Here is a 57229-nt window from a genome sequence, read left to right as displayed (position 1 = left end):
GATGGAAGTGCGCACCCAGGCCGAGCAGTACGCGCCGGTGGCGAAAACGCAGACCGTCGACAACGGTGCCACGCCGAAGGCACAAGACTCCATCGCCGACACCGCATCGCTGCCGAAGGGCACCACGTTCGAATGGGAGGAAGCGCCCGACACCTCCTCGCCGGGGTCAAAGGACGCCGTCGTCGTGGTCACCTACCCCGACGGCTCCACCGAAAAGATCCCGGTGAGCGTGGTTGTGCGCACGCAGGCCGACGCGCTCACCCCCGAGAGCCAGGACCGCACCGTGGACAACGGCAGCACGTTGGACCCGAAGGACTCCATCACCAACGCCGGCGACCTGCCGGAGGGCACCAAGTTCGCCTTTGAGACGCAGCCTTCGACCGACAAACCAGGCACGTACACCACCAACGTCATCATCACCTACCCCGACGGCAGCGTGGACACAGTGCCGGTGAAGGTCACAGTGAGCCCGCTTTCGGACACCACTGACCCGCAGGGCGCCGACGCCACCGTCGACAACGGCAGCCACGTCACAGCAGAAGACCTGCTGGCCAACGAGGACACGCTGCCGGAAGGCACCACGCTCGCGCTGGAGAACCCGGTGGACACCTCGAAGCCGGGCAAGCAAGAGGTCACCGTTGTTGTCACCTACCCGGACGGCTCCACCGAGAAGGTCACCACAACCGTCACGGTGCGCGAGCAGGCGGACACCAACTCCCCCGCTGGCCAGGATATCGACGTGGTCGAAGGCGCCGCGGCGTACCCCGAGTCGGCGATCACCAACATCGGCGCCCTGCCCGCCGGCACCACCTTCACCTGGGCCACCGAGCCGGACACCAGCGCAACCGGCACCCAGGACGCGGTCGTGCGCGTGACCTACCCGGACGGCTCCACCAAGGACGTGCCGGTCAAGGTCAACGTCACGCCGAAGCCCGCCCAGCCGATGAACACGACCAACAACGCCACCGGCCAGGACATCACCGTCAAGGCCACCAGCGCGCTGGACGCCCGCAACGCCGTGGCGGACGCGGACTCGCTGCCGGCTGGCACGCACTTCGAGTTTGTCAACCCGCCGTCGACGGACAAGCCCGGCACGTTCGACAACGTCGAGGTGCGCGTGGTGTACCCGGACGACACGGTCGACACCATCACCGTGACGGTCACCGTCACCCAGCTTGCGGACGACTACACTCCCGCCGCCGCGGAACAGACCGTGGACAACGGCGCCACCCCGGACGCCGCCGCATCCATCGGCAACCTTTCGGACCTGCCGGCCGGCACGAAGGTGGAATGGGACAGCGCGCCTGACACCTCCTCCCCCGACGACAAGACCGGCACCGTGAAGGTAACCTACCCCGACGGCTCCACCGACACCGTCGAGGTCACCGTCACCGTGCGGCCGCAAGCCGACACCCTCACCCCGGCGCCGAAGGTGCAGACCGTCGGCTACGGCACGACCGGCTTGCGCCCGGAAGACTCCATCGCCAACGTCGACGAGCTGCCCGGCGCCACCTACGCCTTCAAGAACGAGCCGGACACCACCAATCCCGGCGTGCAGGAAGTCACCGTCACCGTGACCTACCCGGACGGCTCCTCCGAGGTGGTCACAACCCAGATCGTTGTGAGCCCGCTTGCGGACGCGCTCGAGCCGGCTGGCCAGCCGCAGACGGTGAATAGGGATGCTGCGGTGGACCCGAAGGCGTCGATAAGCAATGCAAATGACCTGCCCGAGGGCACCACCTTCACCTTCGAATCCCCCGTGGACACCGCGACCTCCGGTGCCAAGGACGCGGTGGTGCTGGTGACTTACCCGGACGGCTCCGTCGACCGTGTCAGCGTGCAGGTCAACGTACGCACCGACGAGCAGTACTACGCGCCCGCCGGCAGGACGCAGACCGTCAACATCGGCGACGACCCCGCGCCCGCCGCCTCCATTGTGCACCCGGAATCGCTGCCGGTGGGCACCAAGCTGACGTGGGAGAGCGCACCGGATACCTCGAGCGGCGGCGCGAAGGACGCCGTGGTGCGCGTGGAGTACCCCGACGGGACCAGCGAAACCGTGAGCGTGACCGTTAGCGTCCGCTCCAACAAGCAGCAGTACACCCCGCACGCGGGTCTGCAAACGGTGGACAAGGGCGCGCAGCCGCAGGCCGCCGACTCCGTGGATAACGCCGGCGAGCTGCCGGACGGCACCGAGCTCACCTGGGCGTCCACGCCCGACACCTCCTCGCCCGGGCAGAAGACCGGCGAGGTGCTGGTGACCTACCCCGACGGCACCTCGGAGACCCTCCTGGTTGTGGTGCAGGTGCGTAACGACGCTGAGATGCACGATCCCACCACCGCCGACCAGGTGGTGAACCAGGGCCAGGCCGTCGACCCGCGCGCGTCGGTGTCCGGCGACCTGCCGGACGGCACGAACCTCACCTGGGAGCAGCCGGTGGACACCTCGACATCCGGCGTGAAGGACGCCGTTGTCGTGGTGACCTACCCGGACGGCTCCGTCGACCGTGTGCCGACGAAAGTCATCGTGCGCACCCACACCGACCAGCACGACGCTGCCGGCCAGGACATCACCGCTGTCGAGGGCATCGACGCGCCGCCGGCGCGCACCGCCATCGCCAACGTGGCGGAGCTGCCGACCGATGCCGTCTACACGTGGTCGGTCGCGCCGGATACCTCCGCAACCGGCGATGTCCCCGCCGTGGTGCTGGTGACCTACCCGGACGGCACGGTGGACCGCGTCCCGGTCACCGTCCACGTCGTAGCGGCACCGAAGACCCCGATGAACGAGCAGCACACCCCGAGCGCTGGTGAGCAGACCGTCAACGTCGGCGACAGCGTCGTGCCGCGCGCTTCCGTGGGCAACGTGGGCGACCTGCCTGCCGGCACCTACTTCGAGTTCACCCAGCCGGTGGACACCTCCACCCCGGGCAATAAGGACGCCGAGGTGCTGGTGACCTACCCGGACGGCACGACCGACACTGTGAAGGTCACCGTTGCCGTGCGCTCCCAGGCCGACCAGTTCTCCCCGGAGGGCCAGCCGCAAAGCGCCAACCACGGGCAAGTGCCAGCGGCCACCAACTCGATTGCCAACCCCTCCGAGCTGCCGGCCGGCACCACGGTGACCTGGAAGACCGAGCCGGACGTTACCGCCCCGGGCGACAAGGACGCCGAGGTGCTTGTGACCTACCCCGACGGTTCCACTGAGACCGTGAAGGTGAAAGTCAGCGTCCGCGAGCAGTCCCAGCAGTTCAACCCGGCCGGTAAGGACCAGTCCGTGAAGGAGGGCGATGCCCCTGAGGCGTCCGCGTCTATTGCCAACCCGGAGCTGCTTCCCGAGGGCACCACGATTACTTGGGAGGACGCGCCGGACACCTCTACTCCGGGCGCAAAGCAGGCCACAGTGGTGGTGACCTACCCTGACGGCACCACGGACAAGGTCAACGTCCAAGTTGCCGTCGGTTCCATGGCCGACCAGCACGACCTGGTTGGAAAGGACCAGAGCGTCACCAGCGGCGATGTGCCGCAGGCCGGAAACTCCGTGGCGAATGTGGCCGACCTTCCCGCGGGGACCACATTCGGCTGGAAAACCGCCCCGGACACCTCTACCCCGGGCGCAAAGCAGGCCACAGTGGTGGTGACCTACCCGGACGGCTCCACGGACACCGTGGACGTCACCGTTGACGTGGCGAGCCAGGCTGACACGCACGACCCGCAGAGCCAGGGTATCCAGGCCGTGGTGGACATTCCTGCGCCGAACGCCGCGGCCGCTATCGCCAACGCGTCCGACCTGCCGGCCGGCACCACCATCACCTGGGACAGCGAGCCCGACACCTCCACACCTGGCACCACTGCCGCGACTGTGGTGGTGACCTACCCGGACAAGACCGAGGACCGGGTGCCGGTGGAGGTCACCGTCATCGAGGCCCCCGCGACCCCGATGAACGAGTCCCACCAGCCAGACACCCGCCCGGTGTTTACGAAGCAGCTTGTCGACGCCCCTTCGGCCGCCACCGCCGTCGTCAACGCCGGCACCTTCCCGCCGGGCACCCACATCGAGTGGACCACCGAGCCGGACACCTCCGTGCCCGGCGAGCAGACAGCGTCGATCACCGTGACCTACCCGGACGGCACCAAGGACGTCGTGGAGACCACCCTGACCGTGGGTGAATCGCTGTCCACCACGCACACCCCGTTCTGGAACCAGACCCACGCCCAGCCAGGTGCCAAGGTGACCCTGCCGCAGATCGGCGACCGCTCCTTGCCGGCCGGCACCACGTTCACCGTGGACAACCCGGCGTTTGTCATCGCCGACAACGGCACTGTGTACTTCACCATGCCGGCGGACGCGAAGCCCGGCGATGTGTTCACGACCACCGTGACCATCCGCTACCCGGACGGCTCCTACGAGACGGAGGAGATCCGCGTCACGGCGGGGATGGCCTACAACCCGAGCTACGGCGATCCCGTCGCCGCGGCGCTCGGCGGCTCCGGCACCGCGCTGCTGACCTTCGATGTCGCTCCGGGTGTCTCCGAGGCGCACATCACCGCAACGCACGACCACAACGGGCTGTGGCAGATCTCCAACCCGGACGCCCGCGGCAACATCACCGCAGTGGGTCCGACGCTGGAGGCGCTGGCGAAGCTGTACACCGGCAAGGAGTCGGTCGCGGAGCTCGCATCGCTTTTCGATGCCTCCGCCGACGTCACCGTCACCTACCGCCCAGGCGTGCCCGCCGACGAGGACGTCACCGCCCGGTTTACCCTCGTCGCGGTTGACGGCACGCCGATGGCGCAGGTCTCGGATTGGGACGGCGACGGCACGTCGAACGAGGAGGAGCTGGCGAAGGGCACCAACCCCTTCGACCCGGCGTCGGTGCCTGCGAGCGCCGCGCCGACGATCAACCCGATCACGGCAGGCGACCAGACGGTCAGCGGCACGGCCGCGCCTGATTCTGAGGTAGTGGTCACCTTCCCCGACAAGTCCACCGCGACCACGACGGCTGCCAAGGACGGCACGTGGACGGTCGACGCTCCTGAGCTGAAGGGCGGCGACGTTGTCGAGGCCGTCTCCGACGGCGGGGACCCGGTGACCACAACGGTGCAAGACGGAGCAGCCGAGCCGGAGGCGCCGAATCACGGCTACCCCACCGATGCCACCGTCACCCCGGGCGGCACCACCACCATCCCGGCACCGACGCTTCCCGAAGACGCCACCGTCGCCCCGAAGCCGAGCGTGCCCGACTGGGTCGAAGTCAAACCCGACGGCGAGATCGTGCTCACCCCGCCGGAAGACGTCACCCCGGGCACCTACCCGGTCGAAGTCGAGATCACCCAGCCGGACAAGGACCCGGAAACCGCCACCATCGAGGTGACAGTGACCGAGCCGGAGGCGCCGAATCACGGCTACCCCACCGATGCCACCGTCACCCCGGGCGGCACCACCACCATCCCGGCACCGACGCTTCCCGAAGACGCCACCGTCGCCCCGAAGCCGAGCGTGCCCGACTGGGTCGAAGTCAAACCCGACGGCGAGATCGTGCTCACCCCGCCGAACGACGTCACCCCGGGCACCTACCCGGTCGAGGTCGAGATCACCCAGCCGGACAAGGACCCGGAAACTGCCTCCATCGTGGTGACGGTGACCGAGCCGGAGGCGCCGAATCACGGCTACCCCACCGATGCCACCGTCACCCCGGGCGGCACCACCACTATCCCGGCGCCGACGCTTCCCGAAGACACCACTGTCGCCCCGAAGCCGAGCGTGCCCGACTGGGTCGAAGTCAAACCCGACGGCGAGATCGTGCTTACCCCGCCGGAAGACGTCACCCCGGGCACCTACCCGGTCGAGGTCGAGATCACCCAGCCGGACAAAGACCCGGAAACTGCCTCCATCGAGGTGACAGTGACCGAGCCGGAGGCGCCGGCGCCGTCTGTGTCCTCTTTTGGGTCCTCTTCGCTGACTGATGAAGAGCGCCAGCGCTGCATCGCCACCGGTGTCGGCTTCGGCGTGCCGCTGCTGGCGCTGATCCCGCTGGCGGTTGCCGCGCAGGTGCACCTGCCCTGGGTTGACCAGGTCTCGCAGCAGTTCAACGCAGCTGCGCGCGACTTCAACACTCAGTTGCAGCAGCAGGCCGGCGTGTTCAACCCCGAGTTGGCGCACCAGGTGGACAGCATCAACCGGCAGCTGGAGGCGTTCGGCCGCGACTACGGCACCGCCATCGGCGCTGTCGGCGCGGTTGCCGCTGTCGTGCTCATATCCGCCACGTTGTGGGAAAACTGCACCCCCGGCTCCCAGCTGAGCACTGACTCGAGCAGTAAGTAGCGCTCGCTGAGCCCAAGTAGGCACCTGACCGGCCGGTCAGGTGCCTTTGCGGTTGGGAAAGATGACGGGGATGCCCTGGCGGGTGGCTACTGGACGTTTCTTCGGCGGGCCGCTTTCAAGCACGACCACAAGCTGCGCCCACTGCGGCACCGGCTCAGCCTCCTCGGCGGTGTCCACCACATGCGCGCGCAGCCCGGTGTAATCCACCGGTGCGGCGGGCTGATTCATCACGGCGGCAACGACCACGCATGCGGCCGCGGCGCACACTGTCGCCCGCGGGCGTCCGGCGAGGAACCCGGCGATGATCCAGCCGTAGGCCACCACAGCCGTCAACGGGGTTGCGCTCACCGTCGCGCTCGGCAACCCTGCCCCGATTTTGGCCACGGTGTGCACCCACCACGCCATCGGCTCCACGCACCACAGCACAGGCACCTCCAGACCGCCAGGTAGAAGCGACGCCACTGCCGCGATGAGGCCGAGCACCGTCACCGGCCCCACCACGGGGGCCACCAGCACGTTGGCGCCGACAGCTACCAGCGAAACTTTCCCCGCCATCAGGGCCACGATCGGCATGGTGGCCACGTCCGCCGCCACTGCGACGACCAGCGCGCGCACGAGGATGTCCGGCCAGCCCGTCGCCGCCAATGCCCGGTAGAGCAGCGGAAATAAGGCTACGATGCCGGCAGTGGCCGCCACAGATAGTGCGAACCCGTAGTGCACCGCGAGATCCGAGTCCACGAGCACCAGCCCGATCACGGACAAGCACAGCGCGTGAATCGGTTCCGCCTGCCTGGATGAAAGCACCGCCACCAGCCCCACCAGGCCGGACACCGAGGCACGCAGCACGCTCGGCTCCGGGCCGACCAACGCGGCGTAGACCAGGAGCGCCACTGCGGAGGCCGCGATCTTGCCGCGCAGCCCCGCCCCGGCCGCTGCCGCCGCAACCGCGGCGAAGGTGGAGACGATCGCGATATTGGCGCCAGAGACAGCAGACAGATGCGACAGGCCGGTATCGATGTACATCTGGTGCTCCGCGGCGGACTGCAGGTTGACGTCGCCGAGCACCATGCCCGGAATGAGCCCCTGCGACGCGGGGCCCACCTGCGCCTCCACCGCCGCGGCGAAGGTGGAGCGGACGTGGTGCGCGAACGCCGCCAACCCCTCGGGCGGGCCGATCACCTCGACCCGGCCATTGAGCACGAACGGGTTCACGCCGGGGCGGCCCGACTCCGCCACAACCCCACTGCCCACAACCTGCGCGCCGTTGACGGCACCGTCGGGCAGCTCTTCGACGAACACCGGCGTGACCGACGGCTGGCCCGGCACCCGTACCCGCACGAGGTACGCGCCGGACGACGTCTGCTTCGGTGCGCCGCTGACCGTTCCCGCGACCTCGGCGGCGGTGGAGCACAACCGCATCCGCACTGTCGCGGTCACTGCAGCCGCCACCCCAAGGCCCGCGGTGAGCACCGCCTGGCCGAGCTCGCGCCATATCAGACACCCAACCACGAACACGCCTGTGGCAGCGGCCGCCGCCCACGTCCCGAACAGGATGCAGCACGCCGCCGCGGCCCACACTGCGAGCGCCGCCGGAACTAGCCGCAGCTCCGACACGGCTACAGCCCCACCTGCGAACGCATTGCTTCAAACTTGGCGGGACCGATGCCGCGCACGTCCATGAGCTGCTCCACCGACGTAAACGGGCCGTGAGCCTCCCTGTGGGCGACAATCGATGCCGCCGTCGCTTCCCCCACCCCTGGCAGCGAGGTGAGCTCCGCCGCAGTAGCCGAGTTCAGCGACACGGTTCCGGGCCTGCCGTCTGCGGGCGGGGGCACACCAGGCGGCGGGGCGGCACCGACGGCCTGGACGAGGATCTGCTGGCCGTCCACCAGCAACTGCGCCTGGTTGTGCGCCAGCAGGTCCGCATGCGGCAGTGGCTGGGCGACCTGGAGGGCGTCGGCGATGCGGGAGCCCTCGTTGAGCGTCATCAGCCCCGGGTTTGCCACCTCCCCCACAACGGCCACTACCACCACCCCGCGGACTTCAGTCGGTTCCGCTACCTGCTCCCATTCGATCTGCTCGCCACCATCGCCGTCGCGGGTGAAACCCCACACCCCCACCGCAAGCAGCAGCGCTGCGACCACCACGGCGGCCGGCTTGACCGGCACCGACACGCGCGGCGCGGGGTAGCGCACAGCCAGGAGGTCTTCTTCCCCGGTTGGCCTGGTGAGCTCCTGCAGGCGGTCAATGGCGTTCATGCCACGGAAGCTAAATGTGCAAGCGCACAACCGGAAGCCCCCCGGCCGAAATCTGTGGATAACGTTGTTGCGGCGTCACCAACTCACCCCGCTTGTCCACAGCTACTGGGCGGGTTCCAGAGAAGAAAAGACAACCGAAAGGCCGATCGCGCCGGGGCCGGCGTGGACCGCCAGGACGTCGACAAGCGGTTCCAGCATCACCCGGGAGCCCTGCGGTAGCTGGGCCTCGAGCAGGTCCGCGAGCTGACTAGCCGCATCCGCCGCGTCCGCGTGCTGGATCGCGGCGAACACCGGCTCGCCGGCGGCGCGCTCCACAACAAGTTCCGCGAGCTTGGCAAACGCCTTCGACTGGGTGCGGGTCTTGCCAGCGAGTTCCAGCTTGCCGTCGTGGATGCGCAAAATCGGCTTGTTCGCCAGCAGCGCCGCCGACAGCACCGCTGTGCCTGTGGGCAGCCGCCCGGACTTTCGCAGATCATCCAACTGGTGCAGGTATACCCACGTCTCCGCACGGGCGAGAGTGGACTTCGCCATCGCCTCGCATTCGTCCACATCCCCGCCTTCTAGGGCCACCGTCGCAGCGGCCATTGCCGCGGCGCCGACAGTCATGCCGGCGGCGTCGGTTTCTACCACGCGGACGGTTCCGGGAAACACCGCAGACGCCGCCACGGCCGCAGACCACGTCGACGACAGCGCCTTGGACAAGTGCAGCGCCACCACCCCGTCATCTCCGCCGCGCTCCAGCTGACGCGCATAACAGGCCGCCAACTCCAGGGAGGAAAGTCCGGAGGTGCCCTTCTCCTCGCCGTGGTCCATCACGTGCATGTCCGCGACGGTGATATCCAGCTCGCGCACAACCTGCGCAGGCAAGCCGGCCGAGGAGTCCACCACCACACGCACTGCCACTTAGTTCAGCCCCCGGTTCCAGGCTTCGAGGTACCAGCGGGACACCGAAGGATCGTCGGGAAGCGGCATCGCCACAAGCCGTGCGGTGTTGGCGTTGCCCAGTCCTTTCAGCGCCGGGTACTGCGCCACAACGAAGCCGAGAAGCGACGCGGTCAGCGCCGCGATCGTGCCGCCGTGGGAGACCAACAGCACCGCCGAGTCGTCCCACTCGCGGTAATCACGCACGAGCTCGTCCACCACCGCGCGCGCACGCCCGGCCACCTCCAGCCGGCTCTCCCCGCGCGGCGGCGCCCAGGAGGCATCGGTGCGCCACACGGCACGCGCCCCTTCGTGCGCAGTGTCCACCTCGTTGTGCGTCTTGCCCTGCCAGTCCCCGAGGTGGGTTTCGCGCAGGCGGCTATCGACGTCTACAGCAAGCCCCAAATCAGCCGCCACCACCTCAGCGGTGTTTCTCGCGCGCATCAGGTCAGATGAGACGATCTTGGAAATTCCGAGATCACGCAGTTCTTTCGCCGCGGCGTGGGCTTGCGCGACACCCCGGTCAGACAGCACCGTGTCCAGCTGCCCCTGCATGCGCGAGGTGGCGTTGTACTCCGTCTCGCCGTGGCGCAGCAGGATCAAACGACGTTGCATGGTGTAAAACTCGCCTAGTATTCGTCGTCGGCTACCGCCGGGCCCTCACCCGCAAGCGGCAGGTCTTCAATGTTCTGCGCCTGGCGCAACTCGGCCTCGTCGCCGAAGGCAGTGGGGCGCTCGTAGGGCTCGAGGCCCTCGACCTCGATCGCCGGGCAGTCCGCGTAGAGTCGGTCTAGGCCGTAGAACTCGCGCTCGGCGTCACGCTGGATGTGGACGACAAAGTTGCCGTAGTCCAGCAGCACCCAGCGGTTTTCGCGGTTGCCCTCGCGGCGCTTCGGCTCCACGCCAAGATCCGTCAGGTCGTCCTCGACCTCCTGGACAATAGCGGCGACCTGGCGTTCGTTGTCCGCCGAGACAATCACGAACACGTCGGTGATAGCCATGACGTTGGACACGTCGATGACAGCGATGTTCTTGCCAAGCTTTTCATCCGCTGCCTTGGCGGCAACTTTGGCCCGGTCGATGGAGATCTGCGGAGCGGTCAAGTGGGAAACCCTTCGTGTGTAGGCGGACAGACCCCGCCATTGTCCCACGACACGCCCCGGTAGTGCTACTTAGGCGTACAGAGCGTTCTTGGCGATGTACTGCACCACCCCGTCCGGCACCAGGTACCAGACCGGGCGCCCCTCGGCGGCGCGGGCGCGGCAGTCCGTGGACGAAATGGCCATCGCGGGAATCTCCACCAAGTGCACGCGCTCCTGAATGTCGGCGGGGAACATGTCCTCCCGCAGCTCGTAGCCCGGACGTGTGACACCGACGAACTCTGCGAGCTCGAACATTTCCTCCCAGTCGTGCCACGACATGATGGAGGCAAGCGCGTCCGCGCCAGTGATAAAGTACAACGCCTCGTCAGGGAACTGCTCGCGCAGGTCCCGCAACGTGTCGATGGTGTAGGTCGGCCCACCACGGTCGATATCTACCCGCGAGACCGAAAACCGCGGATTGGAGGCGGTGGCGATCACCGTCATCAGGTAACGGTCCTCCGCCGGGCTGATCGTCTTGCCCGCCTTCTGCCACGGCTGGCCGGTGGGCACAAAGATGACCTCGTCCAACTCGAACCGGTCGGCCACTTCGCTCGCGGCGACCAGGTGCCCGTGGTGGATTGGGTCGAACGTGCCGCCCATGACACCGATGCGCCTGGCCCGATCCAACGAGGCCGCGTAGTGTTCCCCCACTGCGCCTACCACTGCGCCTACCACTGTGGGGGCAAAGGCACGATGTCGATGGACTCGATGAAGAGCATGCCTGCTCCCAACAGCGCCCCAAGCAACGCGCCGACGATGCCGAACGCGATGCCGACACCGAGCTCCGTCTTCGTCTCGTCCGCCCACTTCTCGGAGGAACCGGCGGAGCTGCGCGACACCTCGCGCTTTGTGCACAGCGGCTCGCCGTTTTCGTCCTTCACCGCGATGGGCTCGCCGGTCGCCCCGTCGATGATGGGCGTGCCTTTGTCATCCACCTCCCAGGTGCAGCTCTCCTCAACGACCACCGTGCGCTTGCTGTCGCGCGTAATGGTTTCAGCGCCGGCGGGGGCTGCGGCGAGGGCTACGGCGCAGGCGGTGGCTGCGGCAGTGGTGCGGATGCAACGCGTCATCAGCGGTACCGTACCTGATCTACGAAACGGCCGAAGGAATCGGAAACCTGGTTATCCCAGCGCGACGGCCAGCGGAAGTACCTGGCGTGGTTGCCGCCGTTGCTCTGGGAGCCCTGCAGCGTCTGCACCGACAGGTCGCACACCGCGTCCAGCGGCAGGCAGTAGTTCACGCGGTTGCGCGTGGCCGCAGCCGTCTTCGAGTTAAACGGCAACATGCCCAGCATGCCGCCTGCGCCGCCGCCGGGCACGCCCACCGTGGACCAGTCGCCCGCCGCCGTGTTGGGGTTGCCAAAGTAGACCACGCCCGCGAGCTGACCGCGTCGCGCCAGTTCGCGCTCGTGCTCAAGCAGAATCATCGCGCCCTGGGAGTAGCCGGACAGGATGTACTTCGGGCGGCAGCCGGTGGCGCGCTCGTAGTCGTTGATCATCTGCATCACTCCGCCACGGCCGATCTGCACGGAATCCAGGAACTGGTTCGCCGCGCGCCGCGCCGTCATGAAGACCGGGTTGGCCCACTGGATGGCCAGGCCGAGCGCTTGCAGCAGCGTGGACGGCACAGCCACCTCGGGCACGTCGTACTCCGGGAAGGTCGCCGGGTAGTAGCGCGGCTCCAGGCCGATGACCTCGACGTCCTTCATCAGCGAATTGCCGCCGTGGGTGGCGGTGTAGCGGCGCTCCGCATGACGCAGGAAGGCGCGGATGGTTTCGCCCTCCCAGCCGTTGGAGGTCCACGGCGCGGCCCACGAGTACTTGGTGGGGTAGATCTCCCCGTTCTGGCCTGAGCCGCGTGCGGCAACCACAGCGACGGCGGGGCAGCGGGTCTGCGCGTCCGCTTCCTGCACGGGAGCGACGGGGGTGACAGTGGCGGTAACTGCTGTGGCAACAGCGGTGGCGAACAGCCCGAAGCGGGCGCGCCAAGAGGTCCGGGATTTCAGCACGCGAGATAGATTAGCGCACCTGGCCGGTACCTTCCAGGATCCACTTGGTGGTGGTCAGCTCCGGCAGCGCCATGGGGCCGCGGGCGTGCAGTTTTTGGGTGGAGATGCCGATTTCCGCGCCCATGCCGTACTGCTCCCCGTCCGTGAAGGCGGTCGATGCGTTGAGTACGACGGCGGCGGCGTCGATGGCGTCAGCGAAACGTCGTAAAGCATCGGCATCCTGGGCCGCGATTGCCTCGGTGTGGCCGCTGGAGTAGCGCGCGATGTGGGCGATCGCCCCGTCCACGCCGTCCACGACCGCGCTCGCGATGTCCATGCTGAGGTACTCCTCGGCGAAGTCAGCCTCGGTCGCGGGTGTGACGTGGGCGCCGAAGGCAGCATGCCTATCGACGTCGCCGTGCACCTCAACCCCCGCTCCCTGCAACGCGGCGATGACGGCGCGCTTGTTTTCGTCCGAGAGAGCCGCGTCGATGAGCACGGTTTCCGTGGCGTTACACACGCTGACCCGGCGCGTCTTGCCGTTGAGTAGCATCGCGACCGCCTTGTCCATGTCCGCGGAGGCGTCGATGTAGAAGTGGCAGTTGCCCGTGCCCGTCTCGATGGTGGGCACGGTCGCGCCCGTCACCACGGCCTCGATCAGGCGCGCGCCGCCACGCGGGATCACCACGTCCACCAGGCCGCGGGCGGTGATGAGGTCTTGAACCGACTCGTGGGAATCGCACGGCAGCAGCTGCACCGCCTCGCGCGGCAAATCGTGATCTGCGAGGGAGTCCTGCAACACCTCGACCAGCTTCTGGTTGGAGTGCCTCGCAGTCTTGGAACCGCGCAACAGCGCCACGTTGCCGGATTTCAGCGCCAGGCCGAACGCGTCGACGGTGACGTTCGGGCGGGCCTCGTAGACCATGCCCATCACGCCCAGCGGCACGCGCACCTGCTTCATCTGGATGCCGTTGGGCAGCGTGCGGCCGGTGAGCACCTCCCCCACCGGGTCGCGCAAGGACGCCACCTGGCGCAAACCGTCGGCGATGCCCGCGATGCGCGCTTCATCCAGCGCGAGCCGGTCCAACACTGACTCCGCCAGGCCGTTTGCGTGGCCGTGCTCCAGGTCGCGGGCGTTGGCACCCAGGATCTCGCCTGCGCGCTCGGTCAACGCAGCGGCGGCCGCGAGCAGCACCGCGTCCTTCGCCGGGGTCGGTAGCGCCGCGATCACCGGCGCTACCTCTTTCGCGCGGCGCGCCTTCGCGAGCACCTCCTCGCGCTCGGCCTGTCTTTGCTGGTCAGTCTGCTGCGCACTCATGCAGCAATACTAGCGCTCGACGAGTACCAAAACTCTTGACACTGGCGCGGGGGTGTCCCACTATTTCGGTATGACCGATTTGCAGCTCTTCAACGTCCCGGAAAAGCTGGTGCGCGCCCTTGAAGCGCAGGCCCAGCGTCGGAACACGTCCGTGTCCGACGTCGCTGTTGACGAGCTGACATTCGCGCTCAACCGTCGCGAGCGTTCCGCGGCCCTGGCTCGACTCGCCAGTCTTCCCCGGGTGAGCCCGAAGGGCGAATCCATCGCCGATGCTGTTCGCGCTGAACGGGACGCCCGCGCATGATTCTGGATCCGTCCGCGGCGATCGAACTATTGCTGCGGACTGATAAGGGCGACCAAGTACTCGAGCTGGTCTCTGCGGAAGACGCAGAAATCCACGCACCTCACCTACTGGTAACTGAAGTCGTGCAGGTAATGAGAAGGCAGGTGCGGTCCAACGTTTTAGACGTGAGTAGAGCGGCCGAGTCTTTATCGATCTTGAGCGAGCTGGGTATCCAATTTCACGGACATCTTCCGCTCATGGCTCGAACCTGGCAGCTCCGCGAGAACGTCTCCGCTTACGACGCCACTTTCATAGCGCTTGCCGAAACGCTCAATCAGCCGCTCGTCACCGCAGATGCCCGCCTCGGTAACGCGCCTGGATTCGGGGCGACCATACTGGTCATTTAGTACCCTGCGTCGACGTCCACTTCGGTGACCATCTTCTCGCCCGCGGCGTACAGCTCCCAGTTCTTCGCGGCCAGCCCACCGATGCGGCGCTCCATAAACCGCGGGATGTTGGCCACGTGCGGGGTGATCACGCAGTTGTCCAGGCCCCACAGCTCGTGGTCGGCGGGCAGCGGCTCGGGCTCGGTGACATCCAGGCCGGCGCCGCGCAGGTGGCCGTCGGCAAGAGCCTGCGTGAGCGCCTGCGTATCGACGAGCGGCCCGCGCCCCACGTTCACAATCACCGCACTGTCCTGCATTTTGCCGATCGTCTCCGCGTTCACCATGTGGCGGGTTTCGTCCGTGAGCGGGGTAAGCAGGACGAAATAGTCGTGCTCCGCCCACACGTCGTCGGACAGTGTCACCGTGCGGTCCGCGCCCTCGACGGGGTTGCCGGAGCGGTTCACAGCCGTGATGTCCATGCCGAAGGGCTCGAGGAAGCGGATGAGGGTTTTGCCGATGCCGCCCGCGCCGATCAGCGCCAGCTTCTTGTTGTCGAAGAGGTACTGCTTCTCCTTGAACAGCTGCGTGTTGTTCCATTCCGCGCTGACGGCCTTGAGCCGGTGCTCCACGGCGAGCAGCAGTGCGAGGGCGGATTCGGCGACAGTGTCGTCGTACAGCCCGCCGGCGTTGGCGAAGCGCACGCCGCTGCCCGCGTATTTGGCAAAGACGTCCTGCAGGTTCTCCACACCCGCGTACTGGATTTGCACCACCTTGACCGATTCAGGCAGCTCGTCGGGGAAATCATCCGGACCACCGCCGAAGATGATCATGTCCGGGTTGTCCTCGAGCGCGACGTGGGTGTGGCCTTCCCCCTCCAGGGCGGCGATGGGCTCGTCTTTGGGCTTGGGCAGGTAAGCGAATTTCATGCCCGCCCAGGGTAGCGCCTACAGACGCGAGGCGTAGTTGGACAAGTAGTCGGCGTGGACGACCGCGCGGCGCTGGTGCTCCGGCAGCTCGTGGGTTGGTTTACCCAGCATGCTGGCCAGTTCGGCGGCGTCGTAGGCCACCTCGCCGCGGCCGACCGCCTCCGAGTCGGGCCCGAGGATTTCCACGATGTCGCCGGCGTGGAACTCTCCCTCGATGCCGGTAATGCCCACCGCGAGCAAACTCGTGCCGCCGCGGGTGACGGCCTCGACCGCGCCCTCATCCAGGCGCAGCACCCCTTCGGCGTCGGCCGCGTACAGCGCCCAGAACTTCCACGCGTTGAGCCTGCGTTCCGGGCGGGTGTGGAACACGGTGCCCACCTCGGCGGTTGCCAGCGCGTCCTTGATCTTCTCCGTAGCCGTGAGCAGCACCGGCACGCCGCCGCGAGCGGCAAGGCGAGCGGCCGAGACCTTCGCCGCCATGCCACCGGTGCCGAATACTCCCCCGTCGCCCGCTTGGACGTCGGTGAGGTCGTTGCCGGAGCGCACTTCGTCGATAAGCTTCGCGCCCGGGTCGGAGGGGTTGCTGGTGTAGAGGCCGTCCACATCCGACAGCAGCACCAGCGCATCCGCCGAGATCAGCGTGGCCACGATGGCGGAGAGGCGGTCGTTGTCGCCGAAGCGCATCTCGGAGGTGGCCACGGTGTCGTTCTCGTTGACAATCGGCACCGCGCCCATCTGGCGCAGGCGGTCGATAGTGCGCTGCGCGTTGCGTGCGCGCTCGCGTGAGCCGGCGTCTGACTGGGTGAGCAGCACCTGCCCGATCGTGCGGCCGTAGCGCGCGAACGAGGCGCCCCACACCTGCGCCAGGTGGATCTGCCCCACCGACGCGGCCGCCTGCTTCGTTGCCAGATCGCGCGGCCGGGCCTTCAACCCAAGCGGGCCCATGCCTGCGGCGATGGCGCCGGAAGAGACCACGATGACGTCGGAACCGCGCGCGATGCGGTGCTCAATAGCGTCGACGATCCGGTCGATCTTCTCCGGGTCCAGCTCGCCCGCCTCGTTGACCAGGGAACTTGTGCCGAGCTTCACCACGATGCGGCGGGCGGCGGCGATCTTGTCGCGAAGCGTTGTCATATGCGGGAAGTCTACGCCTGTGGATAACTTCCATTGCGTTATCCACAGAATTCGGATGGGTCTTGTGCGTTTCGTTTTACCGGGTAGGTTGCCTCGCATGAACGAAATCGACACAAACGCGCTCGACTTCCTGGAGCGTTTCGACCGCCAACAGCTCATCGATGCCGGTTACAGCCTGCGACGCATCGGCGAATGGCGCATGGTGCACACCGTCTACTTCGGCGCCACCAAATGGACCGCCAAGCAGCGCGAAGCCAAAGCCCGCGCGCCGGGGCTCAACATGGATCAACTGGTGCTGATAGAAAAACAACTGCGCCACATCACCGACGACGCGCAGCGTTGGAAACTGCGCCTCGAGCTACTCACCTTCCGCGGCACTTACGAGGCACTGCGCCGCCGCGCGAAAGAGCTCGTGCCGGGGCCGCCGAAGAAAAAACCGCGCAGCGGGGTGACCTTCTTCGCACCACGAATGGGCATGCGCACGATGATGGTCACCGGCACCGAGCGTGACATCACCGACATCGAGACGTCGCTGCGCACCGGCCTCGATCACGCACTGCCGGAGTCGCCGCAGATGCTCGCCCCGCTTCTCGACGCCCTCCGGTCCGGCACAGGCAGCATCCCCCACGCCGTCCCGCGCCCAATTGTGCTGGTGCCGCTCGACGCGCACCTGAAGGTCCTTACAGGCGACGGCGACGACGTGCTGCTGGGAATGTCCGACGGCACCACCATGACCGGCGCCGAATACCTCCAACTTGCCCGCGGCGAGGAGCTCGAGGTAGCGGTGTTCCACCCCGAGGAAGGGCCGGTGAATCTGTACCGGGGCGCGCGCTTCGCCAACGCCAAACAGCGCGACCTGCTACGAGCGGCCCAGCCGGTGTGCTCCGCGCCGGACTGCATCCGCGCCGCCGATCACTGCGAGGCCCACCACATCGTGCCCTGGGCGCACGGCGGCGAAACCAACCTGGACAACCTGGCACCGCTGTGCCGCTACCACAACCGGGTCAACGACGACGCCCCGCACCTACGCAAGCGCGGCCGGATCGTGCGGCGGCGGGGCCGGATCTTCTGGCGCTCCCCGCGCGGCTACGCGGTAGCCAACGAGCGCGGCCACCACGGCGCCATGGATCTCCTGTTTGGCAGGTGGATGCCCTAGCCCTGCCAGCGCTCGCGGTCCGCCTCTTCGCCTGTGCCGTAGTCGTACTCGTCGATCAGGCCGCGGCGGGCCTGCGAAGCACGCTTGCGCTCCGCCGCGGAGATGCGGTCCGTGCCGCTGAGGCGCGCGTCTTGGCCGCGGCCGGCCAGCGTGGGATCGCCGCCGATGGACGGCTCCCAGTCGAAGGAGATCTCCCCGATGGTGACGGTGTCGCCCTCATGTGCACCCGCCTTGCGCAGCATGTCTTCCACACCCGCCTTGTTCAAGCGGTCGGACAGGTAGCCCACGGCCTCGTCGTTTTCAAAGTCGGTCTGGCGCACCCAGCGCTCCACCTTCTCGCCCGTGACCAACCAACCCTCGGGGTACATGGGGTCGCGCACGACCTCGATGCCGCCGTCATCGTGGCGGCGGCCGGCGAAGTTGGGGCGGATCACCTGCGGTTCGTCGCTAGGCACGCTGCGACGCTGCTTTCGGGAGCGCTTCACAATGTCCCACATGGCCCACTTCAGATCGTCCAGCCCTTCGCGCGTGGCGGTGGAGATCAAATACACCGGCCAGCCGAACCTCTCCTCGATGTCCGCGCGCAAGAACTCGGCGAGCTCTTTCGCCTCCGGGACGTCCATCTTGTTCAGCACCACCAGGCGGGGGCGCTCGCGCAAGTCGCCCAGGCCCGAATCCATATCGAGCTCGTCGGCGTAGGTGTCCAGCTCATGCTCGAGGGCCTCGATGTCGGAGATCGGGTCCCGGCCCGGCTCCATCGTGGCCACGTCGACGATGTGCGCGAGCACGGCGGTGCGCTCGATGTGGCGCAGGAAGTCCAGGCCCAGCCCCTTTCCCTGGCTCGCGCCCGGGATCAAGCCCGGCACGTCCGCGATGGTAAACGTGTCGTGGCCGACCGTGACCACACCCAGGTTCGGCGCGAGCGTGGTAAACGGGTAATCCGCGATCTTCGGCTTCGCGGCGGACACCACCGAGATCAGCGAGGACTTACCTGCCGACGGAAACCCCACCAGCCCCACATCCGCCATCGACTTCAGCTCCAGGATGAGGTCATGCGCCTCCCCCGGTTCGCCTTTGAGCGCGAACCCGGGGGCTTTGCGCTTCGCCGTCGCCAACGCTGCGTTGCCCAGGCCGCCGTAGCCGCCCTCCGCGGCGATGAAGCGGGTACCCGGCACGGTCAGGTCCGCCAGTACCTCACCGTCCTCGTCGCGCACGACGGTGCCGACTGGTACTTCGAGCACGAGGTCTTCGCCGCGCGCACCGTTGCGCCAATCGCCCGCGCCGTTGCCGCCACGCCCGGCCTTCACATGGGGCCGGTACTGGAAGTCCAGCAACGTATGCACCTGGGTGGACACCTCGAGCACGATGTCGCCGCCGTGCCCGCCGTTGCCGCCGTCCGGCCCGCCGAGCGGCTTGAACTTCTCGCGGTGGACGGACGCGCAGCCGTGGCCGCCGTCGCCGGCCTGCAGGTGCAGCGTTGCGCGATCAACAAATTGGGCCATGGTTGGGGTCCCACCTTTCTTTCTGACACGGACGATGATATGCAAAAAGCGCCGTCGGCCCGTTCGGACCGGCGGCGCCGATTCACCAGCGCTTAGGCGGTGGCGGTTGCCTCAGCGGCGGTGCCTTCATCCACAACACCTGCCGCCTCGGCCTGCTCGAGGACCTCGGAAGCGACGCCCTGGCCGTCAGCCGGGACGATGTTGACGATGCGGCGCTTGCGCTTGATGCCGAACTGGACGGAGCCGGAGGTCAGTGCGAACAGCGTGTCGTCGCCGCCACGGCCGACGTTGTCGCCCGGGTGGAACTTGGTGCCGCGCTGGCGAACGAGGATTTCGCCGGCCTTGACCTGCTGGCCACCGAAGCGCTTCACACCGAGGCGCTTGGACTCAGAGTCACGACCGTTCGCGGAGCTGGATGCACCTTTCTTGTGTGCCATAGTTCAAATTCTCCTAGTGGTTACTTGATGCCGGTGATCTTGACGGTGGTCTGCGGCTGGCGGTGGCCCTGGCGCACCTTGTAGCCGGTCTTGTTCTTGTACTTCAGAATGTCGACCTTCTTGCCCTTACCGTGCTCGACGATTTCCGCGGTCACGTTGACCTTGGACAGAGCGTCCGCGCCGGAGGTGACGTCTGCGCCATCAACGAGAAGGATCGGGGTGAGTTCGACCTTGTCGCCTGCTTCACCCTCAAGCTTCTCGACCTTGACGAGGTCGCCCTCGGCAACCTTGTACTGCTTGCCGCCGGTCTTGACGATCGCGTACATAGAGGGTTACCCCTTATCTCTACTCGCCCGCCCCTGGCATGCACAGGGGCGGAATGGAACAGTTTGAGCGCTTCGGGGCCGGTAACGAGCCAGCCGTACCCGCATGCGTAGGCAACGAGGCGGCACGCCCCGAAACAGCGACTCGGCAAGACTACACCGGCACCTCGCGCTTTACCAAACCGCGCTAGCTGCTGCGTCGCGTAGCGCGCCGCCGTCCGCGCCGCGGGGAAGCCTGTGCTTCTCGACGCCGTTCCGCAGCACCCGCATCTTCCTTGCCGCCGCCCTGGGTGGTTTGGGCGGTTGCACGCTCTGCCGCAACCGAGGCGTTGGATTTGCGCACCGCGCGGCGCCGGCCTCGACGGCTAGCGGATGGCTTCGCTGGCGCGGATGCATTCGCACGCTCCTCGGTGCGCGTGTCCTCCTGAGCCTGTTCGGGCTCTGCGAAGTCCTCGCGGCGAGGGCGGTGGTCCGAGCGGGAGTTGCCGCGGGTCCGGCGCTTGCGGCGCGGCGAGTTCTCGAACTCCTCCACCGCGTCCTCGTAGCTCGGCTGCGGCTCCTGCGCCGGCACATCGTGGGTGGCGTCCTCCGGCGCTGGTTGGCGCTTTTGCTGGTCCTGCGCTTCCGGCTGCTTCCCGCGCCCGCGGCTGCCACCACGGCGTCCGCGGCGCCGCGACGAGCGGCGGCGCCCGTCCGCGTCGTCGTCGAGCGAGCCGTCCGGCCCCGTCGCCCCGGCATCACCGCGCGAATCCGCGTCGGTGGGCGTGTCCTCCTGGGCGGGGTCCTCGTCGCTGAAGATGGAGTTGAGGAGGTTGTCCATCTCGTCGTCGTTGAGGGGCTTGCGCTTGGAGCGACGCTGACTCCGCGACTTGTGCTCGCGGCCGCCGTCACGGTCACCCTCGCGGCCGCCGTCCTGGGCAGCGTCTTTGTCACGGCTGCGGGTTGCGCGGCGCTCGTCGCGGCCGCGCTCGGAGTACGGGTCGTGCTCCACCGGGTCGTCGGTGACGATGATGCCGCGGCCGCCGCAGCACTCGCACTCGGTAGAGAAGGTCTCCAAAAGCCCGTTGCCAAGGCGCTTGCGGGTCATCTGCACCAGGCCCAATGAGGTCACCTCGGAGACCTGGTGGCGGGTGCGGTCACGCCCGAGCGCCTCGTTGAGGCGGCGCAGCACGAGCTCCTGGTTTTCGGGGAGGATCATGTCGATGAAGTCGATGATGATCATGCCGCCGATGTCGCGCAGGCGGATCTGCCGCACGATCTCCTCGGCGGCCTCGAGGTTGTTGGAGGTCACGGTCTCCTCCAACGAGCCGCCGGAGCCGGTGAACTTGCCGGTGTTGACGTCGATGACGGTCATCGCCTCGGTGCGGTCGATCACGAGCGTGCCGCCGGAGGGCAGCCAGACGGTGCGCGACAGCGCCTTTTGCAGCTGCTCGTCGATGCGGTGGACTTCAAAAGCGTCCTTGCCGTCGTGCGCGTCGCGGTCGAACTTCTCCACACGGTCCAGCAGGTCCGGTGCGACGGACTGCACGTAGGCGTGCACGGTGTTCCACGGCTTGCGCCCATCCACGATGAGGGACGTGAAGTCCTCGTTGAACAGGTCGCGCACGACCTTGACCAGGATGTTCGGCTCCTCGTACAAGGTGACCGGCTTGGCGCCTTTCGACGACTTTTCCTTCTCCGCCTGCTCTTGGATCGCGGTCCACTGGTTGTGCAGGCGGTTCACGTCGGCGGCGATCGCCTCCTCCGGCACGTTCTCCGCGGCCGTTCTGATGATCGCCCCGCCCTTGCCGGGCACCACGTTGTTCAGGATCTCTTTCAGGCGCTTGCGCTCCGGCGCCGGCAGCTTGCGGGAGATGCCGGCACTGCGACCGCCCGGCACGTACACCAGGTAGCGGCCTGCCAGGGAGATCTGCGTGGTCAACCGCGCGCCCTTGTGCCCGACCGGGTCCTTGGTCACCTGCACCAGCACTTGGTCGCCGGACTTGAGCGCCTGTTCGATGCGGCGCGAACGTCCGCCGAGACCTGCGGATTTCCAGTCCACCTCGCTGGCGTAGAGCACGCCGTTGCGGCCCTGCCCGATGTCTATGAAGGCCGCCTCCATGCTGGACAGCACGTTCTGCACACGCCCGAGGTAGATGTTGCCGATCATGGAGGACTGGCTCTCCGCCGTGACAAAATGCTCGACGAGCAGACCGTCCTCGAGCACAGCGACCTGCGTGATCTTGCCGTGGCCGTCGTGACGGTCGCGCTCGCGCACCACCATGTGGCGCTCCACGGACTCGCGGCGGGCGAGGAACTCCGCCTGGCTCACAATGCGGGAGCGTTTGCGCTGCTCCTCGCGTTTTTCGGTGCGGCGTCGGCGCTGGGCTTCCAGGCGCGAGGACCCCTTGATCGCCTTCGGCTCCTCGATCGGTTCGGGCTCGTGCCTCTCGACGTCCTCCGGTTCCCCCTCCGGCGAAGCGACGTCGTCACGCTGCTGCTCCTCCTGCGTCGGCGCTGCAGCCCGGGTGGCGCGGCGGCGTTTGCGGTCGGGAGCCTTGAACAGCGGCGCCCGGTTGGTGGCCTCCTCCGGGACGGGGGTGACCGCAGGCTCCACGTCGATGAGCGGATCCTCCTCGGCGGGATCGCGCAGATCCGCCTCGACCTTTTCCTCGATCTGGTGGATCTCGTTTTCCACGTCTTTGCGCACGCGCTGGCGGATCTTCTCATCCGCAACGTCGTCTGCTGCCGGGGTGTCGGGGTGCTCTGGGGCGGTGGCCGCCAAGGCGTCGAGAAGCTGCTCGCTTTCCGCCCGCGTCAGCGTGGACTGCGCCACCTTGACCACGCCCAGCTCGGACAGCGCCACCACGAGCTCCTTAGACGGCACTCCTAGCGCCTTGGCCAGGGTAAACACGCGAGTCTTGTCCGCCAGCTGCGAGCGGTCGAACGCCGCGTACGGGTTGTCCGCCGGCTGCGCTTGCGGCGCCGCCTTCTTCCCCGTCTTTTTCACCGCTCGCCTGCGAGACGTCTTCTTCTCCGGCGTGTCGCCCTTGTCAGCGGATGCCTTGTGACCAGCCAATACGTCACTCTCCAATTTTGCTCAGCCGCACCACGCTGGGGCGGGCCGGGCGCTGGCAGCATGGTGCCGAAGCGGCCGCGCGGCGAGCCCCACGGGGCGGTACGTGTGAAAGTTTCCTGGCGTCGCACTGCGGCGCCTGCGCTGACCATTGTGGCACAGTGGTCCACGCAGCGCGGAGAGGGTTTACTTTTCCGCCAACCGCAGCAGGTCCGCCACGGCCGCCACCGGCGCGTTCGGGTGCTGCTCTGTGAGCGCTGTGCCCACCACGATCTGCAGTACACGCGCTGAGCTCAGCTGCGCCACGCCACTGCTGCGCAGCATCTCGGCGATCATGTCTTTGAGCTCCTGCAGTGCGTGATCGACGCTGGACCCGACCTCGTTCGGCTCGCGCTGCGCCTCCACGAACGCCGTGATCACAGAGCGGGCGCGCCCCGGTTGCCCGCACGCAACGACATCGACCGCGGCCTCAGCCAGAAACACCGGATCCTTCAGGTCGGCCCCCTGCGCGGTGGCCCGCGCAAACGCCGCACGACGCCGCTCAACCAGACGGTCGAAACAAGTGACCACAAGTTTGTCGCGCGTGGAGTAGTAGTAGCCGATGGATCCCACCGGCACCGAAGCCGCTGCCGCGACCTGCCGGTGCGTGACGCCTTTCAGCCCCTCGGAGAGCAATAGCGTGATCGCCGCATCCAGGATTGCAGAGCGCTTCTCCACCGCTCTTGCCTGCTCGCTGCGAGCTGCCACTGCTACCTGCCTTTCTACCCGTCCGGTTACATGCAACCCTATTTATACAACAAGTCCGTGAGAATGCTAAGAATGCCCGCCCCAGACGTGAAAAGCACCGCAGCCGACTGGCTGCGGTGCATCTGCGCGGTGCGTTAGAGGTTGGGGAACCAGATGCCGATCTCGCGCTCGGCCGACTCCGGCGAATCGGAGCCGTGCACGACGTTCTCCCCCACGGACAGCGCGTAGTCGCCGCGGATGGTGCCCGGGGTGGCCTTGGACACCGGGTCGGTGCCGCCAGCGAGCTGGCGCCACGCCTCGATGGCGCGCTCGCCCTCAACGATGCCGGCGACCAGCGGGGCGGAGGTGATGAAGTCCACCAGCTCACCGAAGAACGGCTTGTCCTTGTGCTCCGCGTAGTGCTTCTCCGCGGTCTCGCGGTCCGCGGTGCGCAGGTCCAGCTCCACGAGCTTGAGGCCCTTGCGCTCGATGCGGGCGATGATGTCGCCGACGTGTCCGTTTGCCACGCCGTCAGGCTTAATCAGGATGAGAGTGCGTTCAGTCATAGCCTCAAACCTTACCCCAAAGTCCTATTTAAGCCTCCCGCACGATGCGCGCTGCGTCCTCAGGTGAGGTCCCCCGGAACCACAGTTGCACCTGCTGCACTGCCAGTTGGAAATTGCCCTCGTCTTTCATGCGCTGCACGGTGGCCAGCTTTTCGTCGTCAAGCGTGGGCGCAACCTCCTCGCGCAGCTTGTACTGCTCGTAGAACCCCAGAACCAAAAACAGCCCTGCCGCGACAATCGCCGCCGTACCCGCCCACCCCGGTAACGAGGTGTAGACGGCCACCACCGCGACGAGGGAGAACACGGCCGCCAGAACGAAGCTCACGATGCGCATGGGCAATACCGTAGCCTTGTTTGCCATGGTGCACAGCAGTCCGCTGCCGGACATCACCCTGCCCGGCACAGCTTTCGACCGCATGGTCCCCACCAACGTCGCGCTGCCGGCCATCACCGAAATCGATACCGGCCGCACGGTCACGTACGGCGAGCTCGCCGAGCTCGCAAACGCCGCTGCCGCGCGCTTGCGCAGCCGCGGCGTCGGCCCGGGCTGCGTGGTGGAGCTGCGGCTTTCCAACTCGATCGATTTCGCGGTGGCTCTGCTCGCGGTCGCCCGAACCGGCGCGGCCGCGGCGCTCATCGGGCCTTCGCTTATCGACGCCGAAGCTTCGCGCCTGTCTAGCGTCGCCGGCACCACCCACCGCGTCGAACCGGGCGACCTGGCCCCGGGGCCAGGAGCGGCTTTCGACCCGGCCGATCCGGACTGGGTGGCCGCCATCCCGTTTTCCTCCGGCACCACCGGTCTTGCCAAGGGCGTGGAACTGACCCACCGTTCGATCGCTGCGAACGCCGCCCAGTTCAACGCCGCGCTCGCCGCCAGCGGCATCGGCGAGGGCACGCGGGTGGCAGCTCCCCTGCCGTTTTCCCACATCTACGGGCTAAACACGCTGCTGCTGTCCTCGCTTGCGGCCCGCCGCCACGTGTTCACCGCCGCGCGCTTCGATCTCGCCGCGTTCGCCGCGGCCCACCGCAACCACGGCATCGAGCTGAGTTACATCGCCCCGCCGATCGCGCTCGCTCTCGCGAACTCCCCCAACGTCGACCCCGCAGATTTCGCCACCACCGCGCACATGGTCTGCGGGGCCGCGCCGCTGAGCGAGTCGGTGGCCCGCCGCGTTGAGGAGCGCCTCGGCGTGGTCGTGCTCCAGGGCTACGGCACCACGGAGTCTTCCCCTGTGACCCACGTGGGCATCGCCGGGCGTTCGAACCCCGGCACCATCGGGTTCGCGCTGCCCAACACGCAGTTTCGCATCGTGGACGTCGACACTGGCGCGGAGGTGCCGGACGGCACCGCCGGCGAACTGCAGGTCCAGGGCCCTCAAGTCATGCGCGGCTACGTGGACAACCCCACCGCCACGCAAACCGCCATCACGGACGGCTGGCTGCGCACCGGTGACATCGCCCGCGTAAACCCGGACGAAACCGTCACGGTGGTCGACCGCGCGAAGGACGTGTTCAAGTACCACGGGTTCCAGGTCGCCCCCGCCGAGCTGGAGGCGCTGCTGCTTACGCACCCACTCGTCGACGACGTGGCTGTGGCCGAGCGCGGCGGGGTGCCGAAGGCTTTCGTCGTGAAGCAGGATGGCCTAGACGAAGCCACCGTCATGGCGTGGGTTGCGCAGCGCGTCACCGCCTACAAGAAGGTGCGCGCAGTGGAGTTCGTCGCCGAAATCCCACGCAACGCCGCCGGCAAAATCTTGCGCAAGGACCTCTAAGTGCCCAAGTGCTGGGTGGTGAGGTAGCCGCCGCGCATGCGCTGCACGATCTCCGAGCGCATGCGGATAACGAAGTACCAGACAATGCCGAAGATGATGCCAACGGCCGTGACGGACCAGTGGATGAAAAAGCCGAAGATCAGCGGGATCTGCAGCGCCAGGTCGATCCACAGCGCGGCGGGCTTCTTCTGGAAGAACGCCATCACCACATGGGCGAGCCCGACGACGGTGACGTAGACCCAGTTGAAGGTGGTCCAGTGCACCCCGTCGTCGACTTTCAAGATGACGGTGAGGATGAGCAGCACGGTGATGGCCTCCATGATCAGCGTGCCGGAAAGCACGCCGGTCAGCCCCGACATCGGGTCCTTGACGGGCTGCTGCCCAGGGCCGAGCGGGCCCATCTGCTGGTTGCGGCGTTTCATTGCGGGTCCTTTCCAAACATGGCGCGCGCCTCGCCGGCAGTGACCACGGAGCCGGTGATGATCACGCCGGAGCCGGACTGCACACCGACCTCTGCCAGCGCCTCCTCGGCGAGTTCCACGGCGAGCGCGTAGGCGGACGGCAGGTGCTCCTCCACGTGGACGCGCTCGTCGCCGAAGACCTCGCGGGCGGTTTCCGCCAGCTCGTACGCGTCGGTGGCGCGCGGGGAGGAATTCTGGGTGATCACCACCTCCGTGAGTACCGGTTCGAGCGCCTCCATGATCCCGCGCGCGTCCTTGTCGCCGAGGATGCCGAGCACGCCGATAAGGCGGGTGAAGTCGAAGTCGCGCTCGATCGCCGCCGCCAAGGCCTGCGCGCCGTGGGGGTTGTGGGTGGCGTCGATGAACGTGGTGGGGGTCGCGCGCACGCGCTCCAACCGGCCCGGCGAAGTGGTGGCCGCGAAACCTTCCCGCACGGTGTCGGCGTCCAGTGTGCGCTCCGACGACGCGCCCAGGAACGCCTCCACCGCCGCCAGCGCGACCGAGGCGTTGTGCGCCTGGTGCGGGCCGGACAGCGGGACGAACACATCCGCGTACTCGCCGGACAGGCCTTTCAGCGTGAGCGTCTGCCCGCCCACGGCCACCTCGGAGACGGCCACGCCGAACTCCTGGCCGAAGCGTGCCACCGGCGCACCGATCTCCACCGTGCGCTCCAGGATGACCCGCATGGCGTCCGGATCCTGCTGGCCAATCACGGCCACGGCGTCGGCGCTGCGGATGATGCCCGCTTTCTCTCCGGCAATCTCCCCGAGCGTCTCGCCCAGGTAGTCGGTGTGGTCGAGCCCGACGGGCATGATCGCGTCCACGTCCGCGTCGACAACGTTGGTCGCGTCCCAGCGCCCGCCCATCCCTACTTCGACCACCGCGACGTCCACCGGCGCGTCCGCGAACGCCGCGAAGGCCAGACCGACCATGACCTCGAAGTAGCTCATCGGCACGCCGGTGCGCTCGTCCACCATCTGGATGTACGGTTCGATCTCCCGGTAGATGCGCACGAAATCGGCAGGGTGGATCGGCTCGCCGTCGATGCCGATGCGCTCGGTGACCGACTGCAGGTGCGGGCTGGTCGTACGCCCCACGCGGTTGCCGAAGGAGCGCAGCAGCGACTCCACCATCCGCACCGTGGACGTCTTGCCGTTAGTGCCCGCGACGTGGATGACCTTGAAGGACTTCTGCGGCTCGCCCAGGTAATCCATGAGCAGCTCGATGCGCTCCAGCGACGGGTCGATGTCCGTCTCCGGCCAGCGTGCAGTGAGCTCCGCCTCCACCTGCGCGAGTGCCGCGAGATCCTCCTCGCTTACCCCGCGCGGTGCGGGCTCGTCTACCGACCGCCCCTCCCCCGGCGCGCCGAGGTTGAGCGTGAGCCCGGTGTCAGTCTGTTGGATGTCGTACTGCTCGGGCAGTTCCGGCAGCTCAAACTCCTCGTCCGCCACTTACGCCTCCGGCAGCTGGCCCAGGCGGGCGGTGACGCGTTCGAATTCTTCCTGGGCCACCTGCTGGCGCACCTTGATCTTTTCCACGACGGCTTCCGGCGCGTTAGCCAGGAATTGCTCGTTGGACAGCTTGCCGCCCGTGGTGTCCAGCTCCTTCTGCGCCGCCGCGAGCTCCTTTTCCAGGCGCTTGCGCTCGGCGGCCACGTCGACGGTGCCGGAGGTGTCGAGTGCGACGTCGAGGTTGGTTGTGCTCAAACGCATTTCAATGCTTGCGGACGCTGCAAAGTCCTCCCCAGGCCGTTCCACCCTGGCAATCTGGCGAACCACGTCTTCGAGACCAGCCAAGTCGGCGGAAGTGAAGTCCACGCGTGCGGGCACCTTCTGCGAGGGCTTGACCCCCTGGTCGGAGCGGAAACGGCGCAGCTCGGTGATGAGCTTGATGGCGTCTTCCACGCGGGCGCGGGCCTGCTTGTCGGTGTCGGCGCCGCCGTTGGTGTCATCCGCGGTCGGCCACGCCGCGAGCGTGACGGTCTCCTCGCCGGTGAGTGCCTTCCACAGCACCTCGGTGACAAACGGCATGGTGGGATGCAGCAGGCGCAGCACCACGTCGAGCACGCGGCCGAGCACGACCCGGGTGGTGCGGCCCCGCTCCTGCGCTTCCGATGACGCGCCAGCGTCATCGCGCGGGATCTGGGTCTTGGCAATCTCCAGGTACCAGTCGCACAGCTCGTCCCACGCGAAGTGGTAGAGGGCCTCGTTGGCCTTGGCAAACTGGTAGTCGTCCAGGTAGGCATCCACCTTGGCGCGCACCTCCTCGGCGCGGTCGAGGATCCAGCGGTCCGCGTCCGTGAGTGCCTCGCGTGCCGGCAGCTCTCCCACGTGGGCGCCGTTCATCAGCGCGAACTTCGTGGCGTTGAACAGCTTGGTGGCAAAGTTGCGAGCCGCGGTGGCGTGGTCCTCGCCAATGGGCAGGTCCACGCCCGGGTTGGCGCCGCGGGCCAGGGCGAAGCGCAGCGCGTCCGCACCGTAGCGCTCCACCCAGTCCATCGGGTCGATGCCGTTGCCCAGGGACTTAGACATCTTGCGGCCCTTTTCGTCGCGCACCAGCCCGTGCAGGTACAGGTGCTCGAACGGGACCTGGGGCCTCTGCTCCGCTCCGGCCCCAAGGACGTCAGGAGTTTCCTGCCCGGCGAAGGTGCCGAACATCATCATGCGCGCCACCCAGAAAAACAGGATGTCGTACGCGGTGACCAGCACCGTGGTCGGGTAGAACTTCTCCAGCTCCGGCGACTTCTCCGGCCAACCCATGGTGGAAAACGGCCACAGGGCAGAGGAGAACCAGGTGTCCAGCACGTCCGGGTCCTGCTCGTAACCCGCCGGCGGCTCTTCATCCGGCCCCACACAGACCACGTCGCGCTCGCCGTTTTCGTCAGCCGGGCCGTACCAGATCGGGATGCGGTGGCCCCACCACAGCTGGCGCGAAATGGTCCAGTCGTGCATGTTGTCCACCCAGTCGAAGTAGCGCTTCTCCATGGACTCCGGGTGAATCACCGTGTCGCCGGAGCGCACCGCCTCGCCGGCCATTGTCGCCAGCTCGTCGACCTTGACAAACCACTGCAGGGACAAACGCGGCTCGATCGGCTCGCCGGAGCGCTCCGAGTGCCCCACGGAGTGCACGTACGGGCGCACTTCCTTGACAATGCGGCCTTGCTCCGCCAGCGCCTCGCGCACCGCCACGCGCGCGTCCTCGCGGCTCATCCCGTCGAACTTCGTGCCGGTGCCAGCGATGCGGCCCTTCTCGTCCATGACGATCGGCATGTCCAGGTCGTGGCGCAGGCCCATCTCGTAGTCGTTCGGGTCGTGCGCCGGGGTGATCTTCACCGCACCGGTGCCCAGCTCCATGTCCACGTAGTCGTCCGCGATGACCTGGATCTTCAAATCGTCGCGGAAGGGGTGGTCAAACTCCTGACCCACCAGGTGGGCGTAGCGCTCATCGTCCGGGTGGACGGCGATAGCGACGTCGCCAAGCATGGTCTCCACGCGCGTGGTGGCCACCACCAGGTGCGGCTCGTCGTCGGAAAGCGAGCCGTAGCGGATGGACACGAACTCGCCTTCGACGTCCTTGTACACCACCTCGATGTCGGACACGGCGGTCTCCAGCACCGGCGACCAGTTCACCAGCCGGTAGTCGCGGTAGACCAGACCGCGGTCGTAGAGCTGCTTGAAGATGGTCTGCACGGCGCGCGAGAGCCCATCATCCAGCGTGAAGCGCTCCCGCGACCAGTCCACCGAGTCGCCGATCGCACGCATCTGCGTGGTGATGGTGCCGCCGTACTGCTCCTTCCACTCCCAGACGCGGTCGATGAACTCGTCGCGCCCGTAGTCGTAGCGGTCCTTGCCCTCCTCGGCTTTGAGCTTGGCCTCCACCTTGGTCTGGGTGGCAATGCCGGCGTGGTCCATGCCCGGCAACCACAGCACCTCGTAGCCCTGCATGCGCTTGCGGCGCACCAGCGAATCCATCAGGGTGTGGTCGAGCGCGTGGCCCATGTGCAGCTGGCCGGTCACGTTCGGCGGCGGCAGCACAATGGAATACGCGGGCTTGTCCGAGGCCGGATCCGCCGTGAAATAACCGGCGTCAACCCAACCTTCGTACAGGTCGCGTTCGTGGTCGCTGGGCTCCCACGACTTGGGCAGTTCGTTCGCGCGGTTCAGATCGTTCTCAGTCACGCGCCCTATCTTAACCAGCGGGCTAAAACAGCTTGTCGGCTATCGCGGCTTCCTCGCGCAGGGCCTCGATGTTGGCGTCGATGCGCGCCCGCTGGTCGTCGTTAAGCTCGAGGCCCTCCACGATGTGCCAGGTGCCGTCGCTGGTAGCGGGGAAGCCGAACACGAGACCGTCGTCCACGCCGTACTCGCCTGTCGACGGCAACGCTACCGTCGCCCACCGCTGCCCCGTGCCCTGAACCCAGTCGCGCATGTGATCCACGGACGCCGATGCCGCGGAGGCGGCGGAGGACTTGCCGCGCACCTCGATGATCTCGGCGCCGCGCTTGGCCACGCGCGGGATGAACTCGCCGGTGTACCAGTCGCGGTCCACCTCCACAGGGTTGCCCTCTGCGGTGGCGTAGGTGACGTCGGGGAACTGGGTATCCGAGTGGTTGCCCCACACCACGAGGCGCTCAATGCTTCTCGACGCCACCCCAAGGCGGTCCGCCAGCATGGACTGTGCCCGGTTGTGGTCCAGGCGCATCAAGGCGTTGAAGCGGTCACGGGGCACGTCCGGCGCCGCCTTGGACGCGATGTACGCGTTGGTGTTCGCCGGGTTGCCCACCACGAGCACGCGGATATTGTCTGCCGCACCGTTGTTGATTGCCTCGCCCTGGCCGATGAAGATCTTGCCGTTCGCGGCCAACATGTCGGCGCGGGACTCGCCCTTGCCGCGCGGCTTCGCACCCACGAGGAAGGCCGCCTCCGCCCCGTCGAATGCCTTCGTGGCGTCGTCGGTGACCTCCACGTTTCGCACCAGCGGCAGCGCCGAATCAGCAAGCTCCATGGCAGTGCCTTCAGCGGCGCGCACCGCATCCGGGATCTCCAGCAGGGTCAGGTCCACCGGCTCCTCGCCGAAGACGTCGCCCGCAGCGATGCGCCACAGCAGGGAGTACGCGATGTTGCCGGCTGCACCGGTCACCACAATCTTAGACATGTGTTCATTCCTTTCCGTCGGGGAAATTGTCACTGCCAACCTACCCCCGCCCGGGGCGGAAATTCAGCGCTATGCGACCGGCAACGGGCATCTGATGCACGATTGAGAGGTATTACGAGTGAAAGGGGCAGGACGTGGCCGACGCGGTTTCCGGCATACCTTCCCCCGACGCAGTTGTGCGCGCCGCGGTAGCTGCCTTTTCCAGCAAGGGTTACGCCGGCGTGACGGTGGAGACGTTGGCCAAGCGCACCGGCATGACCAAGCGGATGATCCATTACTACTTCGGCGACAAGCGCGGTCTCTACCTGGCGGCGCTGCGGCACGCCGTAGATTGCTTAGCGCCGCCGGAAGACGTTCTCAACCGCTCCCACGCCGTGCCGGTGGAAGGCATGCGCAGGTTCGTCGATGCGCTCTACCACGCGTTCCTAGATAACCCCGAGGCCGTGCGATTGGTGCTGCGGGAGAACCTGGACCCAGCCGTAGAGGCTGAGGACGCCGCCCAGTTCACCGACGTACGCGACGTCACTCTCCACGCCGAGCGGCTGCTCCTCGCCGGCCAAGACGCCGGCGCGTTCCGCCCCGGCATCACCGCCGTGGATCTACTCACCCTGATCTCGTCGCTGTGCTTCTTCCGGGTGAGCAACGCCGCGACCGCGCAGCACCTGTCGCGGGTGGACATGGAAAGCCGCCGCAACGTCGACGGCATGCGACGGATGGTCATCGACACCGTGCTGGCGTTTTTAACCTCGAACATCTCTTACTCAGGCTACGAGTCCTACCTGGAGGCCGCGCCTGCGCCGGCGGAGGATGCGGAGCCGGACGAGTACTTCGACATCTACGGCGACGAAGGCCGGATTGTGTAGTGGCCGAAGGAGCGCGGCTAAGCGGAGCGCTGCTCTTCCGCCTCGACGAACTTCGGTTCCCCCTCGCCGCGCGCCACAGCCCCGTCGACGATGACCTCGGCAACATTCTCGCGATCCGGCAAATCGTACATGATGGGCACAAGGAGCTCTTCCATGATCGCGCGCAGACCACGCGCGCCAGTCTTGCGCTCCGCGGCCTTGTCCGCGATGACGCCGAGCGCCTCGTCAGTGACCGTGAGCTCGGCGCCATCCATGGAAAACAGGCGCTTGTACTGCTTGACCAGCGAGTTCTTCGGCTCGGTGAGCACGCGCTTCATCGACTCGCGGTCCAGGTCGTTGACGTGCGCGATGATGGGCAAACGGCCGATGAACTCCGGGATGAGGCCGAACTTGACCAGATCGCCCGGCTGCACCTGCGCGAGCAGGTCGGCCTCGTCGCGCTGGTCTTTCGAATCGATCTCGGCGCCGAAGCCGATACCCTTCTTGCCCACGCGCTCCGCGACCACCTTGTCCAGGCCCGCGAACGCGCCCGCCACGATGAACAGGATGTTCGTGGTGTCCACCTGGATGAACTCCTGGTTCGGGTGCTTGCGCCCACCCTGCGGGGGCACGGAGGCGGTGGTGCCCTCCAAGATCTTCAGCAGCGCCTGCTGCACGCCCTCCCCTGACACATCGCGCGTGATCGACGGGTTCTCGGACTTGCGCGAGATCTTGTCCACCTCGTCGACGTAGATGATGCCGTGCTGCGCGCGGTTGACGTCGAAGTCCGCCGCCTGCAGCAGCTTCAGCAGGATGTTCTCCACGTCCTCGCCCACGTAGCCCGCCTCGGTCAGGCTGGTGGCGTCCGCGATGGCGAACGGCACGTTGAGCATGCGTGCCAACGTCTGCGCCAGATAGGTCTTGCCGGAGCCGGTCGGGCCCAGCAACAGGATGTTGGACTTGGCAATCTCCACATCCTCATCGCGCTTGCGGCTGGTCACGTTGGAGGATTCCGCCTTGATGCGCTTGTAGTGGTTGTACACCGCCACCGCCAGCGTTTTCTTCGCGGTGTCCTGGCCGATGACGTATTCGTCCAAAAACGCCGTGATCTCGCTCGGGCGTGGCAGCCGGTCCGGGTCGGACGCGTCGCCCTTCGCCTGCGCGCCGGCAAGCTCTTCCTCGATGATCTCGTTGCACAGCTCGATGCACTCGTCGCAGATGTAGACGCCGCCGCCGGCGATGAGCTTTCGCACCTGCTGCTGGCTCTTCCCGCAGAAAGAGCACTTGAGCAGGTTCGCGCTGTCGTGCGTGGTTGCCATATGCGCCTATCTACTCCCGTCTTCGGTCGATCCCAACCGAGTGTAATGGTTGCGTCAAACCGTACCCCGCGCCCCGACACCGGGGGATTATCCGGGCGCTTGCGTGGGAAAACCGCCACAATGGGGCCCATGACGTTTCTTCGCACCCACGAATTCGGTTCCCCCGACGGCCCGGCAGTCGTGCTGCTGAGCTCCATCGCCACCACCCACGAGGCCTGGTCTGAGGTGATCCCGGCGCTGTCGGGCTACCGCGTGATTACCGTCGACCACCGCGGCCACAGCGGGTCCGGGGTGCCTGAGGAAGACCCGGAGGGCGTGGGCACGCTCGGGCGCGACGTGCTCGCCGCGCTGGACGAGCTCGGCGTGGACCGCTTCACCGTCGTCGGCATCTCTCTCGGCGGCGCGATCGCGCAGTGGCTCGCCGCAAACAGCAAACGCGTGGACAAGGCCGTGTTCGCCGCCACCGCGACCTTCCTCGGCGGTGAAAAGGCGTGGGCCGAAAAGACGCGCGTCGCGCTTCACGACGGCACCTCCGGCCTCACCCCCTCCCTGATGGGCAACTGGTTCACCGACGCCTTCCGCGAGAACCACCCCGAGGTGGTCGAGCGCGTTGCGGCGATGATCGACTCCGTGGACGACCAGGGGTACGCCCAAAACGGCCGCGCGCTGGCCACCTGGGACTTCGCAGACGAACTGGGCGCAATCACCTGCCCGGTGCTCACCATCGCCGGCGTCTCCGATCCGACGTGCCCGCCGGAGAAACTCGAGGAAATCGCCGCCGGGGTCTCCGGCCCGTCGCACAGCGTGGTGATCGACCCCGCGGCCCACCAAGTGGCGATTGAGCACCCGGAGGCGTTTGTTTCCGCACTGACGCAGTTCCTCGCCGAGTAATCCGCTAGCCTGGACACGTTAAAGCGCACCCTGAAAGGACCCGACACGTGAACCGCAGCCGCACATTTTCCGCCGTCGCCGCAGCCGCCCTCGCCGCGTCGTTGCTGACCGGTTGCTCGGACTCCAGCGCGGACGAGGTGCGCCTGGCGGAGCCGGTGCTCGACTTCCCGCAGACAAGCACCACCGCCACCCCGACGCCGACCACCACCGAGACCGAGCCAGACGAAGAGGAAACGTCGACCTCGAGCACCACCTCCTCCTCGTCCGAGAGGTCTTCGTCCACTTCCACCAAGACGTCGACGTCTACCCGCACCTCCACCAGCTCCAGCAAGCGCCGCTCCAGCAGCTCGGGCAACTCCAACTCGGGCGACGTCGCGCGCGAGCCGGCCCCTGCCCCAGCGCCGGTGCGCGAAACGATCGTGGACAACCGCCCCGGCGCCACGTGCGCCTGGCCGACCCAAGGCGCGGCCTCCGGCAACCAGGAGTACAGCACGTTCTGCGACCGCGAGTGGGCCCGCACCGTAACGGATGACGGCCAGGACTACTACTGGGCGGCCAAGGACGGCGGCTGGGTGTCCGTGGACCCGAAGGGCACCGGGGACAACGGCGCGTGCTGGGCACGCGAAGACTTCGAATCCGCTCCGGAGGCCATCCGCAACGCGGTGACGTTCTGCGAGAATCCGGCGGCGGAGTAGCCGAAGGTAAACGTCGATAAGCAAAACGCGCCCGGGAGGAACCCGGGCGCGTTGTCGTTTGCTCTTAGCCGTTGAGCTTGCGGTAATCGAAGACCTGGTCGATGATCCCGTAATCCACAGCCTCGGAGGCGGTGAGGATCTTGTCGCGGTCCGTGTCAATGCGGACCTGATCGGCGGTGCGGCCCGTGTGATGCGCAAGCGTCTCCTCCATCAGGCGGCGCATGCGCTCGATCTCGGCGGCCTGGATTTCCAGGTCCGACACCTGCCCCTGGGTGCCCTGGGTCGCCGGCTGGTGGATCAGCACGCGGGAGTTCGGCAGCGCTGCGCGCTTGCCCGGCGCTCCCGCGGCGAGGATCACTGCGGCTGCGGAGGCCGCCTGGCCCAGGCACACGGTCTGCACGTCCGGTCGGACGTACTGCATCGTGTCGTAAATAGCCATCAGCGCGGTGAAGGAACCGCCCGGGGAGTTGATGTACATGGTGATGTCGCGGTCCGGGTCCTGGGACTCCAGCACCAAAAGCTGCGCCATGATGTCGTTCGCCGACGTGTCGTCCACCTGGGTGCCCAGGAATACAATGCGCTCCTCAAAGAGCTTGCCGTACGGGTCGATCTGCTTCGTGCCGAAGCTGGTTTCCTCCAGGAACTGCGGCAGCACGTAGCGGGAGTTGGGCATTTGGAAAGTCATGGTGGGTATCTCCTTTAATCCTCGTGTGCCTTAGTTCTCGCCAATGGAGTGCTCGCCCGCCTGGGCGGCGTTCTCGATGACGTGGTCCACGATGCCGTACTCCTTCGCCTCCATCGCGGTAAACCAGCGGTCGCGGTCCGAGTCCTTGGTGATCTGCTCGAAAGACTGCCCGGTGTGCTCAGCGATGAGCTCAGCCATCTCGCGCTTGGTGGAAGCGAACTGCTCCGCCTGAATCGCAATGTCGGCGGCGGTGCCGCCCACGCCAGCGGACGGCTGGTGCATCATAATGCGCGCGTGCGGAAGGGCATAACGCTTGCCCTTCGTGCCGCCCGAGAGCAGGAACTGGCCCATGGACGCGGCCAGGCCCATGCCGTAGGTGGCGATGTCGCACGGGGAGTACTTCATCGTGTCGTAAATCGCCATACCAGCGGTCACGGAACCGCCGGGCGAGTTGATGTACAGGTTGATATCGCGCGTCGGATCCTCCGCCGACAGCAGCAGAATCTGGGCGCAGAGCTTGTTCGCAATCTCGTCGTCCACCTGCTGGCCCAGGAAGATAATGCGCTCCCGGAGGAGACGCTCATAAACGGAGTCTCCCAGGTTCATGCCTTGGGTCGGGGAAGTCATAACAGACGCTCCTTTGCTAGTTCATCCAGTAACGCCCCTACCCTACTCGCGAGGTTGGTCAACTCCGAGCCTGTTCGCTACCGGCGTACGGGTGGAGTTTGCAGCGGCGGGTGGGCGCCGCCGGCCGGGGACGGCTCTGACAGATTCCGCCGGGTCATTTTCGCGACCTGGGCGTTTAGGGCCCGCCTAAGGGATTCCTGCGGAAAGTGTCAAAAGGTTGGGGCGGTGGTTTCCGCCGACCTGCACTAAGTGAATTATTCAGGCGTCCAGTTGAAAGTTTGTTCACAGAGAGTGCCCGACCGGGTGAACAGATTTACATTTGGGGCACTAGAACGCCGCGGCTCTGACAGATTCCGCCGGGTCATTTTCGCGACCTGGGCGTTTAGGGCCCGCCTAAGGGATTCCTGCGGAAAGTGTCAACGCCCGCGCCCAGAAAGGCCAAAACGGCCGGGGCGAATGTACGCCCCGGCCTCTAGCACGCGCGAGAAGGCCTAGTTCTCGTCGGACTCGGCTGCCTCGGCGGTGTCCCCACCCTCGACGACATCGTCCGCATCCTCCTCGATCTCGCCGAAGTACTCGTTCGGGTCGACCTTGTTGCCGGCCTCGTCCTCAACCTGGGTGCGGGAGATGGCGATGGCCAGCGCCTTGCCGCGACGTACGTCGGAGAAGAGGTTGGCAATCTGGCCGGACTGCTGCAGCTGGGCCACAAACTGGTTCGGGTCCATGCCGTAGGACTGGGCGGTGAACAGGATGTGGTCGGTCAGCTCCTGCTGGGAGACCTCCGGCTGCTCCTGGTCCGCAACCGCATCCAAGAACAGCTGGGTACGCACGGACTCCTCGGCCTGCTCGCGGGACTGCTTGTCAAACTCCTCGCGGGTGGTGCCCTGCGCCTCGAGCAGCTGCGCAAGCGCGTTCTCGTCGTGCGCCATCTGGCCCAGCAGCTGGTGGAGCTGGTTGTGCACCTGCTCGTCCACCACGGACTCCGGCAGGGCGAACTCGGACTGCGCCAGCGCCGCCTTCAGCACCTCGTCACGGATGTCCGCGGCCTGCTGCGCCTTCGCGTTCTCCTCCACCTGCTCGCGGGTGGAGTTACGCAGCTCCTCGACGGTGTCGAACTCGGACGCGAGCTGCGCGAAATCATCGTCGAGCTCCGGAAGCTTGCGCTCCTTGGTCTGCTGGACGGTGACCTTCACGGTCGCTTCCTCGCCCTTGTGCTCGCCGTACTGAATCTCGGAGGTGAACTCGGCGTCCTCACCGGTCTTCAGGCCCTTGATGGCCTTGTCCAGGCCGTCCATCAGGTCGTCGGCGCCGACGCGGTAAGTCAGGCCCTCAGCGGAAGCGTCCTCCAGCTTCTCACCGTCGAGGGTTGCCTCGAGGTCGATAATGGCGAAGTCGCCCTTCTTCAGCTTGCGCGAGGTGTCCTTCAGTTCACCGAACCGCTCGCGGAGGGTGTCCAGCTCGGCGTCGACTGCTTCGTCGTCAAGCTTGAGCTCCGGCACCTTCACGGAGATCGCGGAGAAGTCCGGCACCTGGATCTCCGGGCGCACGTCCATCTCGGCGGTGAACTCGACAACGTCGTTGTCCTCGATCTTGGTGACCTCGATCTCGGGCTGGCCGAGCGGGTTCAGGTCGTTTTCCGCCAGGGCCTGCTCGTAGCGGGTCGGCAGCATGTCGTTGACAACCTGCTCCAGGATGGGGCCGCGGCCGAAGCGCGCGTCGATCAGCTGGCGCGGAGCCTTGCCGCGACGGAAGCCCGGGATGTTGACCTGCTGGGCGATGGCCTTGTAGGCCTGGTCGATTTCCTTGCCCAGTTCGTCGAACGGCACGCTGACGTTGAGCTTCACGCGGGTGTCGCTGAGCTTGTCGACGGAAGTCTTCACGGATTTCTCCTACTAGATCGAAACAACGTTTGTCAGATGTTTTATGTGCGGCGGGCCCGTACTCGACGGGCCCGCCTTTGTCGGGGCGACAGGATTTGAACCTGCGACCCCCTGCTCCCAAAGCAGGTGCGCTACCAAACTGCGCCACGCCCCGTAGCGGCAAAACCGCACGGTGTGAACCACATCCGCTTGCGCCGTGCGGTTCAGGACAGTCATTGTAGCGGGGGCCAAATAACTGTCCGCATTGAGGGCACAAAAACACCGGCCCCGCAACCGGAACCGGTGTGTTTGTGCTGAGGGAATGACGGGAATCGAACCCGCGTCTTCAGCTTGGAAGGCTGAGGTATTAGCCACTATACGACATTCCCATGCGCCGAAAAGCGCTGTTCGGAATGTTAGCGCAGCCGGTACGGTTGAACCAAACACGTGACTAGACGCACTAAGGAGCCACCGTGTTCGGATTGATTTTCCTCCTCTTCCTCTTCGGCCCGCTGCTGTTTTTGCCCATAATGTTCTCCGGGCCGAGGCAAGTGCAGCCGTCGCGGCGCCAGGTGGCTCAGCAGCAGCAGCTGTCTTTCGACGACGCGTACGCCGACGCCAAGCGGTGGACCGACCGCCTCGGCTCCCAAGTACTCAACATCTCCGGCAACGACGCCGCGTCCAAGCAGGCAATGGCCGACGCGTCCGAGCGGTTTAACGCGGCGTCCGCCGGGCTGAGCGACGCACGTTCCGTCAAGCAGGCCATGCTTGCCCGCGAGTCCGCCCTGGAGGGTCTGCACTACGTCAACGCCGCCCGCGAGATCATGGGGTTGCCCGCCGGCCCGCAGCTGCCGGAGCTGGAGGGCCAGCGCCAGGCCGGCCGCGTCACCGAGCAGCGCACGGTCACCCAGCAGGACGGCTCCCAGGTGACGGCCTCGCCCTACGCCACCGAGCAGACGCCGCACTACTACCCCGGCGGCGCCGTTGCCGGCCGTCCGGTCCCCGCTGGCTGGTACTCCACGGCGTGGTGGGGCCCGGCGATGATGACCGGCGTGTGGGCCGCAAGCTCCATGATGTTCTACTCCACCATGTTCGCTGGCATGTCTGGCGCGGCGTCTGCGCAGGCGTTTGAGGCCGGCGGGCTCGGCGAGGGGATGGATGGCGCAGGCGACATGGGCGACATGGGCGACATGGGCGGCGGCGACTTCGGGGACTTCGGCGGCGGCTTTGACTTCGGGGGATTCGATTTCTAGCCGTGCGTTAGACTGCACTGCGATTGCGAAGACTGCGAACCCGATAAGGAGTGGCCGTGCGCATTGCTGTGCTGCTGAAAGAAGTGCCGGACACCTACAGTGACCGCGAAATGAACCTGGAGACGGGTTTGACGGACCGCTCCGGCGACGTTGTTGCCGACGAGGTCAGCGAGCGCGCCGTCGAGGCCGCTCTCCGCATCGCCGAGGCCGGCGAAGGCGTCGAGGTCGAGATCCTGAGCGTGGGCCCGGAGTCCGCCGCGGACTCTGTGCGCCGCGGCATCGCCATGGGGGCAGCAGAGGCGTACATCGTCTCAGACGACGCACTCACCGGTGCGGATGTGACGCTTACTGGTGAGGTGTTGGCGAAGCTCGTCGAGAAGCAGGGCTACGACCTCGTTGTCGCGGGCGGCATGTCTTCCGACGGTGCCGCGGGCGTAGTCGCGCCGTTCGTGGCCGAGCTGCTGGGCTGGCCCGCGCTGACCAACCTCACCGAGCTTTCTATCGACGGCGATTCCATCCGCGCCACCCAGGCCTCCGAGAACGCAACCGCGGAACTTTCCGCGCAGCTGCCGGCCGTGGTGTCCGTGGCTGACGGGTTCGCGGACCCGCGCTACCCCAACTTCAAGGGCCTCATGGCCGCGAAGAAGAAGGAGCTGCGCGCGGTCACGCTCGCCGAGCTCGGCGTGGACCCGGAGGACTTCACGCACCCGCGCGCGATCATGGTGGGCATCGAGCGCCGCCCGGAGCGCGAGCGCGGCGAGATCATCGACGGCAGCTCCAGCGCCGCCGCTCGCCTGGTGGACTTCCTCGAATCCAAGAACCTCATCTAAGGAGCACCCATGACCGATGTACTTGTTGTCCCGGACCGCTCCTTCGACGGCGCGGTGGAACCGAGCGTGGCGGAGCTGATCGGTGCGGCGTCTGCGATCGGCACCCCGGTCGTGCTCGCCAGCGACCGCGCGCACGCCGAGGAGCTCGGCGCACTGGGCGCCGCCGTCGTGCTCGTGTCCGACGCCCCGCTTATCGACGCCGCTGCCGCCGCGTTCGACGCGCTCTACCCCGCCGCCGTCCTGTTCGCCCACACCGTGCGCGGACGCGAGGCCGCGGGCCGTTTCGCTGCGCGCAAGGGCAAGGCCGTGCTTACCGACGCCGTGTCCGTCCGCCACGACGACCAGGGCGTTGTCACCGACCACCAGAACTACGGCGGCGTGTACTCCGCCGTGGCCGCGGCAACGCACTCGGCGCCGGTGATCACCCTGCGCCCGGGCGCGGTGGAGACGCGCGCCGATTCCGCCACCCCTGAGGTGAGGGAGTTGGAGGTGGCGGCATCCGGCGCGCGCGAAGCGACCGTGGAATCCGTGACCCCGGTGGAGCGCACCTCGAACCGGCCCGAGCTGCTCACCGCGGACAAGGTGGTCGCCGGCGGCGTTGCACTTGGCGACGAGGACACGTTCGAGGAGCTTGTCGGCGGCCTCGCCGACGCGTTGGGGGCCGCCGTGGGCGCCACCCGCTCCGCCGTCGACGAAGGGCAGGTTCCGTATGAGGCGCAGATCGGCCAGACCGGCGTGATGGTCAGTCCGAAGCTCTACATCGGCGTGGGCATCTCCGGCGCCGTGCAGCACCTGGTGGGTATGCAGACCGCGGACACCATCGTCGCCATCAACTCGGACGAGGACGCGCCGATCTTCGACATCGCCGACTTCGGCATCATCGGCGACCTGTTCGACCTGGTGCCGGACATCATCACCGAGATCAACGCGCGGATCGAGGCGCGCAAGTAATGCAGGTAGAACTCCGCCGAGGCCTCCCCCGCGTCGCAGGCGGCGACCCGTGGCCGCCCGCCGGCACCGTGGAGGTGGAGGGCGCTCCGGCTGCCCCCGCGGCGCCTGCCGCGCCCGTTGCTGCTCCGGCCGACACTGCCCCAGCTGCCGACACCGTTGAGGTGCCGCTGCGCCAGGGCCTGCCTCGCGTCGAGGGCGGCGACCCGTGGCCGCCAGCGGGCACCGTTCGCGTTGTCGCGCCCCGCCCGTCCCAGCCGGCCGCGGCCGAGGCTGGCGCGGCCGATGCGGCGCTGGACTCCAACGCCGCAGACACGGCCACGGACCTCATCTCAGTGCCGCTGCGCCGCGGTCTGCCGCGCGTGCAGGGCGGCTCGCCCTGGCCGCCAGCGGGCACCGTGCGCGTCCCGGCGCCCCCGGCCGCGGCCCCGGCGCTCCCCTCCGAGGCGCCGCAGCCCCAACCGGAGCCTGCCGCACCGGCGGCCACCGTCCTCGGCGACGCCGTGGCCAAGGCCGCACCGGTGCCCAAGGCCGCGCCCGTGGCCAAGGCCGCGCCCGTGGCCAAGGCCGCGCCGGTGGAAAAGGTTGCGGGGGTGGAACCGGAGGGCGTCGTTAGGCGGTGGCTCCCGTGGGCGATCGGTGCCCTCGTGCTGCTCGCTGCGGCGGTTATCGGCGCGCGCTGGTTCGTGGGCACTGACACCGGGGCCGACTTCATCGCGCGCTACGACGGCCTGCAGCCGCTGCCGGACAACGCCCCCGTCGGGTTCCCGGCGTGGCTGAACTGGGCCCATTTCTTCAACATGTTCCTCATGGCACTAATCGTGAAAACGGGCCTTGACGTGCGCCGCGAGAAACGCCCCGACGCCTACTGGCAGCCCAAGAAGGGCGGCAAGAAGATCTCCGTGACGCTGTGGCTGCACCAGGTGCTGGACGTCGCCTGGGTCGTGCTCGGCGTCGTGTTCTACGTGCTGCTGTTCGCCACCGGGCAATGGATGCGCATCGTGCCCACGAGCTGGGACGTCTTCCCCAACGCGGTATCGGCGGGCCTGCAGTACCTCTCGCTGGACTGGCCAGATGAGAACGGGTGGGTGTACTACAACGCCCTGCAGGAACTCTCGTACTTCGCCACCGTGTTCATCGCGGCACCGCTATCAATCGCGTCCGGGTTCCGCATGAGCGGGCTGTGGCCGAAGGCGTGGCCAAAGGTACCTGTCGGGTGGGCGCGGGCGGTGCACTTCCCCACCATGGTTTACTACCTCATCTTCGTCGCCGTGCACGTATTCTTGGTCGCCGCAACCGGGTTGCGCGGCAACCTCAACGCCATGTTCGCCGCGCGTGACGACGCCTCCGGATGGCTCGGCCTCATCCTCTTCCTTCTCGCCGTCGCGGTGACGGCCGCCGGCTGGTGGGCGGCCCGACCCTCTGTGGTCACGCCGGTGGCGCAGGCCACGGGCAAGGTGACGCGCCGCTAGGCTGGCACACCTTTTCGGGGTAGCCAGCCTAGCCTAAGTTAGGTAAGACTTGCCTGAATTACGCGCGGCGGTTTAGCGTGAGTCCATGTTCCTCGCCGCATTCCTGGTCGGCCTGCGCGAAGGTCTCGAGGCCTCGTTGATCGTCGGCATCCTGCTCGCCAGCCTAGACCGGCGCGATGCCGCCGACGCCCGTCGCAGCCTATGGTGGGGTGTCGGGCTCGCGGTGGTCATCTGCGTTGTCCTCGGCGCCCTGTTCACCTTCGGCCGCTACGGCTTAAGCTTCCGCGCCCAGGAGGCCATCGGCGGCACGCTGTCGCTGGTTGCGGTGGCCATGATCACCGGCATGGTGCTGTCCATGTCCAACAGAGACGGCATGGTGCGCAAAGTCCTCGACGCCAAGACGGGCGACGCCGTCGCAGCCGGCGCGAGGGCGATGTTCTGGCTCGCGTTCATCACCGTCGCGCGCGAGGGTCTCGAGCTGACGCTGCTCATGTGGGGGTGGGTGGTGCAGCCGGCGGCGGTCATCGGGGCGTTCCTCGGTATCGGCGTGGCGCTGGTGATGGGCTACGCCATCTACAAGGGTGCGCTGCAGATGAACATGCGCACGTTCATGCAAGTGTCCTCGGCGTTGCTCATCGTCGTGGCCGCGGGCATCCTCGTCTACGCCATCCACGACCTTCAAGAGGCGCAGTTCTTGCCGGGGCCGTTCTCCGGCGCGCCGATCGCCCCGACACACCCGCGCACCGGGGAGGTGCTCGTGGGGTTTGCGACGTACCCGTTCTGGATGGCGTCGTTCCCCTTCGGTTGGGCATTCGATTTCGAGCACGCCATCGACCCCACGGGGCCGATCGCCGCCTTGGTCAACGCGCTCACCGGGTTCGAGCCGAAGATGAGTTGGCTGCAGGTCATCGGCTGGGCCATCTACATCGCCGTCATTGTCCCAATTTTTGTGAACCATGTTCGTCGAGATCGGGGGGTGGGGCGGCCGGAGGTCGTCGATACGCACCCTGCTCTCGTAGGAAAGGAAGTCTAATGTCACACCGCCGAACCTTCGCCGCCGTGGCCGCGCTGCCGCTGGCACTGACGCTCACGTCGTGCGTGGAAAACGCCGCCAACGCCGACAGCATCGAGGTCACCTCCGACGCCGACACCTGCGCCGTGAGCACCGACAGCACCGAATCCGGCGCGCGCACGTTCAAGATCAACAACACCGGCAACCAGGTGACGGAGTTTTACCTGCTCGCCAACGACGGCCTGCGCGTCATCGCCGAGCGCGAGAACATCGCCCCCGGCGAAACGGCCGACCTGACGGTCTCGCTCATGCCGGGCGACTACTTCACCGCCTGCAAGCCGGGCCTGCGCGGGCCGAACGTCGGCCAAAGCGCGTTCACGGTTACCGGCGAGGCCGTGGCCGTCGGCGAGTCGGACCAGCAGCGTTTCGACGACGCCGTCGCCTCCTACGTCAACTTTGCTAAGAACGAAGTGGCCGAGTTCGTCCCCCTCGCCGAGGAGTTCGCCGCCGCCTACGCCTCCGGCGACGACGAGAAGGCGCGCGAGCTCTACCCCACCTCGCGCGTGCACTACGAGCGCATCGAGCCGATCGCGGAGGCGCTGGGCATCCTCGACCCGAAGATTGACTACCGCGAGGTGGACTACATCGCAGAAGCCGACGAGCTGAAGGCGGAAGACCCCGCCTTCGACCAGTGGCGCGGCTTCCACCGCATGGAAAAGGATCTGTGGGTGCCAGAAAAGGACGCCAAGAATGCCGACGGCGCCGACGCCTGGCAGGACTGGGAACCCTCCACCCCGGCCCAGCGCACACAGGTCGCGGAGCTGTTCGTGGCCGACGTCAACCAGCTGCTTGACACGGTCAACGACCCAAACTTCGCCGAGGACCAACAGCTGACCATCGACTCGGTGTCCAACGGCGCGATCTCGCTTCTGGAGGAGGTGGCCACCACCAAGGTCACCGGCGAGGAAGACTGGTGGAGCCACACCGACCTCTACGACTTCGCGGCGAACATCCAGGGCTCACGCATCGCGTTCGACCTGGTCGCCCCCATCGCCGCGGACCGCGGGGAAAACGGCGCCAAGCTGGTCCAAGACATCAACGACCGCTACGACGACGTCGAGGAGCTGCTCAGGGAGTACGGCTCGCTGGAGACCGGGTTCGTCTCCTACGACACCGTCGACGCGGCCGCGCAGGCGCAGCTGACCCGGGCGCTCGACGCGCTGCGCGAGCCGCTGTCGCAGCTCACCGGCACCGTACTGGGGCTGGGCTAATGGTCAGCCGGCGACAGCTTCTCACCCTCGGCGGCCTGGGCACCCTGGGCGCGGCCAGCACGGCCGTCCTCGCCGGGTGTGCGAACGAGGACGGGGCGAAGAAAAATGATGCGGCGGGTGGGGCCGGGGGTTCGTCGTCAAGCGAAGAGCTCATCGTGGACTTTGCCGGCGAGCACCAAGCCGGGATTATCACGCCCATGCAGAACAACCTGCACTTCGCGGCGTTCGACATTTCGGAGAAGGCGGACCGCGAGGACGTGATCGACCTGCTCGAGCGCTGGACCGCGGCGGCGCGCAGGCTCACGCTCGGCGGCGACGTTTCGGCCAAGGGCGCGTTCGGCACCGGAGACAGCTTCCCGCCGGACGACTCGGGCGAGGCGGTCGACCACGGCCCCTCCGGGCTCACGCTCACCTTCGGCTTCGGCCGCTCCTTCTTCCGCGAGCAGCTGGGCACCGCCGACAAACTCCCCGCCGAGTTCACCGAGATGCCCACGATGACCAACGACTTTTTGCGCCCCGAGTTCTCCGAGGGCGACATCTGCATCCAGGCGTGCGCGAACGACCCGCAGGTGGCAAGCCACGCGATTCGCAACCTCACCCGCCTCGCCGTGCCCACCGCAACACTGCGCTGGACCCAGCTCGGCTTCGGGCGCGCGGGCGCAACCGGGACGGAACAGCCGACACCGCGCAACCTGTTCGGCCAGAAGGACGGCACCGCCAACATCCGCGCCGACGAGGACGCGGAGTTGGCGAAGCACGTGTGGATTCCCGCCGACAGCTCGCAGCCGTGGGCCGCGGGCGGGACGTACATGACTGTGCGCCGCATCGCCATGAACATCGAGGTGTGGGACACGCTGCAGCTGCGCGAGCAGGAGCGCGTGACCGGCCGCGACAAGCCGGTCGGCGCGCCGCTGTCCGGCGGCGACGAGTTCACCGAGCCCGATTTCGAGGCGGTCAACGAGCGCGGCAACCCGAAGATCGACCGCGCGTCCCACCTGTTCAACGTGCACCCGGCGCAAAACGACGGCATCCGCATGCTGCGCCGCCCCTTCAACTACGTCGACGGCACGAACGAGCAGGGCCGCATGAACGCGGGTCTGTTCTTCATCGCGTTCACGCAGACGCCGGAGCGTTTCGCGCGCGTGCACAAGTCGATGTCGCGCGACGAGATGTTCACCGAGTACCTGAAAACCACCAACACCGGCACCTACCTCATCGTGCCGGGCGTGGGAGGCGAGGGCTACATCGGCGAAGGCATGTTTGCTTAACGACGTCTACAGCGGGCGGCCCATGTCGGTGCGCGAAATCTCCACGGCTTTGCGGATCACTTCGGCGAGTGCGGCCTCGACGCGCACCCGCGACTCGTCGTTTTCCAGCAGGTCCTTGCGCACCTCGAACATGACGGCCAGCACGGCGGTGTTCTTGTCGTAGTCCACCGGCACGTACGCCCCGGCGAACGGGGTGTTGCGCTCGACGTTGAAGCCGGCGGCGGTGAAGGCGCGGGCGGCTTCGTCGGCAAGCACGGCAGGCGTGTGCACGGAGTGGGTGCCGATGCAGACGTCCGGAAGCAGCTTGCCCGGGTGGATGCGGTACTCCTCGGGCTGGTTGTTGTAGGAGTGCACGTCCACGATCACGGCGCACCCGCAGTCCTGGATCCGCCCGCGCACAAGCTTGGACACAGCGTCGGCGTACGGGAAGTAGTACTCGGCCTTCAGGTCGGCGACGTCCATGTCCAGCGGCCGCAGCGGGTTGCCGTCGCCGAGCTTGAGAAAGATCGCGCCGCGGCCGGTGGCGTCCATGGATTCGCGTTCGTTGGAGAAGCGCCCCGGGTCCGCCACCAGCCGCGAGAGGTTGTTCACGACCATCCACGGCGCGCAGCCGGACTGCTCGGCGGCGGCCGCTGCGAGCGTGTCGGTGTGGTCGTCGGTGACGCGGTCGAGTTCCTCGGCGATCTGCTCGTCGGTGGCGATGAAATCGGCCGCCACCTCCGCCGGAATCTCGCGCGAGGCGTGCGGCACGTGCACGATGACGGGGCAGTCGTTACTTCCCTCGTGGATGGTGAAGTTCATAGTTTCGCAGGATATAGCGCGCAGGGGCATCTTGCTTGACGACGCCACCTTCGGCCTCAAACGCCTCCAACCAGCCCTCCATCGGGAAGCTTCCCCACTTCGCGTGGAACCGGTTGGCGTTGGCCACGATGTCCTCGATGTGCTCCCACGGCGGCGAGGACACGGGGTGCCACTGGTGGAACGCGTGCGCCCCGCCGACCCACACGAGCGGGATGCCGTGGCGCTGTAACTCGCGGGCGAAGTCGGTGTCCTCCCCGCCGTAGCCTTCGTAGCCGGGGTCGAAGCCGCCGAAGTCGCGCTCGATGCGCTCCCACGTCGTTGCTGTCAGTGCGAACGACAGGGACCAGAACAGGTTGTAATTGTCCGCGTCCACGAGTTCGCCGGGTGTGGGGTTGGGGCGCGCGGGGTGCGGGTCGGGGTCGGTCACGCGCATCTCGCCCTGCCGCATGTACGTCACCGGTCCGGCCACCACGGCGTCGGGGCGCTGGGACAGCGCGGAGACGTAGCGCGGCACCAGCGCGTCGGAGGCGAGGCAGTCGGCGTCTAAGAACACCAGCACCTCAGCGCCGCGCTCGATGGCCACCTGCGCGCCGAGGTTTCGCGCCGCCGCCAGGTTGCGGGGCCCTTCCACCACGTGGCTTTTCGGTACCGCCTTGGTCAGCACCTCGGCGTCCGCCAACGCGACCGTGACGTGGTCCACCCCCATGGGCATGAGGTTGACCTGGTGGGTGAGGTGGTCCTTGCGGTTGGCGTCGGCGAGCGTGATCACGCAGGTGGCGGGCTGTCCCGGGTTCTCGGCCACGGCCGCGATCACCTCGGCGGCCCGGCGCGCGGCGCCCTCGGTCTGCCAGCGGCCCCAGTCGGTGTCGCGCTGGCGCAGCAGCTCGGGCCACTCGTCGGGTGCGGGGAAGGCGTTTCGGACCGTCGCGAGGCCGTCGAGCGCTAAAGCGCCGAGCTTCTGCTCGGCGAACGGGCGCGGCTGCGGCAGGATCACCGCCGGGGTGTCGGTGGCGGCGAGGTCCGCCACAGAGTTCTGCCCGCCCGCGGTGACCGCGATGCCGGCGGACTGCAGCAGCTCCGTCGGGTCGTCCACGTGGTTGTCGCCGCCGAGGAAGGTGAAGCGGTACTCCGGGCAGGCGCGCTGCACGGCGTCCCAGTCCTCGGGCGACCACGTCGAGCCGCCCAGGCCCGCCATCACCACCACGTGGTTCGGATTGCGCTCCACGCTCTTGCGCGGGGTCAGCCGCGAGATGCCGCCTACGGCGTGCAAACGGTCGGCATGCGCCTGCAGGTGATCCGGCACCGGAACCCAGTCCGGCCACGCGGCCACGATCGCGTCGGCTTGCGCGTAGGCCAGCTGGTGCGGCGCGTCCCCCCGCGCGCCCGGCATCGCGTGCACCACCACGGGCACGCCCATGAGCCGCACGAACGCGGCGATCTCGTTGGACACGTCCACGTAGAACGCGTCCGGCTGGTGCTCCGCCACCCAGTTGGCGATTTGCGCGAACCGCCGCGCGATCTGCGGTGCCCCGTACGGCGCGTAGTGGAGCGTGCCGCCGGCGGTCATGGCGCGGCCGGAGCGCAGTTCGCGTGGGGTGTCGGAAGCGTCGTCGATAAGTGTGACGTCCCCGCCGGCTGTGGAGAGGATTTCGCACTCGTGGCCCATCGCGCGCAGCTCGCGCTGGATGGCGCGGCAGCGGTGCATGTGGCCGGAGCCGTGGTGGTGGGCATAAATCCCGATCATTGTCCTACCTTCGCAAACGCCGCCACCTGACGGAAGATATCTGTGTAGCGCTTCGCGGTTTGGCAAAGCGAATGCCTATCGACGACCCAACGGCGCACCACGTCCCGATCCAACCCACGCGCCCGTGTGATCGCGGCGGCGAGTGCGTCGACATCGTCTGCGGGTGCCAGGCATGCGGGGGCGTCGCGCAGCAGTTCGCCCATGCCGCCGCGGCGGAACGCCGCCACGGGGGTGCCGCACGCCATCGCCTCGAACGCGACGAGGCCGAACGGCTCCTCCCAGCGCGGGGTGACCACCGCGACGCCGCAGTTGGCCACCAGGCCCCGCAGCTCGGCGTGGGAAAGCTCGCCGATCCACTCCACCCCGTCGCCGAGACGGGGTGCGATCTCGTCGCGCACGTAGTGGTGGTCCCCGTTGCGGCCGGCGAGCACGAGCGGGATGCCGGCGGCGCGGCAGGCGTCGATGGCCAGGTGCGCGCCCTTCTCCGGAACAAGGCGGCCGAACCACACGGCCGTTTCCCCGCCCGGGCCGGGCCGCCACAGGTTGACGTTCACGCCGTTGGGGATGATCACTGGTTCCGTGGGCAGACGCCAATCCCGCGCGGTGGTGCGGCTGACGGCGGCGAAGCGCCCTGCGCGCAGGCCCGCGGCGGTGATCGCGTCCTGGATCTCGTCGACCATCGGGGTGTGCAGCGTGGTCAGCATCGGCAGCGGCTCCGGCGACGCCTCCGACGGGAAGATGTACGGGTTGAGGCTGTTGTTGTGCACCACGTCGTAGCCGCGCGCAACGAGGAGCCGCCGCAGCTCGATAAACGCCGCGTTTTCCCGTTCGCGGCCGCCCTCGGGGTAGGTGGTGTCGGTGGCGTCTTCGGCGCGGTCGCCCCAGTCCACGCCCGGCAATTCGAAGTCTTTGGTGTTGCCGTCGGAGCCTTCGGCGGCGAAGAAGTCCACCTCGTGGCCGAGCTCCCGCAGCGCAGAGACCATGGTGTGGCAGAACGCCTCCAGCCCGCCGGCGTACGGCTCGCGCACCGGGTAGCGCGCAGGGCCGATGAGCGCGATGCGGAGCTTCGCGGCGCGCGGGGTGCGCGCGGCCGGTTGCGCTGCGACCGTCACTGGCCCACCACCTTCTCGTAGATTGCCTTGTGCGCCCGGCGCACCTGCTGCATTTGGTGTTCTCGGTCGCCGGCGTATGGCACGTGCCCGCGCGCGAGCAGGCGCGCCGCCGCTTGACCTGCCGCGTGCCCGTCGCCCGCCGCGTACACCGCCACGGCTTCGGGCGTGTCCGCCTGCCCGGCGTAGCAGCCGGTATCCGGCACGACAACCGGCACACCGAGGTCGCGGCACATTTCCAGCCACCCTGAATGCGTTCCCCGAGTGTACGGCAGAATGCACACCCCGGCGCGCCCAACCGCGGCGTAGAGCTCCGCATCATCCATGGGCTCGTGCACGACCACGTTCGCGTTGCCTATCGACGCCAGCTCCGCCCCCTCATGCGCATACACATCCAGCGGCACCTCGCTGGCAATGTCGGCGTAGAACTTCGCGTCCGCCACCACGTTCGCGCGCAGCGACTTCACAAACACCGCCGCGCGCCCGCCCGGCTCCACATCCACCGGCACGTCCACGATCCGCGGGTGCGGGATCACCTGCACGTCCCGCGCCCCGTAGTCGCGCTCGAGGACCTCGGCGGCTTGGTCGGTGAGGGTGATGAGGGCGGAGCTTGCGTCGATAAGCAACTGCAACCGCTCGTGGTGCGGCGCCTGGTCCTCCAAGTGCGGGTTGTCCAGGTCGTGGACGGTGAGCACGAGTGGCACCGGCAGCGCGTTGCACAGCTCGGCGATCTCGGCTGGGGTGCGGTGTTCGAAGCCGAAGTGGATGTGCACGGCGTCCACGTCGCGCGGCTGGTTCCACCACGACGCCTCGAGCGCGGGGTGCGGCCACCAGTTGCCGTCGATGTCCGGGTCCGGGAGAAACTCCACGCCCGCCGGCTGGATCGCCTGCGTATACGGGTGTTCGGCGGGGATGGAGAGAACGCGCATTCCCCTAATATAAACCTTCTCGAATACGGTGAGGATATGTCTTTGCTCGTCGTAGTTGGCAACTGCCAGGCGGAGTCCACCCGCAAGCTGCTCATGTCCACCGGCCATTTTTCGGGTGAGCGCATCGCCCCGGTCCACGAGCTGGAGGAAGCGGACATGGGGTGGTTTGTAAGCCTCGTGCGCCGCGCCGACGTGCTGGTCACCCAGCCGATCCGCGACGACTACCGGGGTCTTCCCGTGGGCACGCGGCAGCTGCGGGAGCTGCTGCACCGCAACGCGCGCCACGTGGTGGTGCCGGTGCTGCGCTTCGACGGGCTGATGCCGTACCAGGCCATCATCCGCGACCCCGCCGATCCCTCGCTGAACCCGCCGGTGGTGCCGTACCACGACCTGCGCACCCTGGTTGCGGCCGCGGGCTATAGTGCCGCGGCTGCCCCGTCGCCTGAGGCTTTGCGACGAGCCGCCGCCATGTCCGTCGAACAGATCCGCCTGCGCGAGCAGGCCCACGGCGCGGTGGAAGTGTCCGACTACCTGGAGACGCACCCCGTGTGGCACACCGTAAACCACCCCAATAACGCGACGCTTGCGTTTATGGCCTCGCGGGTGTTGGAGGCGCTGGGACTTACCGGCGAGCCTGTGCCGCCGGACTACGAGATGCTCGGCGGGCTGGACGCCCCCGTCGACGCCGACGCGGCCGAGGCGCTCGGCGTGGCGGTGCACGGCCGCGACGAGTGGCGCGACCGCGTGGCCGGGGTCATCGACGCCGACGAGATCCGCGCCGCGCAACTGGAGTTCTACCGGCAGCGGCCCGCGCTGGTCGAGCACGGGCTGCAGCGCCACGCGGAGCGCCTGGCGAATCTAGGGTTGGTGCAATGAAACATCTCATCGTCGGACCCGCGGGCCACGGGGTGACCGAGTACGCCCTCGGGCTCGCCCGCGCCACCGGTGCCGAGGTGATCCGGGAGGAGACGTTCGGCGACTCCCCGCTCGCCGGCCCCGTCCACGTCACGTTCACCGACCACCTTTTCGGCGACACCGCCGAACGCCTGCTTGCGCGCATCGACGGCCCGCTGTCCGTGAGCCTGCACGACATCCCCCAGCCGGAGGAGGGCGCGGCCCGCTACGAGCGGCGCGCAGGCGTCTACCGCGCCCTCGCCGCAGCCGCGGATGTGGCCGTAGTGAACTCCGACCACGAGGCGCGCTTCTTCCCGGCGGGCGCAACGACCGTGATCCGCCTGCCCATCCCGGTGATCGACTCCTCTTTCGACCCCGAGCCGGGCACCGTCGGCGTGCTGGGGTTCCTCTACCCCGGCAAGGGCCACGAGGACCTCATCGCCGCACTGCCGGACCGCCGCCTGCGCTTCCTCGGCGCGGTCTCGACTGGCCACGAGCAGTGGGCGGCCGATCTCGTCCGTTCGGCGCGAAGCGTCGAACTCACCGGCTGGCTCACAGACGAGGAGCTCGCCGCTGAGATGGGCCGCATCGCCGTGCCGGTGTGCCCGCACCGGCACTTCTCCGCGTCCGGCTCGCTCATGGCCTGGCTGGGCGCCGGGCGGAAAGTGCTGGTGCGGGACTCCGACTACGCCCGCGAGATCGACGCCTGGCTGCCCGGGCGCGTCACGCTGGTGGGGGAAGGGGGCTGGCGGGACGCCGTCGATAGGCATGTGCCCGAAAGGCTCGACCCGCCACGCTACGGCTGGGCCGAGGTGGCACAACGTTGGGAGGAAACATGGCGTTTCGCTGGCCTGATGTGAGCGTGGTCATCCCGCACTACAACGACGAGGATTCCCTCGCGCGCGTCGTGGAGGCGGTGCAGGCGCAGGATTACGCGGGCGAGGTGGAGATCATCGTCGCCGACGACGGCTCCGAGGTGCCTCCGGCTATCGACGGCGTCCGCGTCGTGCGCCAACAGGACAAGGGCTTCCGCGCCGCCGCCGCGCGAAACTTGGGGGCGGACGCCGCGCGCGGGGAGGTGCTCGCGTTCCTCGACGCCGACACCGTGCCGGAGCCCGGCTACCTCTCCGCGGTCGTTCCGCACATCGTGGGCGACGCGCGCGCGGTGGTCGTCGGCGCGCGCCGCACCGGCGCGGACAACACCGAGCCGCAGTGGCTTATCGACGCCTGGTCCGCCACCGACAACCTCCGCCACGCCGACCACAGCTCCTGGCGCTACATCATCTCGGCGGTGCTGACGTGCTCGCGCGAGTTCTTCGGCGAGGTCGGCGGATTCGACGGCACGCTCGTAGGCTACGGCGGCGAGGACTGGGAGTTCGGCTTCCGGGCGTGGAACGCCGGCGCGACGTTTGTGCACGAACCCGGCGCGGTCGCGCACCACCCGGAGGAGGACTTCGGCGCGCGCTACGACGACCCGGCGGCCGCCACCGCCGTCAAGAACGCCGAGACCCTCGCCCTGGCCCGGCGCGTCACGCACCCGCTGGCGCGGCCCGACGGCATCATCTTCGACACCTTCGACATGCAGGTGGAGGTGCCGGAGCTCGAAGGCGAGGGGGTGCGCGACTTCGTCATCGCGGAATGGATCAAGGTCGGCGCGTATGTGCGTGTGGCAGAGGTGCCAGCGCTGTTTGCCCACGACCCGCGGGTGGGCACCTCCGAGGTGGAGGCGCGGGTGAACATTGCAGTCGGGGCGGGCTGGGCGCCGCAGGACTTGGGTGCGCTGCTGGCCGCCGAGTATGTGCTTTGCCCCGACGGTACGGTCGTGCGCACCGCACGTGCGGCGGCGCTCGGACTCGAACCGGTCACCGCGCACCCGGACGAGATCGGGATGACGCCGGTGCAGGGCCCGCTGCAGCTGGAACGCTACTTCGCGGGCTGGTAGCGCTCGCTGACGCTCGCGCTACCAGGGGAGGCTCCGAGTAGCTACGGCTGCGGCGCCACGCCGGTGCGCTCGTAGTCGGCCAGGATGTCGATGCGGCGCTGGTGGCGCTCGCTGACGCTCGCGCTACCAGGGGAGGCTCCGAGTAGCTACGGCTGCGGCGCCACGCCGGTGCGCTCGTAGTCGGCCAGGATGTCGATGCGGCGCTGGTGGCGCTCCTCTTCGCTCCACGGCTGGTTCACGAAGGCGTCGACAATCGCCAGCGCCTCCTCCTCCGTGTGCATGCGCCCGCCGATGCCGATGAGCTGGGCGTTGTTGTGCTCGCGCGCCAGCTTCGCGGTCTCCTCCGACCAGGCGAGTGCGCAGCGCGCGCCCTTGACCTTGTTCGCGGCGATCTGCTCGCCGTTGCCCGAGCCGCCGAGCACAATGCCCAGCGAGCCCGGATCCGCCACCACAGCCTCGGCGGCGGCGATGCAAAACGCCGGGTAGTCATCCAACGCGTCGTACTCGTGGGCGCCGCAGTCGGTCACCTCGTGGCCCTGCGCCTCGAGGTGGGCCTTGATCTGGTTCTTGCGCTCGAATCCGGCGTGGTCTGCTCCAAGGTAAATACGCATGGCGCCTACCGTACCTGTGGCATCTCAGTGCGAGTGCGCTTGAGTTCGAAGAAGTACGGGAACTCCGCCAGCCCCACCGCGTGGTCGAACAGCTCCCCGGCCTGCTCGCCCTCCGGCAGGCGGGTGATCACAGGGCCGAAGAACGCGGTGCCGTTGAGCGAGACCACCGGGGTGCCCACGTCGTCGCCCACTGCCTCGATGGCGGTGGCGTGGAAGCCGCGCAGCAAATCGTCCACGTCGGAGGTGTTGGCCACCTCGGCGAAGTGCTCCGGCAGCCCGACCTCGGCGAGCGCCTTCGCGATCACCTCGTCGTAGGCGCCGTACCCCTTCTTCATGCTCTCCCCGCCCGGGTGCACGAGCGTGCCCATGGCGGTGTAGAGCTCGTCTACCTTCTCGGGAGCTTCCTCCTTCACCTTGGCGAACACGCGCGCCGGGCCCCAGTTGGCCTCCATCATCGCCGCGTAGTCCTCGGGGATGTCGCGGCCGTCGTTGAGCACGGCGAGCGACATGGGCACCCACTCGATTTCGATGTCTCGGACCTTTTCCACTTCCTTCATCCAGCGGGAGGTCTGCCACGCGAACGGGCAGGATACGTCGAACCAAAACTTCACTTGTTGCGTCATGGGGCCCACGATAGCGCGTGTAGGCTGCGGCAAATGAAGACCAATCTGACACGCTCCGACGCGCAGGCGCGCGCAGCACTGATATCCAACGTCCGCTACGACATCGCCGTGGACATCACCGGTGCAGACGAGTTCACCACGGTGAGCACCGTCCAGTTCGATTCGAAAGCGGGCAGCACGCACTTCGACCTGGTGGCGGCGGGCTTCGAGGCCACGCTCGATGGCGAGGAGACGGGCCGCGAGCTGAAGCTTGACGACGGCGCGCACACCCTGGTGGTCACCTCCCACGACGCGTACAACCGCACCGGCGAGGGCCTGCACAAGTTCACCGACCCGGTGGATAACAAGGATTACCTGTACACCCAATTCGAGCCCGCGATGGCGATGAAGGTGTTCGCCGGCTTCGACCAGCCGGATTTGAAGGCCACCTACACCGTGCGCGTGACGGCGCCGGAGCGCTACACCGTGATCCTCAACGAGGCGGCCGAGCGCAGGGACAACGGCGACGGCACCGCCACCTGGACCACCACGATCGACTACCCGCTGTCGACCTACCTCATTGCGATCTGCGCCGGCGAGTTCGAGCGCGTCTCCGACGTTTACCGTTGCACCGACGAAGGAGGTGCAACGCGGGTCATCGAGCTGGGTCTCTACGCCCGCGCGAGCCTGATCCCCCACCTGGACGCGGAGCGGATCTTCCGCCAGACCAAGGAGGGCTTCGACTTCTACCACGCCAACTTCGGCCGCACCTACCCCTTCGGCGACAAGTACGACCAGGTGTTCTGCCCGGAGTACAACATGGGCGCGATGGAGCACGTGGGCTGCGTGACGTACCGCGACGAGTACATCTTCACCTCCGAGCCCACCCCGTACCGCCTGGAGCGCCGCAACGACACCATCCTGCACGAGATGGCGCACATGTGGTTCGGCGATTTGGTCACCATGCAGTGGTGGGATGACCTGTGGCTCAACGAGTCGTTCGCCACCTGGTCTGCCGCCACCGCGCAGACCGCGATCGGCGAGTACGCGGACGCGTGGACCACGTTCGCGTCCGTGGAGAAGGCGTGGGCGTACCAGCAGGACCAGCTGCCGTCGACGCACCCGATCGCCGCGGACGCGCCGGACATCGAAACGGCGGAGCAGAACTTCGACGGCATCACCTACGCCAAGGGGGCGAGCGTGCTCAAGCAGCTGCAGGCGTACGTGGGCTACGAGGAGTTCTTCGCGGGCGTGCGCACCCACTTCGACAACCACGCGTACGGCAACGCCACGTTCGCGGACTTGCTCGGCGCGCTTGAGCAGGCCTCCGGCCGCGACCTCGCGGACTGGGCGGAGCAGTGGCTGCGCACCACAGGCCCGTCCACGCTGCGCCCGGAGATCGGCGAAACCTTCGCGGTGCTGCAGGAGGATCCGCGCCCCCACCGCGTGCGCGTGGGGCTATACAAGCTTGCCGACGGGCCGGCCGGCTCCGCCGTCCAGCGAACCCACCAGGTCGAGACCGACATCGACGGCGAACGCACCGAGATCCCCGAGCTCGCGGGCGTCGAGCACGACCTGGCCATCGTCAACGACGACGATCTCACCTACGCGAAGATGCGCCTGACACCCGAGCACCAGCAGTTCGCCCTCGAGCACCTCGGCGAGATCGAGGATTCGCTGGCGCGCACGCTTATCTGGTCCTCGTTGTGGGAGTCCGTGCGCGACGGCGAGCTGGCCGCCCGCGAATTTGTCCGCCTCGTGGCGCGCGAAGCCGCCCGCGAGACGCACCCGAG

At 67.6% G+C, this 57229-nt stretch carries 50 protein-coding genes, 2 tRNA genes and 1 pseudogene (2 of these 53 running past the window's edge); 19 read left to right on the top strand and 34 right to left on the bottom strand.

Translation table 11 applies throughout. The features are described 5' to 3' along the window. Positions 1-6325 carry the 3' portion of a Rib/alpha-like domain-containing protein gene (locus HMA55_RS08845; RefSeq protein ID WP_181192678.1) on the top strand. Its footprint begins 2897 nt before the window's first position, so only the last 6325 of its 9222 coding nucleotides appear in the window; the start codon falls outside the window, past its left edge; the stop codon is at positions 6323-6325. A 36-nt stretch (positions 6326-6361) separates the two neighbouring features. On the opposite strand, the gene HMA55_RS08840 is transcribed toward HMA55_RS08845, so the two are convergent. The 9 genes from HMA55_RS08840 to HMA55_RS08800 form a co-directional block, all read right to left on the bottom strand. Next, positions 6362-7939, bottom strand: a complete 1578-nt coding sequence (locus tag HMA55_RS08840; protein WP_181192677.1) for a ComEC/Rec2 family competence protein — start codon at positions 7937-7939, stop codon at positions 6362-6364. Positions 7940-7941: 2 nt separating this feature from the next. After that, on the bottom strand, positions 7942-8583 hold the full coding sequence (locus HMA55_RS08835) for a ComEA family DNA-binding protein (protein WP_181192676.1): 642 nt from the start codon (positions 8581-8583) through the stop codon (positions 7942-7944). Positions 8584-8685: 102 nt separating this feature from the next. After that, complete coding sequence (locus HMA55_RS08830; protein ID WP_181192675.1) at positions 8686-9486, bottom strand: DegV family protein; 801 nt, start codon at positions 9484-9486, stop codon at positions 8686-8688. Next, positions 9487-10119 carry a histidine phosphatase family protein gene (locus tag HMA55_RS08825; protein ID WP_181192674.1) on the bottom strand — a complete coding sequence of 211 codons (633 nt, stop codon included), beginning with the start codon at positions 10117-10119 and terminating at the stop codon, positions 9487-9489. It abuts the gene before it with no gap. 14 nt (positions 10120-10133) lie between these two features. After that, entirely contained in the window at positions 10134-10607 is a 474-nt protein-coding gene (gene rsfS / locus HMA55_RS08820) for a ribosome silencing factor (RefSeq protein ID WP_181192673.1), read from the bottom strand. A 69-nt stretch (positions 10608-10676) separates the two neighbouring features. Beyond that, complete coding sequence (nadD, locus tag HMA55_RS08815; protein ID WP_374680607.1) at positions 10677-11297, bottom strand: nicotinate-nucleotide adenylyltransferase; 621 nt, start codon at positions 11295-11297, stop codon at positions 10677-10679. Positions 11298-11314: 17 nt separating this feature from the next. After that, on the bottom strand, positions 11315-11716 hold the full coding sequence (locus tag HMA55_RS08810) for a hypothetical protein (RefSeq protein ID WP_181192672.1): 402 nt from the start codon (positions 11714-11716) through the stop codon (positions 11315-11317). After that, entirely contained in the window at positions 11716-12654 is a 939-nt protein-coding gene (locus HMA55_RS08805) for a cutinase family protein (RefSeq protein ID WP_257802532.1), read from the bottom strand. The genes HMA55_RS08810 and HMA55_RS08805 overlap by 1 nt, the downstream gene beginning before the upstream one ends. Before the next feature lie 10 nt (positions 12655-12664). Continuing rightward, positions 12665-13951, bottom strand: coding sequence for a glutamate-5-semialdehyde dehydrogenase (locus tag HMA55_RS08800; protein WP_181192671.1), 1287 nt, complete (start codon positions 13949-13951; stop codon positions 12665-12667). 70 nt (positions 13952-14021) lie between these two features. Between HMA55_RS08800 and HMA55_RS08795 the strand changes: the two genes are divergently transcribed. Next, on the top strand, positions 14022-14255 hold the full coding sequence (locus tag HMA55_RS08795) for a hypothetical protein (protein ID WP_181192670.1): 234 nt from the start codon (positions 14022-14024) through the stop codon (positions 14253-14255). Next, entirely contained in the window at positions 14252-14641 is a 390-nt protein-coding gene (locus HMA55_RS08790; RefSeq protein ID WP_181192669.1) for a type II toxin-antitoxin system VapC family toxin, read from the top strand. The genes HMA55_RS08795 and HMA55_RS08790 overlap by 4 nt, the downstream gene beginning before the upstream one ends. Here the strand turns inward: HMA55_RS08790 and HMA55_RS08785 are convergent. Continuing rightward, entirely contained in the window at positions 14638-15546 is a 909-nt protein-coding gene (locus HMA55_RS08785; protein ID WP_181192668.1) for a D-isomer specific 2-hydroxyacid dehydrogenase family protein, read from the bottom strand. The genes HMA55_RS08790 and HMA55_RS08785 overlap by 4 nt on opposite strands. Before the next feature lie 18 nt (positions 15547-15564). After that, positions 15565-16680, bottom strand: coding sequence for a glutamate 5-kinase (gene proB, locus HMA55_RS08780; RefSeq protein ID WP_181192667.1), 1116 nt, complete (start codon positions 16678-16680; stop codon positions 15565-15567). 97 nt (positions 16681-16777) lie between these two features. Here proB and HMA55_RS08775 point away from each other — a divergent pair, with 97 nt between their 5' ends. Continuing rightward, positions 16778-17836, top strand: coding sequence for an HNH endonuclease signature motif containing protein (locus tag HMA55_RS08775; RefSeq protein WP_181192666.1), 1059 nt, complete (start codon positions 16778-16780; stop codon positions 17834-17836). Here HMA55_RS08775 and obgE read toward each other — a convergent pair. From obgE to HMA55_RS08740, 7 genes and pseudogenes are all read right to left on the bottom strand, one after another. Continuing rightward, a complete protein-coding gene (gene obgE / locus HMA55_RS08770) occupies positions 17833-19338 on the bottom strand; it encodes a GTPase ObgE (protein ID WP_181192665.1) in 1506 nt (501 codons plus the stop codon). The two genes, HMA55_RS08775 and obgE, sit on opposite strands and share 4 nt — an antisense overlap. Positions 19339-19523: 185 nt before the next feature. Beyond that, a pseudogene (gene rpmA, locus HMA55_RS08765) lies at positions 19524-19775 on the bottom strand (50S ribosomal protein L27); the annotation flags it as partial. Positions 19776-19795: 20 nt separating this feature from the next. Further along, complete coding sequence (gene rplU / locus HMA55_RS08760; protein ID WP_181192663.1) at positions 19796-20101, bottom strand: 50S ribosomal protein L21; 306 nt, start codon at positions 20099-20101, stop codon at positions 19796-19798. Between the two features lie 184 nt (positions 20102-20285). Beyond that, the gene (locus HMA55_RS08755) at positions 20286-23087 is read right to left on the bottom strand and encodes a translation initiation factor IF-2 N-terminal domain-containing protein (RefSeq protein WP_181192747.1); all 2802 of its coding nucleotides are present in this window, start codon (positions 23085-23087) and stop codon (positions 20286-20288) included. A 252-nt stretch (positions 23088-23339) separates the two neighbouring features. Continuing rightward, positions 23340-23900 (bottom strand): TetR/AcrR family transcriptional regulator, encoded by a 561-nt coding sequence (locus HMA55_RS11235; RefSeq protein ID WP_219910497.1) that lies wholly within the window; start codon positions 23898-23900, stop codon positions 23340-23342. Positions 23901-24034: 134 nt separating this feature from the next. After that, positions 24035-24445, bottom strand: a complete 411-nt coding sequence (gene ndk, locus HMA55_RS08745; RefSeq protein ID WP_181192662.1) for a nucleoside-diphosphate kinase — start codon at positions 24443-24445, stop codon at positions 24035-24037. A 28-nt stretch (positions 24446-24473) separates the two neighbouring features. Next, complete coding sequence (locus HMA55_RS08740; protein WP_181192661.1) at positions 24474-24779, bottom strand: hypothetical protein; 306 nt, start codon at positions 24777-24779, stop codon at positions 24474-24476. Positions 24780-24804: 25 nt separating this feature from the next. On the opposite strand from HMA55_RS08740, the gene HMA55_RS08735 reads away from it, so the two are divergent. After that, positions 24805-26217, top strand: a complete 1413-nt coding sequence (locus tag HMA55_RS08735; protein ID WP_181192660.1) for an AMP-binding protein — start codon at positions 24805-24807, stop codon at positions 26215-26217. Here the strand turns inward: HMA55_RS08735 and HMA55_RS08730 are convergent. From HMA55_RS08730 to HMA55_RS08715, 4 genes are read right to left on the bottom strand one after another with little or no spacing between them, the layout of a single operon-like run. Then, entirely contained in the window at positions 26214-26639 is a 426-nt protein-coding gene (locus HMA55_RS08730; RefSeq protein WP_181192659.1) for a DUF4233 domain-containing protein, read from the bottom strand. The two genes, HMA55_RS08735 and HMA55_RS08730, sit on opposite strands and share 4 nt — an antisense overlap. Continuing rightward, complete coding sequence (gene folC, locus HMA55_RS08725; RefSeq protein WP_181192658.1) at positions 26636-28129, bottom strand: bifunctional tetrahydrofolate synthase/dihydrofolate synthase; 1494 nt, start codon at positions 28127-28129, stop codon at positions 26636-26638. Before folC ends, HMA55_RS08730 begins: the two co-directional genes overlap by 4 nt. Further along, the gene (locus tag HMA55_RS08720) at positions 28130-30856 is read right to left on the bottom strand and encodes a valine--tRNA ligase (protein ID WP_257802533.1); all 2727 of its coding nucleotides are present in this window, start codon (positions 30854-30856) and stop codon (positions 28130-28132) included. It abuts the gene before it with no gap. A 22-nt stretch (positions 30857-30878) separates the two neighbouring features. After that, entirely contained in the window at positions 30879-31832 is a 954-nt protein-coding gene (locus tag HMA55_RS08715; protein WP_181192657.1) for a malate dehydrogenase, read from the bottom strand. Between the two features lie 134 nt (positions 31833-31966). Between HMA55_RS08715 and HMA55_RS08710 the strand changes: the two genes are divergently transcribed. Then, positions 31967-32695 (top strand): TetR/AcrR family transcriptional regulator, encoded by a 729-nt coding sequence (locus HMA55_RS08710; protein WP_181192656.1) that lies wholly within the window; start codon positions 31967-31969, stop codon positions 32693-32695. A 17-nt stretch (positions 32696-32712) separates the two neighbouring features. On the opposite strand, the gene clpX is transcribed toward HMA55_RS08710, so the two are convergent. Further along, a complete protein-coding gene (clpX, locus tag HMA55_RS08705) occupies positions 32713-33993 on the bottom strand; it encodes an ATP-dependent Clp protease ATP-binding subunit ClpX (protein WP_181192655.1) in 1281 nt (426 codons plus the stop codon). 129 nt (positions 33994-34122) lie between these two features. On the opposite strand from clpX, the gene HMA55_RS08700 reads away from it, so the two are divergent. Together HMA55_RS08700 and HMA55_RS08695 are read left to right on the top strand one after the other, a co-directional pair. Continuing rightward, a complete protein-coding gene (locus tag HMA55_RS08700) occupies positions 34123-34884 on the top strand; it encodes an alpha/beta fold hydrolase (RefSeq protein ID WP_235961891.1) in 762 nt (253 codons plus the stop codon). 47 nt (positions 34885-34931) lie between these two features. Further along, a complete protein-coding gene (locus HMA55_RS08695) occupies positions 34932-35579 on the top strand; it encodes a hypothetical protein (protein ID WP_181192654.1) in 648 nt (215 codons plus the stop codon). 64 nt (positions 35580-35643) lie between these two features. Here HMA55_RS08695 and HMA55_RS08690 read toward each other — a convergent pair whose 3' ends face one another. The 5 genes from HMA55_RS08690 to HMA55_RS08670 form a co-directional block, all read right to left on the bottom strand. Further along, entirely contained in the window at positions 35644-36264 is a 621-nt protein-coding gene (locus HMA55_RS08690; RefSeq protein ID WP_181192653.1) for an ATP-dependent Clp protease proteolytic subunit, read from the bottom strand. 30 nt (positions 36265-36294) lie between these two features. Continuing rightward, positions 36295-36891 carry an ATP-dependent Clp protease proteolytic subunit gene (locus tag HMA55_RS08685; RefSeq protein WP_181192652.1) on the bottom strand — a complete coding sequence of 199 codons (597 nt, stop codon included), beginning with the start codon at positions 36889-36891 and terminating at the stop codon, positions 36295-36297. Between the two features lie 491 nt (positions 36892-37382). Then, positions 37383-38771 carry a trigger factor gene (gene tig / locus HMA55_RS08680; RefSeq protein WP_181192651.1) on the bottom strand — a complete coding sequence of 463 codons (1389 nt, stop codon included), beginning with the start codon at positions 38769-38771 and terminating at the stop codon, positions 37383-37385. 80 nt (positions 38772-38851) lie between these two features. Then, positions 38852-38925 (bottom strand) — tRNA-Pro (locus tag HMA55_RS08675). Between the two features lie 142 nt (positions 38926-39067). Next, positions 39068-39139, bottom strand: a tRNA-Gly gene (locus HMA55_RS08670). A 141-nt stretch (positions 39140-39280) separates the two neighbouring features. Between HMA55_RS08670 and HMA55_RS08665 the strand changes: the two genes are divergently transcribed. From HMA55_RS08665 to HMA55_RS08635, 7 genes are all read left to right on the top strand, one after another. Then, positions 39281-40003: a DUF1542 domain-containing protein gene (locus HMA55_RS08665; RefSeq protein WP_181192744.1), complete on the top strand. Its 723-nt coding sequence runs from the start codon at positions 39281-39283 to the stop codon at positions 40001-40003. A gap of 56 nt (positions 40004-40059) precedes the next feature. Next, positions 40060-40833 carry an electron transfer flavoprotein subunit beta/FixA family protein gene (locus HMA55_RS08660; protein WP_181192650.1) on the top strand — a complete coding sequence of 258 codons (774 nt, stop codon included), beginning with the start codon at positions 40060-40062 and terminating at the stop codon, positions 40831-40833. 9 nt (positions 40834-40842) lie between these two features. After that, positions 40843-41784: an electron transfer flavoprotein subunit alpha/FixB family protein gene (locus HMA55_RS08655; RefSeq protein ID WP_181192649.1), complete on the top strand. Its 942-nt coding sequence runs from the start codon at positions 40843-40845 to the stop codon at positions 41782-41784. Beyond that, a complete protein-coding gene (locus tag HMA55_RS08650; protein WP_181192648.1) occupies positions 41784-43253 on the top strand; it encodes a cytochrome b/b6 domain-containing protein in 1470 nt (489 codons plus the stop codon). Before HMA55_RS08655 ends, HMA55_RS08650 begins: the two co-directional genes overlap by 1 nt. 85 nt (positions 43254-43338) lie before the next feature. Then, the gene (locus HMA55_RS08645) at positions 43339-44286 is read left to right on the top strand and encodes an FTR1 family iron permease (protein WP_181192647.1); all 948 of its coding nucleotides are present in this window, start codon (positions 43339-43341) and stop codon (positions 44284-44286) included. Next, complete coding sequence (gene efeO, locus HMA55_RS08640) at positions 44286-45536, top strand: iron uptake system protein EfeO (RefSeq protein ID WP_181192646.1); 1251 nt, start codon at positions 44286-44288, stop codon at positions 45534-45536. The genes HMA55_RS08645 and efeO overlap by 1 nt, the downstream gene beginning before the upstream one ends. Then, a complete protein-coding gene (locus HMA55_RS08635) occupies positions 45536-46804 on the top strand; it encodes a Dyp-type peroxidase (RefSeq protein ID WP_181192645.1) in 1269 nt (422 codons plus the stop codon). The genes efeO and HMA55_RS08635 overlap by 1 nt, the downstream gene beginning before the upstream one ends. A gap of 6 nt (positions 46805-46810) precedes the next feature. Here the strand turns inward: HMA55_RS08635 and HMA55_RS08630 are convergent, their stop codons facing one another. The 4 genes from HMA55_RS08630 to HMA55_RS08615 are packed head-to-tail and all read right to left on the bottom strand — an operon-like array spanning position 46811 to position 51387. Continuing rightward, the gene (locus HMA55_RS08630; protein ID WP_181192644.1) at positions 46811-47605 is read right to left on the bottom strand and encodes an N-formylglutamate amidohydrolase; all 795 of its coding nucleotides are present in this window, start codon (positions 47603-47605) and stop codon (positions 46811-46813) included. After that, positions 47577-49349, bottom strand: coding sequence for a glycosyltransferase (locus HMA55_RS08625; RefSeq protein WP_181192643.1), 1773 nt, complete (start codon positions 49347-49349; stop codon positions 47577-47579). The genes HMA55_RS08630 and HMA55_RS08625 overlap by 29 nt, the downstream gene beginning before the upstream one ends. Further along, on the bottom strand, positions 49346-50461 hold the full coding sequence (locus HMA55_RS08620) for a glycosyltransferase (RefSeq protein ID WP_257802535.1): 1116 nt from the start codon (positions 50459-50461) through the stop codon (positions 49346-49348). Before HMA55_RS08620 ends, HMA55_RS08625 begins: the two co-directional genes overlap by 4 nt. Further along, complete coding sequence (locus HMA55_RS08615; RefSeq protein WP_181192642.1) at positions 50458-51387, bottom strand: glycosyltransferase; 930 nt, start codon at positions 51385-51387, stop codon at positions 50458-50460. Before HMA55_RS08615 ends, HMA55_RS08620 begins: the two co-directional genes overlap by 4 nt. A gap of 36 nt (positions 51388-51423) precedes the next feature. Here HMA55_RS08615 and HMA55_RS08610 point away from each other — a divergent pair, with 36 nt between their 5' ends. The 3 genes from HMA55_RS08610 to HMA55_RS08600 are packed head-to-tail and all read left to right on the top strand — an operon-like array spanning position 51424 to position 54223. Beyond that, entirely contained in the window at positions 51424-52263 is an 840-nt protein-coding gene (locus tag HMA55_RS08610; RefSeq protein WP_181192641.1) for a WcbI family polysaccharide biosynthesis putative acetyltransferase, read from the top strand. Then, positions 52260-53141 (top strand): glycosyltransferase family protein, encoded by an 882-nt coding sequence (locus tag HMA55_RS08605; protein ID WP_181192640.1) that lies wholly within the window; start codon positions 52260-52262, stop codon positions 53139-53141. The genes HMA55_RS08610 and HMA55_RS08605 overlap by 4 nt, the downstream gene beginning before the upstream one ends. Then, a complete protein-coding gene (locus tag HMA55_RS08600) occupies positions 53117-54223 on the top strand; it encodes a glycosyltransferase family 2 protein (RefSeq protein ID WP_181192639.1) in 1107 nt (368 codons plus the stop codon). The genes HMA55_RS08605 and HMA55_RS08600 overlap by 25 nt, the downstream gene beginning before the upstream one ends. A gap of 146 nt (positions 54224-54369) precedes the next feature. On the opposite strand, the gene HMA55_RS08595 is transcribed toward HMA55_RS08600, so the two are convergent. Both HMA55_RS08595 and HMA55_RS08590 read right to left on the bottom strand, forming a co-directional pair. Further along, positions 54370-54834: a ribose-5-phosphate isomerase gene (locus HMA55_RS08595; RefSeq protein ID WP_181192638.1), complete on the bottom strand. Its 465-nt coding sequence runs from the start codon at positions 54832-54834 to the stop codon at positions 54370-54372. Between the two features lie 5 nt (positions 54835-54839). Further along, the gene (locus HMA55_RS08590) at positions 54840-55457 is read right to left on the bottom strand and encodes a mycothiol-dependent nitroreductase Rv2466c family protein (RefSeq protein ID WP_181192637.1); all 618 of its coding nucleotides are present in this window, start codon (positions 55455-55457) and stop codon (positions 54840-54842) included. 33 nt (positions 55458-55490) lie between these two features. Between HMA55_RS08590 and pepN the strand changes: the two genes are divergently transcribed. Beyond that, positions 55491-57229, top strand: partial view of an aminopeptidase N gene (pepN, locus tag HMA55_RS08585; RefSeq protein ID WP_181192636.1) — the 5' portion only. The gene runs 679 nt beyond the window's last position; 1739 of the gene's 2418 nt are visible here — the first part of the coding sequence; the start codon lies at positions 55491-55493; its stop codon lies beyond the right edge, outside the window.

Origin of the sequence: Corynebacterium wankanglinii (genome assembly GCF_013601005.1) — a bacterium.
In the GTDB taxonomy this organism is placed as follows: domain Bacteria; phylum Actinomycetota; class Actinomycetes; order Mycobacteriales; family Mycobacteriaceae; genus Corynebacterium; species Corynebacterium wankanglinii.
This window is presented reverse-complemented; position numbering and strand designations above follow the sequence as displayed.

What these genes read in the sequence shown, in the direction of transcription:
- HMA55_RS08835 (WP_181192676.1), bottom strand. Translation starts at nt 8,583, where the DNA reads ATGAACGCCATTGACCGCCTGCAGGAGCTCACCAGGCCAACCGGGGAA.
- HMA55_RS08800 (WP_181192671.1), bottom strand. Translation starts at nt 13,951, where the DNA reads ATGAGTGCGCAGCAGACTGACCAGCAAAGACAGGCCGAGCGCGAGGAG.
- rplU (WP_181192663.1), bottom strand. Translation starts at nt 20,101, where the DNA reads ATGTACGCGATCGTCAAGACCGGCGGCAAGCAGTACAAGGTTGCCGAG.
- HMA55_RS08790 (WP_181192669.1), top strand. Translation starts at nt 14,252, where the DNA reads ATGATTCTGGATCCGTCCGCGGCGATCGAACTATTGCTGCGGACTGAT.
- HMA55_RS08635 (WP_181192645.1), top strand. Translation starts at nt 45,536, where the DNA reads ATGGTCAGCCGGCGACAGCTTCTCACCCTCGGCGGCCTGGGCACCCTG.
- HMA55_RS08625 (WP_181192643.1), bottom strand. Translation starts at nt 49,349, where the DNA reads ATGATCGGGATTTATGCCCACCACCACGGCTCCGGCCACATGCACCGC.
- HMA55_RS08715 (WP_181192657.1), bottom strand. Translation starts at nt 31,832, where the DNA reads ATGTCTAAGATTGTGGTGACCGGTGCAGCCGGCAACATCGCGTACTCC.
- HMA55_RS08655 (WP_181192649.1), top strand. Translation starts at nt 40,843, where the DNA reads ATGACCGATGTACTTGTTGTCCCGGACCGCTCCTTCGACGGCGCGGTG.
- HMA55_RS08690 (WP_181192653.1), bottom strand. Translation starts at nt 36,264, where the DNA reads ATGACTTTCCAAATGCCCAACTCCCGCTACGTGCTGCCGCAGTTCCTG.
- ndk (WP_181192662.1), bottom strand. Translation starts at nt 24,445, where the DNA reads ATGACTGAACGCACTCTCATCCTGATTAAGCCTGACGGCGTGGCAAAC.
- HMA55_RS08645 (WP_181192647.1), top strand. Translation starts at nt 43,339, where the DNA reads ATGTTCCTCGCCGCATTCCTGGTCGGCCTGCGCGAAGGTCTCGAGGCC.
- HMA55_RS08650 (WP_181192648.1), top strand. Translation starts at nt 41,784, where the DNA reads ATGCAGGTAGAACTCCGCCGAGGCCTCCCCCGCGTCGCAGGCGGCGAC.
- HMA55_RS08775 (WP_181192666.1), top strand. Translation starts at nt 16,778, where the DNA reads ATGAACGAAATCGACACAAACGCGCTCGACTTCCTGGAGCGTTTCGAC.
- clpX (WP_181192655.1), bottom strand. Translation starts at nt 33,993, where the DNA reads ATGGCAACCACGCACGACAGCGCGAACCTGCTCAAGTGCTCTTTCTGC.
- HMA55_RS08590 (WP_181192637.1), bottom strand. Translation starts at nt 55,457, where the DNA reads ATGACGCAACAAGTGAAGTTTTGGTTCGACGTATCCTGCCCGTTCGCG.
- HMA55_RS08610 (WP_181192641.1), top strand. Translation starts at nt 51,424, where the DNA reads ATGTCTTTGCTCGTCGTAGTTGGCAACTGCCAGGCGGAGTCCACCCGC.
- HMA55_RS08825 (WP_181192674.1), bottom strand. Translation starts at nt 10,119, where the DNA reads ATGCAACGTCGTTTGATCCTGCTGCGCCACGGCGAGACGGAGTACAAC.
- HMA55_RS08685 (WP_181192652.1), bottom strand. Translation starts at nt 36,891, where the DNA reads ATGACTTCCCCGACCCAAGGCATGAACCTGGGAGACTCCGTTTATGAG.
- HMA55_RS08615 (WP_181192642.1), bottom strand. Translation starts at nt 51,387, where the DNA reads ATGCGCGTTCTCTCCATCCCCGCCGAACACCCGTATACGCAGGCGATC.
- HMA55_RS08605 (WP_181192640.1), top strand. Translation starts at nt 52,260, where the DNA reads ATGAAACATCTCATCGTCGGACCCGCGGGCCACGGGGTGACCGAGTAC.
- proB (WP_181192667.1), bottom strand. Translation starts at nt 16,680, where the DNA reads ATGACAACGCTTCGCGACAAGATCGCCGCCGCCCGCCGCATCGTGGTG.
- HMA55_RS08630 (WP_181192644.1), bottom strand. Translation starts at nt 47,605, where the DNA reads ATGAACTTCACCATCCACGAGGGAAGTAACGACTGCCCCGTCATCGTG.
- HMA55_RS08595 (WP_181192638.1), bottom strand. Translation starts at nt 54,834, where the DNA reads ATGCGTATTTACCTTGGAGCAGACCACGCCGGATTCGAGCGCAAGAAC.
- obgE (WP_181192665.1), bottom strand. Translation starts at nt 19,338, where the DNA reads ATGGCCCAATTTGTTGATCGCGCAACGCTGCACCTGCAGGCCGGCGAC.
- HMA55_RS08600 (WP_181192639.1), top strand. Translation starts at nt 53,117, where the DNA reads ATGGCGTTTCGCTGGCCTGATGTGAGCGTGGTCATCCCGCACTACAAC.
- HMA55_RS08730 (WP_181192659.1), bottom strand. Translation starts at nt 26,639, where the DNA reads ATGAAACGCCGCAACCAGCAGATGGGCCCGCTCGGCCCTGGGCAGCAG.
- HMA55_RS08810 (WP_181192672.1), bottom strand. Translation starts at nt 11,716, where the DNA reads ATGACGCGTTGCATCCGCACCACTGCCGCAGCCACCGCCTGCGCCGTA.
- HMA55_RS08700 (WP_235961891.1), top strand. Translation starts at nt 34,123, where the DNA reads ATGACGTTTCTTCGCACCCACGAATTCGGTTCCCCCGACGGCCCGGCA.
- HMA55_RS08795 (WP_181192670.1), top strand. Translation starts at nt 14,022, where the DNA reads ATGACCGATTTGCAGCTCTTCAACGTCCCGGAAAAGCTGGTGCGCGCC.
- efeO (WP_181192646.1), top strand. Translation starts at nt 44,286, where the DNA reads ATGTCACACCGCCGAACCTTCGCCGCCGTGGCCGCGCTGCCGCTGGCA.
- HMA55_RS08740 (WP_181192661.1), bottom strand. Translation starts at nt 24,779, where the DNA reads ATGCGCATCGTGAGCTTCGTTCTGGCGGCCGTGTTCTCCCTCGTCGCG.
- HMA55_RS08785 (WP_181192668.1), bottom strand. Translation starts at nt 15,546, where the DNA reads ATGAAATTCGCTTACCTGCCCAAGCCCAAAGACGAGCCCATCGCCGCC.
- HMA55_RS08665 (WP_181192744.1), top strand. Translation starts at nt 39,281, where the DNA reads ATGTTCTCCGGGCCGAGGCAAGTGCAGCCGTCGCGGCGCCAGGTGGCT.
- HMA55_RS08735 (WP_181192660.1), top strand. Translation starts at nt 24,805, where the DNA reads ATGGTGCACAGCAGTCCGCTGCCGGACATCACCCTGCCCGGCACAGCT.